This is a genomic window from Williamsia sp. 1135 (assembly GCF_002095395.1).
GTDB lineage: Bacteria > Actinomycetota > Actinomycetes > Mycobacteriales > Mycobacteriaceae > Williamsia.
Map to the genome: position 1 here is coordinate 1 of NZ_MJEI01000082.1, position 55,230 is coordinate 55,230.

65 protein-coding genes and 1 pseudogene (1 of these 66 only partly in view) are annotated in these 55,230 nt (G+C 64.7%); 30 read left to right on the forward strand and 36 right to left on the reverse strand.

Annotated elements, in window-relative coordinates; all coding sequences use genetic code 11:
- Positions 1-102: pseudogene (locus BFL43_RS29885) on the forward strand (anti-anti-sigma factor); the annotation flags it as partial.
- A 42-nt stretch (positions 103-144) separates the two neighbouring features.
- Here BFL43_RS29885 and BFL43_RS09150 read toward each other — a convergent pair.
- Positions 145-489, reverse strand: a complete 345-nt coding sequence (locus BFL43_RS09150; RefSeq protein WP_084890617.1) for a hypothetical protein — start codon at positions 487-489, stop codon at positions 145-147.
- A gap of 426 nt (positions 490-915) precedes the next feature.
- Here BFL43_RS09150 and BFL43_RS09155 point away from each other — a divergent pair, with 426 nt between their 5' ends.
- A complete protein-coding gene (locus BFL43_RS09155; protein ID WP_084890619.1) occupies positions 916-1,209 on the forward strand; it encodes a DUF4193 domain-containing protein in 294 nt (97 codons plus the stop codon).
- An 84-nt stretch (positions 1,210-1,293) separates the two neighbouring features.
- A complete protein-coding gene (locus BFL43_RS09160; protein WP_084890621.1) occupies positions 1,294-1,671 on the forward strand; it encodes an Lsr2 family protein in 378 nt (125 codons plus the stop codon).
- A 172-nt stretch (positions 1,672-1,843) separates the two neighbouring features.
- Here BFL43_RS09160 and BFL43_RS09165 read toward each other — a convergent pair whose 3' ends face one another.
- Complete coding sequence (locus tag BFL43_RS09165) at positions 1,844-3,091, reverse strand: TetR/AcrR family transcriptional regulator (RefSeq protein WP_143695206.1); 1,248 nt, start codon at positions 3,089-3,091, stop codon at positions 1,844-1,846.
- Between the two features lie 579 nt (positions 3,092-3,670).
- On the opposite strand from BFL43_RS09165, the gene BFL43_RS09170 reads away from it, so the two are divergent.
- The 14 genes from BFL43_RS09170 to BFL43_RS09230 all read left to right on the forward strand — a co-directional run bounded on the left by BFL43_RS09170 (position 3,671) and on the right by BFL43_RS09230 (position 13,320).
- On the forward strand, positions 3,671-3,943 hold the full coding sequence (locus BFL43_RS09170) for a LuxR C-terminal-related transcriptional regulator (RefSeq protein WP_240498155.1): 273 nt from the start codon (positions 3,671-3,673) through the stop codon (positions 3,941-3,943).
- A gap of 392 nt (positions 3,944-4,335) precedes the next feature.
- Positions 4,336-4,527 (forward strand): hypothetical protein, encoded by a 192-nt coding sequence (locus BFL43_RS28525; RefSeq protein WP_143695207.1) that lies wholly within the window; start codon positions 4,336-4,338, stop codon positions 4,525-4,527.
- On the forward strand, positions 4,524-6,230 hold the full coding sequence (locus BFL43_RS09175; protein WP_084892246.1) for a class I SAM-dependent methyltransferase: 1,707 nt from the start codon (positions 4,524-4,526) through the stop codon (positions 6,228-6,230). Before BFL43_RS28525 ends, BFL43_RS09175 begins: the two co-directional genes overlap by 4 nt.
- On the forward strand, positions 6,231-7,121 hold the full coding sequence (locus tag BFL43_RS09180; protein ID WP_084892247.1) for a hypothetical protein: 891 nt from the start codon (positions 6,231-6,233) through the stop codon (positions 7,119-7,121).
- A 505-nt stretch (positions 7,122-7,626) separates the two neighbouring features.
- Complete coding sequence (locus tag BFL43_RS09185; protein WP_084892248.1) at positions 7,627-8,295, forward strand: hypothetical protein; 669 nt, start codon at positions 7,627-7,629, stop codon at positions 8,293-8,295.
- A 130-nt stretch (positions 8,296-8,425) separates the two neighbouring features.
- Positions 8,426-8,740 (forward strand): hypothetical protein, encoded by a 315-nt coding sequence (locus BFL43_RS09190; RefSeq protein ID WP_084892249.1) that lies wholly within the window; start codon positions 8,426-8,428, stop codon positions 8,738-8,740.
- A gap of 787 nt (positions 8,741-9,527) precedes the next feature.
- Positions 9,528-9,758 (forward strand): hypothetical protein, encoded by a 231-nt coding sequence (locus tag BFL43_RS29410; protein WP_240498156.1) that lies wholly within the window; start codon positions 9,528-9,530, stop codon positions 9,756-9,758.
- A gap of 422 nt (positions 9,759-10,180) precedes the next feature.
- Positions 10,181-10,765, forward strand: a complete 585-nt coding sequence (locus BFL43_RS29415; RefSeq protein ID WP_084892251.1) for an LPD29 domain-containing protein — start codon at positions 10,181-10,183, stop codon at positions 10,763-10,765.
- Between the two features lie 46 nt (positions 10,766-10,811).
- Entirely contained in the window at positions 10,812-11,318 is a 507-nt protein-coding gene (locus BFL43_RS09205) for a hypothetical protein (RefSeq protein WP_143695209.1), read from the forward strand.
- Positions 11,319-11,696: 378 nt separating this feature from the next.
- Positions 11,697-11,933 carry a glutaredoxin-like protein NrdH gene (gene nrdH, locus BFL43_RS09210; RefSeq protein WP_084892253.1) on the forward strand — a complete coding sequence of 79 codons (237 nt, stop codon included), beginning with the start codon at positions 11,697-11,699 and terminating at the stop codon, positions 11,931-11,933.
- A gap of 14 nt (positions 11,934-11,947) precedes the next feature.
- Positions 11,948-12,220, forward strand: coding sequence for a hypothetical protein (locus BFL43_RS09215; protein ID WP_084892254.1), 273 nt, complete (start codon positions 11,948-11,950; stop codon positions 12,218-12,220).
- Between the two features lie 52 nt (positions 12,221-12,272).
- Positions 12,273-12,884, forward strand: a complete 612-nt coding sequence (locus tag BFL43_RS09220; RefSeq protein WP_240498157.1) for a hypothetical protein — start codon at positions 12,273-12,275, stop codon at positions 12,882-12,884.
- Positions 12,881-13,102: a hypothetical protein gene (locus BFL43_RS09225; RefSeq protein WP_084892256.1), complete on the forward strand. Its 222-nt coding sequence runs from the start codon at positions 12,881-12,883 to the stop codon at positions 13,100-13,102. Before BFL43_RS09220 ends, BFL43_RS09225 begins: the two co-directional genes overlap by 4 nt.
- On the forward strand, positions 13,099-13,320 hold the full coding sequence (locus BFL43_RS09230) for an antitoxin VbhA family protein (protein WP_240498158.1): 222 nt from the start codon (positions 13,099-13,101) through the stop codon (positions 13,318-13,320). The genes BFL43_RS09225 and BFL43_RS09230 overlap by 4 nt, the downstream gene beginning before the upstream one ends.
- A gap of 176 nt (positions 13,321-13,496) precedes the next feature.
- On the opposite strand, the gene BFL43_RS09235 is transcribed toward BFL43_RS09230, so the two are convergent.
- The 8 genes from BFL43_RS09235 to BFL43_RS09270 all read right to left on the reverse strand — a co-directional run bounded on the left by BFL43_RS09235 (position 13,497) and on the right by BFL43_RS09270 (position 18,515).
- On the reverse strand, positions 13,497-13,790 hold the full coding sequence (locus BFL43_RS09235; RefSeq protein ID WP_084892257.1) for a hypothetical protein: 294 nt from the start codon (positions 13,788-13,790) through the stop codon (positions 13,497-13,499).
- 169 nt (positions 13,791-13,959) lie between these two features.
- Positions 13,960-15,141, reverse strand: a complete 1,182-nt coding sequence (locus tag BFL43_RS09240; protein WP_084892258.1) for a hypothetical protein — start codon at positions 15,139-15,141, stop codon at positions 13,960-13,962.
- 93 nt (positions 15,142-15,234) lie between these two features.
- Positions 15,235-16,020 (reverse strand): hypothetical protein, encoded by a 786-nt coding sequence (locus tag BFL43_RS09245; protein ID WP_143695210.1) that lies wholly within the window; start codon positions 16,018-16,020, stop codon positions 15,235-15,237.
- Positions 16,017-16,439 carry a hypothetical protein gene (locus BFL43_RS09250; RefSeq protein WP_084892260.1) on the reverse strand — a complete coding sequence of 141 codons (423 nt, stop codon included), beginning with the start codon at positions 16,437-16,439 and terminating at the stop codon, positions 16,017-16,019. The genes BFL43_RS09245 and BFL43_RS09250 overlap by 4 nt, the downstream gene beginning before the upstream one ends.
- Before the next feature lie 12 nt (positions 16,440-16,451).
- Complete coding sequence (locus BFL43_RS09255; protein ID WP_084892261.1) at positions 16,452-17,120, reverse strand: hypothetical protein; 669 nt, start codon at positions 17,118-17,120, stop codon at positions 16,452-16,454.
- A complete protein-coding gene (locus BFL43_RS09260; RefSeq protein ID WP_084892262.1) occupies positions 17,117-17,632 on the reverse strand; it encodes a hypothetical protein in 516 nt (171 codons plus the stop codon). The genes BFL43_RS09255 and BFL43_RS09260 overlap by 4 nt, the downstream gene beginning before the upstream one ends.
- Before the next feature lie 74 nt (positions 17,633-17,706).
- The gene (locus tag BFL43_RS09265; RefSeq protein ID WP_084892263.1) at positions 17,707-18,099 is read right to left on the reverse strand and encodes a hypothetical protein; all 393 of its coding nucleotides are present in this window, start codon (positions 18,097-18,099) and stop codon (positions 17,707-17,709) included.
- Positions 18,096-18,515 carry a hypothetical protein gene (locus BFL43_RS09270; RefSeq protein WP_084892264.1) on the reverse strand — a complete coding sequence of 140 codons (420 nt, stop codon included), beginning with the start codon at positions 18,513-18,515 and terminating at the stop codon, positions 18,096-18,098. Before BFL43_RS09270 ends, BFL43_RS09265 begins: the two co-directional genes overlap by 4 nt.
- Positions 18,516-18,930: 415 nt before the next feature.
- Here BFL43_RS09270 and BFL43_RS09275 point away from each other — a divergent pair, with 415 nt between their 5' ends.
- The 4 genes from BFL43_RS09275 (at position 18,931) to BFL43_RS09290 (ending at position 22,928) form a co-directional block, all read left to right on the forward strand.
- On the forward strand, positions 18,931-19,359 hold the full coding sequence (locus BFL43_RS09275) for a hypothetical protein (protein WP_143695212.1): 429 nt from the start codon (positions 18,931-18,933) through the stop codon (positions 19,357-19,359).
- Entirely contained in the window at positions 19,356-20,957 is a 1,602-nt protein-coding gene (locus BFL43_RS09280; protein ID WP_084892266.1) for a relaxase/mobilization nuclease domain-containing protein, read from the forward strand. Before BFL43_RS09275 ends, BFL43_RS09280 begins: the two co-directional genes overlap by 4 nt.
- Complete coding sequence (locus BFL43_RS09285) at positions 20,954-22,333, forward strand: hypothetical protein (protein ID WP_084892267.1); 1,380 nt, start codon at positions 20,954-20,956, stop codon at positions 22,331-22,333. Before BFL43_RS09280 ends, BFL43_RS09285 begins: the two co-directional genes overlap by 4 nt.
- Positions 22,334-22,430: 97 nt before the next feature.
- Complete coding sequence (locus BFL43_RS09290; protein ID WP_084892268.1) at positions 22,431-22,928, forward strand: hypothetical protein; 498 nt, start codon at positions 22,431-22,433, stop codon at positions 22,926-22,928.
- A 66-nt stretch (positions 22,929-22,994) separates the two neighbouring features.
- On the opposite strand, the gene BFL43_RS09295 is transcribed toward BFL43_RS09290, so the two are convergent.
- From BFL43_RS09295 to BFL43_RS09385, 19 genes are all read right to left on the reverse strand, one after another.
- Positions 22,995-23,291, reverse strand: coding sequence for a hypothetical protein (locus BFL43_RS09295; protein WP_084892269.1), 297 nt, complete (start codon positions 23,289-23,291; stop codon positions 22,995-22,997).
- 25 nt (positions 23,292-23,316) lie between these two features.
- Entirely contained in the window at positions 23,317-23,700 is a 384-nt protein-coding gene (locus BFL43_RS09300; protein WP_084892270.1) for a lytic transglycosylase domain-containing protein, read from the reverse strand.
- Between the two features lie 336 nt (positions 23,701-24,036).
- Positions 24,037-24,723 carry a hypothetical protein gene (locus BFL43_RS09305; protein WP_143695213.1) on the reverse strand — a complete coding sequence of 229 codons (687 nt, stop codon included), beginning with the start codon at positions 24,721-24,723 and terminating at the stop codon, positions 24,037-24,039.
- A 62-nt stretch (positions 24,724-24,785) separates the two neighbouring features.
- On the reverse strand, positions 24,786-25,040 hold the full coding sequence (locus tag BFL43_RS09310) for a hypothetical protein (protein WP_084892272.1): 255 nt from the start codon (positions 25,038-25,040) through the stop codon (positions 24,786-24,788).
- The gene (locus tag BFL43_RS09315) at positions 25,037-25,624 is read right to left on the reverse strand and encodes a DUF4913 domain-containing protein (protein WP_084892273.1); all 588 of its coding nucleotides are present in this window, start codon (positions 25,622-25,624) and stop codon (positions 25,037-25,039) included. The genes BFL43_RS09310 and BFL43_RS09315 overlap by 4 nt, the downstream gene beginning before the upstream one ends.
- A complete protein-coding gene (locus BFL43_RS09320; RefSeq protein WP_084892274.1) occupies positions 25,621-27,357 on the reverse strand; it encodes a type IV secretory system conjugative DNA transfer family protein in 1,737 nt (578 codons plus the stop codon). The genes BFL43_RS09315 and BFL43_RS09320 overlap by 4 nt, the downstream gene beginning before the upstream one ends.
- Positions 27,354-28,052 (reverse strand): hypothetical protein, encoded by a 699-nt coding sequence (locus tag BFL43_RS09325; RefSeq protein ID WP_143695214.1) that lies wholly within the window; start codon positions 28,050-28,052, stop codon positions 27,354-27,356. Before BFL43_RS09325 ends, BFL43_RS09320 begins: the two co-directional genes overlap by 4 nt.
- A complete protein-coding gene (locus BFL43_RS09330; protein ID WP_084892276.1) occupies positions 28,042-29,715 on the reverse strand; it encodes a hypothetical protein in 1,674 nt (557 codons plus the stop codon). Before BFL43_RS09330 ends, BFL43_RS09325 begins: the two co-directional genes overlap by 11 nt.
- 1 nt (position 29,716) lies before the next feature.
- A complete protein-coding gene (locus BFL43_RS09335) occupies positions 29,717-31,213 on the reverse strand; it encodes an SCO6880 family protein (protein ID WP_084892277.1) in 1,497 nt (498 codons plus the stop codon).
- A 45-nt stretch (positions 31,214-31,258) separates the two neighbouring features.
- Positions 31,259-33,148, reverse strand: coding sequence for a hypothetical protein (locus BFL43_RS28885; protein WP_084892278.1), 1,890 nt, complete (start codon positions 33,146-33,148; stop codon positions 31,259-31,261).
- Positions 33,145-33,849, reverse strand: a complete 705-nt coding sequence (locus BFL43_RS09345; protein ID WP_084892279.1) for a hypothetical protein — start codon at positions 33,847-33,849, stop codon at positions 33,145-33,147. The genes BFL43_RS28885 and BFL43_RS09345 overlap by 4 nt, the downstream gene beginning before the upstream one ends.
- Positions 33,850-33,861: 12 nt before the next feature.
- Entirely contained in the window at positions 33,862-34,590 is a 729-nt protein-coding gene (locus BFL43_RS09350) for a hypothetical protein (protein ID WP_084892280.1), read from the reverse strand.
- Positions 34,591-34,621: 31 nt separating this feature from the next.
- Positions 34,622-34,873 (reverse strand): hypothetical protein, encoded by a 252-nt coding sequence (locus BFL43_RS09355; protein ID WP_084892281.1) that lies wholly within the window; start codon positions 34,871-34,873, stop codon positions 34,622-34,624.
- Positions 34,866-35,117, reverse strand: coding sequence for a hypothetical protein (locus tag BFL43_RS09360; RefSeq protein WP_084892282.1), 252 nt, complete (start codon positions 35,115-35,117; stop codon positions 34,866-34,868). The genes BFL43_RS09355 and BFL43_RS09360 overlap by 8 nt, the downstream gene beginning before the upstream one ends.
- Entirely contained in the window at positions 35,117-35,461 is a 345-nt protein-coding gene (locus tag BFL43_RS09365) for a hypothetical protein (protein WP_084892283.1), read from the reverse strand. Before BFL43_RS09365 ends, BFL43_RS09360 begins: the two co-directional genes overlap by 1 nt.
- Positions 35,462-35,476: 15 nt before the next feature.
- On the reverse strand, positions 35,477-36,004 hold the full coding sequence (locus tag BFL43_RS09370) for a hypothetical protein (RefSeq protein WP_143695215.1): 528 nt from the start codon (positions 36,002-36,004) through the stop codon (positions 35,477-35,479).
- On the reverse strand, positions 36,001-36,645 hold the full coding sequence (locus BFL43_RS09375; protein ID WP_143695216.1) for a hypothetical protein: 645 nt from the start codon (positions 36,643-36,645) through the stop codon (positions 36,001-36,003). Before BFL43_RS09375 ends, BFL43_RS09370 begins: the two co-directional genes overlap by 4 nt.
- A gap of 20 nt (positions 36,646-36,665) precedes the next feature.
- Positions 36,666-37,766 (reverse strand): NlpC/P60 family protein, encoded by a 1,101-nt coding sequence (locus BFL43_RS09380; protein WP_240498159.1) that lies wholly within the window; start codon positions 37,764-37,766, stop codon positions 36,666-36,668.
- A gap of 115 nt (positions 37,767-37,881) precedes the next feature.
- A complete protein-coding gene (locus BFL43_RS09385) occupies positions 37,882-38,841 on the reverse strand; it encodes a cutinase family protein (RefSeq protein WP_240498160.1) in 960 nt (319 codons plus the stop codon).
- A gap of 1,153 nt (positions 38,842-39,994) precedes the next feature.
- On the opposite strand from BFL43_RS09385, the gene BFL43_RS09390 reads away from it, so the two are divergent.
- Together BFL43_RS09390 and BFL43_RS09395 are read left to right on the forward strand one after the other, a co-directional pair.
- Positions 39,995-40,447 carry a helix-turn-helix transcriptional regulator gene (locus BFL43_RS09390; RefSeq protein ID WP_346425957.1) on the forward strand — a complete coding sequence of 151 codons (453 nt, stop codon included), beginning with the start codon at positions 39,995-39,997 and terminating at the stop codon, positions 40,445-40,447.
- A gap of 255 nt (positions 40,448-40,702) precedes the next feature.
- Positions 40,703-41,128, forward strand: a complete 426-nt coding sequence (locus BFL43_RS09395; RefSeq protein ID WP_240498162.1) for a hypothetical protein — start codon at positions 40,703-40,705, stop codon at positions 41,126-41,128.
- A gap of 245 nt (positions 41,129-41,373) precedes the next feature.
- Here the strand turns inward: BFL43_RS09395 and BFL43_RS09400 are convergent, their stop codons facing one another.
- The gene (locus BFL43_RS09400) at positions 41,374-42,483 is read right to left on the reverse strand and encodes a hypothetical protein (RefSeq protein ID WP_084892289.1); all 1,110 of its coding nucleotides are present in this window, start codon (positions 42,481-42,483) and stop codon (positions 41,374-41,376) included.
- Entirely contained in the window at positions 42,480-42,890 is a 411-nt protein-coding gene (locus BFL43_RS09405) for an ImmA/IrrE family metallo-endopeptidase (RefSeq protein ID WP_168176582.1), read from the reverse strand. The genes BFL43_RS09400 and BFL43_RS09405 overlap by 4 nt, the downstream gene beginning before the upstream one ends.
- Positions 42,891-44,156: 1,266 nt before the next feature.
- Between BFL43_RS09405 and BFL43_RS28890 the strand changes: the two genes are divergently transcribed.
- The 6 genes from BFL43_RS28890 to BFL43_RS09445 all read left to right on the forward strand — a co-directional run bounded on the left by BFL43_RS28890 (position 44,157) and on the right by BFL43_RS09445 (position 48,878).
- The gene (locus tag BFL43_RS28890) at positions 44,157-44,312 is read left to right on the forward strand and encodes a hypothetical protein (RefSeq protein ID WP_168176583.1); all 156 of its coding nucleotides are present in this window, start codon (positions 44,157-44,159) and stop codon (positions 44,310-44,312) included.
- 217 nt (positions 44,313-44,529) lie between these two features.
- On the forward strand, positions 44,530-45,717 hold the full coding sequence (locus BFL43_RS28540; protein WP_143695218.1) for a helix-turn-helix domain-containing protein: 1,188 nt from the start codon (positions 44,530-44,532) through the stop codon (positions 45,715-45,717).
- Positions 45,718-46,225: 508 nt separating this feature from the next.
- On the forward strand, positions 46,226-46,816 hold the full coding sequence (locus tag BFL43_RS09425; protein ID WP_240498163.1) for a ParA family protein: 591 nt from the start codon (positions 46,226-46,228) through the stop codon (positions 46,814-46,816).
- The gene (locus BFL43_RS09430; protein ID WP_143695219.1) at positions 46,813-47,046 is read left to right on the forward strand and encodes a plasmid partition protein ParG; all 234 of its coding nucleotides are present in this window, start codon (positions 46,813-46,815) and stop codon (positions 47,044-47,046) included. Before BFL43_RS09425 ends, BFL43_RS09430 begins: the two co-directional genes overlap by 4 nt.
- A 782-nt stretch (positions 47,047-47,828) precedes the next feature.
- Positions 47,829-48,131, forward strand: coding sequence for a hypothetical protein (locus tag BFL43_RS09440; protein ID WP_143695220.1), 303 nt, complete (start codon positions 47,829-47,831; stop codon positions 48,129-48,131).
- Between the two features lie 192 nt (positions 48,132-48,323).
- Positions 48,324-48,878, forward strand: coding sequence for a hypothetical protein (locus BFL43_RS09445; protein ID WP_084892297.1), 555 nt, complete (start codon positions 48,324-48,326; stop codon positions 48,876-48,878).
- A 55-nt stretch (positions 48,879-48,933) separates the two neighbouring features.
- Here BFL43_RS09445 and BFL43_RS09450 read toward each other — a convergent pair whose 3' ends face one another.
- From BFL43_RS09450 to BFL43_RS09465, 4 genes are all read right to left on the reverse strand, one after another.
- Entirely contained in the window at positions 48,934-49,149 is a 216-nt protein-coding gene (locus BFL43_RS09450; RefSeq protein WP_084892298.1) for a hypothetical protein, read from the reverse strand.
- 846 nt (positions 49,150-49,995) lie between these two features.
- Positions 49,996-50,421: a hypothetical protein gene (locus BFL43_RS09455; protein WP_206186645.1), complete on the reverse strand. Its 426-nt coding sequence runs from the start codon at positions 50,419-50,421 to the stop codon at positions 49,996-49,998.
- Complete coding sequence (locus BFL43_RS09460; RefSeq protein WP_084892299.1) at positions 50,402-51,553, reverse strand: nucleotidyltransferase; 1,152 nt, start codon at positions 51,551-51,553, stop codon at positions 50,402-50,404. The genes BFL43_RS09455 and BFL43_RS09460 overlap by 20 nt, the downstream gene beginning before the upstream one ends.
- A 43-nt stretch (positions 51,554-51,596) precedes the next feature.
- Complete coding sequence (locus BFL43_RS09465; protein WP_084892300.1) at positions 51,597-52,826, reverse strand: SAVED domain-containing protein; 1,230 nt, start codon at positions 52,824-52,826, stop codon at positions 51,597-51,599.
- A gap of 209 nt (positions 52,827-53,035) precedes the next feature.
- Here BFL43_RS09465 and BFL43_RS09470 point away from each other — a divergent pair, with 209 nt between their 5' ends.
- Entirely contained in the window at positions 53,036-54,313 is a 1,278-nt protein-coding gene (locus tag BFL43_RS09470; protein ID WP_084892301.1) for an ATP-binding protein, read from the forward strand.
- An 895-nt stretch (positions 54,314-55,208) separates the two neighbouring features.
- Here the strand turns inward: BFL43_RS09470 and BFL43_RS09475 are convergent.
- Positions 55,209-55,230 carry the 3' portion of an ABC transporter substrate-binding protein gene (locus BFL43_RS09475; protein WP_084892302.1) on the reverse strand. Its footprint extends 1,019 nt past the window's final position, so only the last 22 of its 1,041 coding nucleotides appear in the window; its start codon lies beyond the right edge, outside the window; the stop codon is at positions 55,209-55,211.

The window sequence follows — 55,230 nt, forward strand, 5'->3', positions numbered from 1 at the left end:
GCAGACGGTCCCGCCACGTCCCGGCCCCTCACACTCGTCGGCCTGGACCGCGTCTTCCCGATCTACCCCACCCTGGCCGGCGGCCTCTCGGCGTTGACCTGAACGGATCGCTTCCACACCGAACTGGCCGCCGCGCATTAACGATTACCGACCTGACCGGGACAGGACGTCCGCAACGGTGAACTCTGCGGACGCAGCGATCAGCAGGTCGATGGCGCGGCGCTCGTTGGCTCGCTGCTGGCGTAGCGCAGCGTTTTTGGCGGCGCGGTCCGCCTCGGCGGCGGGGTCGCTTAAGGCCACCAGTGTTTCGTGGGTGGTGATCCAGCGTCGCACCGTCGCTTCGGACACTCCCAGCATCGCGCCCACGTAACGGCGGGCACCAACCTGCGAGCCGCCGCGGGCGGCCAGCCGAGCGGTGTACATGCCGATCGCTCGTTCCCGAGTGGACTGGTCCGAGTACCTGCGCATCGCCACATTCTGCTCGATCATTGCTCGCCGGTGCTCGCGTGCGCCGGTACCGATGAAGCCCGGCCGACGATAGGTCGGGTGACAGAAACGCGGCGAACGGCGTCCACCATGTGTCGTCTCGACACTGTTCGTAGAGCCGCGGGTGAGGTCGTGGGCATCGGTCTTTGCCCCCGAGCGCGGCCGGGGAGGCCTTCGGTCGACATCGAATGACGCCGAGGAACGCCGCAGCGGGGCGATCTGGGGGTTCCCCGCCGCACCATGGCCATCTCCTCGAGACCTTCTCAGCGTTACCGAACCTCCGGTGCCGCAGTAGCCTCGCCCGAGAGGCCGACCACCAGAGTCTGCGACACACGGCGGAGGGCAGGTGGGTACTTGAGGTTTATGCGTGTGGGGGTGGCGCTACAGTCGACGAGTTAAAACCCGCAGACCACGAGGTAGAGAGAACGCATGGCCACCGATTACGACGCGCCCCGCTCAGTTCCCGACGCCCCCGAGGCCGACTCGCTCGAGGACCTCACTTCCCGGCGCGCAGAGGCCGCCATCGTTGACGACCAGGGCGAGGAAGACGCTGACTCGTTCGAGCTGCCCGGTGCAGATCTGTCCGGTGAAGAACTCACCGTCCGGGTCATTCCTAAAAGGAACGACGAGTTCACCTGCACTAGTTGCTTTCTCGTACAGCACCGCAGCCAACTCGCCCGCCAGCAGGGCCACGAGCTGCTGTGCCGCGACTGCGCGGACTAACCATCGCCGCGCCTGCAGGAGTAGAAACCTGCTCCCGCAGCAGGTCGAATTCAAACAATCGAGGCCTTGTTACAGTCAGTACTCATGGTGCAACTAATCTCCATGGCGTACACAGACGACCTCGACGGCGCCACTCTAGAACCTGACGACGTCCGTTCGATCGAGTGGTCGTGGCTCGGCGTCACCTACGAATTGGACACCAGCGCAGCCCATCTCGACGCCATCGAGAACGGAGAAGTTTCTGTCGCCCGGCTGCTGCAGGCATCGACCCGCACCGGCGGGCGCCGCAAACGTTTCCCTGCCGCCGAACGCGGTACGGCGCCCGAACCTAAGCCTGCCGCGCCCAGCGGGCAGGAACGGAACCGCGCCATTCGTGAATGGGCCCTGGCCGAGGGGTACGAAGTCAGTCCCCGCGGCCGTATCTCCGCCGACCTCGCTGCCGCCTACGACGACGCACACTGACCGCTGCGGCCCGGCTTCACTGTCTAGGCGATGGCTCACTGCCTCTATGACCGACCGGCGCCCCGTCCTAGGCCGATGTGGGCCCGATCCTGATCCTGCAATTAGTAGAGGACTGGGCCGCGCCGACGACGCGGGGGCGCTGTCGGTCAGCCGGCTTCTGCCGCTGCATTGATCACATAACTGACTGGTGAACAACGATGCCGAGGAGGAAGATTCGGTTCACTGCGGCAGCGACCTGCTCGGCGGTCTCGTCCCGTTTGCTCAGGCACCGGAACATGATGTTGTTGGTGAACATGACCGCCATGTCGATCGGCGGCACATCAGCGGTGAACACCCCCCGGGTCTGTCCATCTTCGATGACGCCGACGATGAGCCCGGGAAAGAACAGTTCATCGCGGATACGGGTGGCGTTGACCTGCGATTGGGCGCCATGCAGGCTCAAGACCAATGCCATCGGCTCGACCAGGCGGCGGTGTTCGATGAGCAACTCGCTGAGCCGTAGACCAAAGCGCTCCACAATGACGGTGGGGGTGCGTCCGATGCGCCGGTCGGCGTCGATGCGTTTGCTCACGGCATCGAGAATGGGTGACAGACCAGCGACGATGACATCGACGTTGGTGGGGAATAATCGGCGCAGCGTGGGCAGGTCGATCCCGGCGCGATGGGCGATGTGTGCCTGCCGGGTCGCGAAATACCCCCGCTGGGCGAACTCGATGGCTGCAGCGTCGATCACAGCCTGCTCAGGATCGTCCGGCCACACATCCACACCCACGTCGTCGCCGTCGTCGTCGTCAGGGGGCGGCTCCATCAGGGACACCACCGCGTCGTCGATGTGGTCATGGCGTTCGTCGAAGTCGACCACTGCCGACAACAACGCCACTGCGCTGTCCCCCAGCAAACTGTCCGGTACCGAGGCCGGGTCATACTGCGCGCGTAGAACCAATCCTTCCGCCAGCGCGGTCAGCGCGACCGCGACCGCCTCCATCGTGAACGGCTGACGCAGGCTCAACCCGCCGAGCCGGGTGAATGCCGCGGACTGCGCGGCAACCACAGCGGCGGTAATCACGTCGTACTGATCGTGCACCGCGCGTGCCGGCGGGCCGTCTGGCGCTGCGAAGGCAGTGATCCGCAATCGCAACGGGGTGCTTGTCTCCCGGCGCAGGTGAGCATCAGCCTGCCCGGCCAAGTCCCGAATCCACTCCCGTGGGTCACCGTCGGCGCTCGCGAAAGTCTGCTCGAACAGGTCGGTGATCGCGCTATCGGGCGGCGGGGACCCGCCTGGAACGATGGAATGAAGCAATTCCTCGACGAATTGAGCTTTTCCGCCCGCTGCCCGGCTCCCCCGGGGATAGGCATTGTGGAAAGTTTGCGTCGATACTCCCGCCGCCGCAGCGACCTGTTCGATCCGTAGACCGCTCATCAACAACTCCGCGTCGCCGCTGGCAATCAACGCACGACCAGCAGCTAGCAAGCGGCTGCGTGAACTGTCAGATCGCTCCGACCCCGATGTCACCTTCGACCCCACCCTCTATGCGCTGTGACTTGATGACAAAGTCAAACACGCCGATAGATCACGTGCACGGTGGGGCAGCCCCACGCGCCCGGCCCTTGCGGGACGATCCTGCTCACCACCTGCAACAACATCGTGTGCGACACAGGCGCCTCACCGGCGCACCACCGCGGGGTCTTTACGTGCAAAGATTCGCCGCCTGCTATTTGCGGTCAGAGTCAAAGCAGGCTGGATACCAACAGTCATCGTTAGTCCGTTAGCTAGAGCAACATTCATTACCTGCGCAACCGGCCGCGTGCTCCACTATTCGCGGCCTCCAGTGTCGAGAGGCGGGGTCGGCACGAGAACGGATCGTTACTTATGACAGCTGTGAATGATCACGCGGTGACCGAGACGGCCGCAGTACATATCCCGCCCGTGCGCCCGGCTACAGGGCACCGCGGCCGCAGAATGGCCACAAGTACTCATTCCGGCGGACCTTTCGCTTCCGTGCCGCAGGCGGAAAGAGTTACCCACCGCGGCACTGCCACCACGACCGCCCCCAAGCTGTCCGACCGCGAAGTGCAGGTGCTGCGGGCCTGGCTGCTATCGGACTCCAAACGTGAAGCGGCAGCTCGACTATTCATTACAGAGGCAACCGTCAGTACGCACCTGACAAGAATCAAAGCCAAATACGCAGCCCTAGGACGACCCGCCAGAACCAAAGTCGCCCTATTCGTGCGGGCTGTACAAGACGGGCACACCACATTCGACGAACACTGACACCACAAGCAGCGGTCCTGCGGACTCCGACAAAGCTCGACGAGAGACGAGGACCAGTCGTTTGGGAAGCTCCCGATCGCGCGCAAATTACATCGGTGCAATGGCCAAGAAGAACCTCACGGGCGTAATTCACCCGATCAGACGACGCGCGCTCCTGAGTGCTGGACAGGGTGGCCCGCGCCTGGTTGAGCGTGCCATCAGGTGGGCACCAATGCTGGCAGGGTTGAGGCCGCTGCCGCATCAGCTATCGACAACCTAGGCGCCCAACGAGACCAGCGCCGATACGTCGGTGATGGCGGCGTGGGCGTAATTCGCGCCGGACCTTGCGCTCTGCCTCGCCGGTCTAGCGCGCCTCGCGGGCGGTGTCGGAGAAAGCTGATACAACTTTTGGCGTGGCATCTTCATCTAGCGGTACCCAGGACAGGCGCCGGCATTGGCGCGGTGAACGCAAGGCCGTGCTGGTACGTGTCCCGGTCGCCCTTGCTGACCAGCTGGCGCACGAGGCAGCGACGCGCGGTACGTCTGTGAGTGATTGTGCCGCAGCAATTCTTTCCAGCGCTCTCGGTGAAGACTCGGCGGCATGACGAGCTCACCGTTCGGCGGCGACCCCGTTGACACACAACTCCTACGCAAAGCCCGCGGCGCGTTCTTCACACCACCGGCGTTGGCCGACTTCGTCTCGCGCTGGGCAATTCAGACACCTACGGACCGGATCCTCGAGCCCTCGTGCGGCGAGGCGGCATTCTTACTGTCAGCGGCCGGTCGCCTCGACCAGCTGCACGCCCCCAAGCAGCACCACCAGCTCGAGGGCATCGAGATCCACGCTCCCAGCGCCCGGTCGGCGACCAAACTAGTCGCAGCGACAGGACGGCCAGCGACCATCGGTGTGTCCGATTTTTTCGAAGTGCCCAGCGAACGTCGCTTTGATGCCGTGATCGGCAACCCGCCCTACATCAGGTACCAGGACCACTCCGGACACGCCCGCGCGAGCAGCAGGCAAGCCGCTCTACGCGGAGGCGTCGGCTTGACCGCGCTGGCCTCGACCTGGGCCGCAGCGACCGTCCATGCCGCTGAGTTCCTGCGCCCCGGTGGCCGGCTCGGGCTAGTGGTCCCCGCCGAACTGCTGACCGTCAACTACGCCGCCGATGTTCGCCGCTACCTGATGGAACGATTCGGTCGCGTCCGCCTCATCATGTTCACCGAGCGAGTGTTTCCCAGCGTCCAAGAAGAAGTGGTGCTGCTTCTCGCCGAGGACGCACTGGCCTCCGGCGGCACCGACCACTGCGAACTGCATCAAGTGCGCTCGGTAGCCGACCTGAGCGACGAGCTCAACGACACAGACACCGACACCCGGCACCGATGGTGGCCCACAGACAGCCGCGCCAAATGGACTCCGGCACTGCTGTCGACCGAGGCTCTTGCCGCCTACACTCCCCTGACCAGCAGTGACGGATTCACCACCCTGCAGCAGTGGGGTGACACCACCTTAGGGGCGGTCACCGGCCGCAATGATTTCTTCGCCCTATCTCCAGTGCAGGTGAAACAGCTACGTCTGCGCGAGTCCGAGGTCGTTCGCCTCTCACCGCCCGGGAGTCGGCACCTGCGTGGTCTGTCGCTAACCACTACCGGCCTCAATGACCTCGGTGCGGCCGGCGCACGCACCCTTCTGTTCCGTCCCGGCCCTGACCGCAAGAGCATGTCGCCGGGGGCTCGGCGGTACATCGCCGAAGGCGAGGACCTCGGCGTCGACCAGGCCTACAAGTGCCGGGTGCGCTCCCCCTGGTGGCACGTGCCCATCAGCCCGCCCGCTGATCTGTTGTTGACGTATATGAACGCCGACACCCCACGCATCACCACCAACGCCGCCGCCGCGGTCCACCTCAACAGCGTCCACGGGATCTACCTACAGAACGATCACCGCACCCTGGGATCGTCGGTGCTACCGATCGCCAGTCTCAACACGGCGACCCTGCTGGGCGCCGAACTAGTGGGGCGTGCCTATGGCGGTGGGATGCTCAAAATTGAACCGCGAGAAGCAGATCAACTCCCCGTCCCTTCCCCCCTGCTCGTCGAGCATCTCAAACCAGAGCTGCAGAAGATCAGGCCGGCGGTACGCGAAGCGTTGCGGCGCGGGGACCTTCTGGGTGCGGTCCGCATCGTCGATCAACTCATCTTGCGTGAGCATCTCGACCTCACCGACGATCAGCACACCGAACTGGTCGCTGCGCACGCGTTGATGTCCGCTCGCCGCCTCGCCCGCAGCGCTAACCCAAGCAAGCCCACATAGATGGCCCGCAGCGACTCGTTCAGCCAATACGACCACCTGCTGCCCGCCGAGGTCGACGACCCCTGGGTCCACAGCAACGGGCAGCCACCGGCCTACCGTCCCGACTACGACCTGCTCGGCCGACTGCTCACCATCCCCGTCGCGGCTGGTGCGGCATCGGAAAGCGGCAAGTTCGCCAACGGAATCGACGCGTGGATCGCGCAAGAATTGCGACGAGCAGGCTTCGGACCCGACGAGGTCTGGCCACGCTCGACCCGGCCCCGCGTCCTGCCCCGCGACATCACCATTCTGTTGGAAAAAGTGCCTACCGCGCTGCGCGACGAACTCGCAGAACGGCTGCTGACCATGGCAGCCGTCGCGCCGGTAGACGCCCGAGTCCTCGGCCAAGCGTATGCAAAACAGGTCGACGTAGTCATCGCCCGGTGGGACCGCGGCCCCGAGCTCCTCATTTCCACCAAAGCGCAACAGTCCAGCTTCGGCAAAAACCTCCCCAACCGATTTGAAGAGTCCTACGGCGACGCCAGCAACCTACGCGGACGCTACCCGCTGGCAGCCGTAGGCTACTTCTTTGTCCAACGCGCCACCATCATTCAGACCGAACCTGACGCGTTTGAACGCAGCATCGACATGATCCGCAAACTTCGCCATCGCGGCGACGCCAACGGATACACCGCTACCGCTCTCCTACTCGTCGACTGGGATGCAGACAGCCACACACCAGTAGTCACCGCAGATCCCGGCCTCGTCCCAGAGGACGTCCAGCCCAGCCAGTTCTTCACCACCATGATCGACCACCTTCTCTCGGTGACACCGATCTCCTACCACGTCAAAGTCCGCGAACTCCGAGAGCGCCGAAACATCCCCGTGGCCGAAAACAACGACACCTTCTAGCGAGTGGGGATTCTGGCCACCATCAGATGAACCACCGAAGTGGAGCTGCCGCGACACCAGGCCCTACCGCGACCTAGCGCAGCTCCCGCACAATCGCCTCCCAGCGTCGACGACCTGGAGCCACACACCACCGAACAAGGCCGGCCACACACCAGGTGGCCGGCCTTCTTCATGTCCGCTGCGCGGTCACCTACATGGAAGCGCCTACGGCGCACAGTATTACCGACCTAGCGGTCTCATTCCCTCATAGGCCGATTCTTTCTACAGCCGGGCCTGCGGACCAAGAGACTCCACCAAATAAGTGGCACGCGCTACCCGTCGCTGGCGCTCCGGTCCGCTTATTTCGCGCCACTTTTTTGTCTCCACTTCTTGGTCCTTCACCCCGTCTGCGAATGCGGCCAGTTATGAGGAAATGAGGTGCTTCTGGTCACCAACGACCAGCGCCTCACCTCACCCAGGCCGCCGGACACCCGGTCCGCGACCAGTGAGACCAGGAGAGCCCGACATGGCCAAAGGCAAAGCACGCGAACTGAACAAAGAAGAACGCCGGATCACCGGCAGCCGCCCCGAACACGCACGTACCCCGCTACCGCTGAGCACCAACGGCGTCATCACCAAAGTCGCCATCACGTGCTGTGGATCTCAAGACCACCGGATCAAAGCAGTCGCACCCGGCACCGGATCTGCCATGCTCCAAGTCGACTTCCACAGCGTGAGCATGCAATTCATCAGCGCCAAACAAGTCCAATTCGTACTCGGTCTGTTTGGCATCGCCCGCCAGGCCCGCATGGGAATGGCCGAAGTTCACCGGATGCCCGGAGTCATGGCAGGAGCCCGGCCCGACGTCCAAACCACGATGACCTGGACCCGCAACCCCATGGGGTCAGCATCACGCGAACAGTTCGCCCACCCCGTCACCGGCAAAGTCTGGCCCTTCGTGACCCTCACCATCCCCCCGCTGTCGTTCTCCCTGCTCGACACGACCGCCATCGACACCATGATCGATGCGATGCACAAGGCCCACAAACTGGCCATCGCTACCTTCGAGGACGGACCACGATTCTCCCGTAACCCCCTGGCCCCCAGCTGGCGACCACCCGCCGAACAGAGCTACCGCATCACCGGCACCGGCTGGATCGCCAACGGACCACTACCCGAAAACGACCGCACCTAGACGGTTATCCCCAGGCCCGACTGTTATCCACAGAACGGGCCTGGGGACCGGGGAATGCCGCGCGGCCCTGGGGGCCGCGCGGCATCCTTGTCGGTAGCGAACCACTCACCAAACCGACAAGGAACACCAAATGATCTGCTGGAGCATCACCGCCCACACCAACACCTTCGCCGACAACGGCATCCTCGACGCTGGCGTTGAAACCACCTACAACGACGCCCACCACGCCGCCGGCGACGCGGCGCTCGCTGCGCTCGACCACATCGCCGGCCAAGAGCCCGACGCCATCGTGTTCCTCTGCATCAGCATTGACGACAACCCCCTGCTCCTCGCCGCAGCTGGCCACGACGAACACGGCACCGTCGACCACGCCTCACTCACTGCCGCCGCCGCGCACGTCCGCGACACTGGTCAGGCATACGCACCCGCACCTACGCCGTGGTGACTGACCCCACCCGTAACCTGTCGATGACCCGGACTCCCTCCACGAGCCCACTGATGAGCGAATGGCACACATGAGCGCGAACGCACGGCCCGCTGACACCCTCTACCACTACACAACCGCAGACGGCCTGCTCGGAATCATCGACAAACCCAAGTTCAACACCACAATCACCGCCAACCCCGCCAAGGTGTTCGCTCGCGCTCTGAGCCTGCGAGCCTCCGATGTGCGATCCTCAACGACAGCGCCGAGCTCCGATACGGCGCCAACGTCATCGCACGACACATCGACGCCGCGATTTCAGGCATTACTAACCCCAGATTCGCAGCCCTGCTGAGGGGCCTCGCCGCCAACCTCCGCACCGCAAACCCGCTCACCAACAATGCTGCACCCGGTATGCGCCTCTACGCTGCCTGCTTCTGCAGCAACGGCGACCTACTGAGCCAATGGCGTGGATACGGACACAACGGCGGCGGATACTCGATCGGCATCCCCCGGGACGTCCTCGAAAGCCACACCTGGTCAGTTCGCGAAGGCAACATGCCGCCACTCAACAGTGACTGGCAGCAAGCCCGCTTGCAGCAAGTCTTCTACGGAGACGACGCCGCCGACCAGATCGCACAAGGCGTCGTCAAAGACCTGGTTCTACGCCACGGGCTCGTCACATCAGGACCCATCGTCGATGACGACAGCGAATGGGCAACCATCATCGTCTCCCAGGCCCTCGCGACGCTCAAAGACGGCGGATTCGGTGAAGAAGACGAAACACGGCTCATCCTCACCGGTGACAGTGACGAACGCCCCCCAATTTCGCAGCGGGGCAACCGGACTCATCCCCTACCGCGACCTCATCGTCAACCTCAGGAACGACGACAACTACACACCCCACACCATCACCAGCCTCATCGTCGGTCCCGGACCCAACCAAGACCTTCGCGTCGAGGCCGCACAACGACTACTCACCGTCAACGGTCACGACCCCACCATCGTCACCCCCTCGAAAACGCCCTACAAAGGCTGAGCTACCGCGACACCACGCCCTACCGCGACCAAAGCAGCTCCCGCACAATCGGCTACCAGCGTCGACCGGCTGGAGCCACACACGACCGAACAGGCCGGCCGCCACACCAGGTGGCCGGCCTTTCGTATGTCCGCTGCGCGGTCACCTACATCGAAGCGCCTGCGGCGCGCAGTAGCTCCTCCCCAAAAAAGGGGAGGTTCTCATTCCCTGATAGGCCGATTCTTTCCACATCCGAACCTGCGGACCAAGAGACTCCACCACCAAAGTCCCACGCGCTGCGCTTATTTCGCGAGACTTTCCTGTCTCCGCTTCTTGGTCGCTCCGGCCCGTCTGCGAATGCGGCCAGTTATCAGGAAATGAGGGGCCTCCGGTCACGGTCGACCGGGCCAGGTCCCCGCCATCGGCAGAGGGAGACACCACAGATGACCAGCTACAGCACCAAAGAAACCGCCTCCGAACTGCGTAAGCACCTGCGCCGAGTGTGGCCCGAGGTGAAGTTTTCGGTGCGCTGCAACCGGGGCACCGCCTCGGCCTGGATCGGTGTCGCCTGGACCGACGGACCGACCTACACCCAGGCCCGCGCCCAGTGGTCACAGTTCCAGGGTGCGCAGTTCAACGGCATGACCGACAGCTACGACCACATCGACCCGAAACTGGTCTGCACCAACCCCGCTGAGCTGCCCGAGACCCGCGACTACCACTGCGACGGCATCAACGGAGCTCGCGGATTCTCCGACGAGGTGGTCCAGGCGACCGCCTCCCAGATGGTCACCGAGAACCCCGAGATGGCCGCAGCGTTCGCCGTCGAAGACATCGATCCGAACACCCTGACCGCCAACACGCTGCACCGATCGGCGGCCATGCTCACCATCACCGGCGACCGGTGGATGACCTACCTCGGCGAACCACTCACCGGCGACATCTACGACCTGGGCACCGCCATCACCGCCGCGCTCAACCTGACCGACTACACCACCACCGGGCAACCGGCCCGCGTCGAGCGCTGAGCCCGGCACCTAACCACTCCAACACGCCACCCGAGAGGAAATGATGATGAGTGCATATCTCGTCGACCCCGAACATATTCACGTCCTGGTGCGCGCCGGCTTGCCCGGCCGCCTGGGAATGATCAGCTGGCCCACCGACGATGACGCCATCCCCACCCCATCCAACGGGCTGATCGACGTCGGCCAGAGCCGGGTGCGCGCTCTACGGCCGGAATCGGCCAGCGCCGTCGGGCAGCTGCTCCTGGACGCCAACGCCGCGAGCGTGATCACCCGCTACCGCGAAGACGAGACCTACATCTACGACTACCAGCGCCCCGGCCGCGTGTTCGAGCCGATCGAGATCCTCAAAGCAATCGACGGCTACGACTACCAGAGCTGCGAGGCCCCCGACTGGGCAACCAGCGAGGCCTTCCACTACTGGTACCACCTGCGCATCACCCAGATCCGGCGCATCGCCGGGTACAGCGACGCCGACACTTGGGAAATCACGCCCACCACAGGGACTCTCGTGGATCAGCGGAGGAAGGAGGCGCGAGCGCGCCGGACGCAGTAGTGGGTGCGGTGTCGGGCCACGTGCGACACCACGCGCAGCCCGGCCCAACCAACCCCCTCGGCTGGGCGCAACTGGTGGCGTTGCCTGAACCGCCGGAGCATCTCGAACAGCCGAACCGCCAGCGTCAAGTGCTTCTGGCACCAAAACCCCACGCGCTGCGCTCATCGTGGGACTTTCCTACCGCCACCACTGGACCCGGCCAACCCGACCACGAGAGCGGCGGATTACCAGGAAATGACACCCCTCTCACTATCACTGAATCGTCCAACAAGTGACCCAATAGTTACCCAAAACCGTTGCAGCACAACAATTAATCGAATACAATGGACCTATTGATACCGACACAACAGTCGCACAAAACCAGCGGAGGCCATCAGCATGACTGACACCACGATCACCGTCTACACCAAGCCCGCGTGCGTGCAGTGCAACGCCACCTACAAGGCACTGGACAAGGCGGGCCTGGACTACCGCGTCGTCGACATCGCTGAAGACTCCGCAGCCCGCGATTACGTGATGAGCCTGGGCTACCTTCAAGCCCCGGTTGTCGTTGCGGGAGAACGTCATTGGAGTGGGTTTCGGCCCGATAACATCAAAAGCCTTCTGGCTGCGTGAAGAGAGGATCAACGATGACTACCAGGACCCCGAGCAGCTATGCCGACCGAGCCGCACACTTTCGCAGTAGTGCCAATCAAGCCCGAGCTGCCGGCGACCTCGAGGTGGCCGCCCGCCTCGACGACTTCGCTCAGCGAGCAGAGCAGGCACACCAGGCGCGGCCCTGGGTCCGGGCTGAGGACGTGCGCTACGACGTCGACGACTGCTGCACCGAATGCTGCGAGCACTTCAGTGACCCACATCAACCGGACTGCCTCTACGCGGACCTGTCCTATGCCACCGCCTGAGCACGATCCCACACCACCCACACCACCCGCACCCGCCGACCAGGAGGAACCGATGACCATCACCGCCAGTGACATGGACACCAACACCCCTGCCGTTGACGACCAGCTGGGTGAAGCGGGTCTCTCGTTCGAGGAGTTCCCGGGCGGACTGGGAGCCGACCTCGACACCGAAAGCACCGTCACCACTGGCGTCGAAGCCGCTTTTCTCACCGCACTGATGTGGGCGCCGGCACCCATGGCCCGCGAAGTCCGCCAGATCATGGCCACCGGCGATCGGTGGGATCCGTTCTGGAGCGGCATGCACCGTGAGATCTTCCTGGCGATCTGCGCAGTCCTCGACGGTGGAGCACCCCCGAACCCGACACTGGTACAGGCCCACCTGTTCGAGACCGGACGGCTGCAGAAAGTTGAAGGTCACTTGCTGGCGATCATCTCCCCGTCCCGGGGCCCGATGGTCGGGGGCGCGGACCTGCCGCATCTGGCCGCCAAAGTCGTCGACCAGTGGTACCGCCGCGGCTACGCCGGCCTGCTGGCCCGGATGTCGCAGATCCGCGAGAGTGTCAGCGTCGAAGAACTCGCCGGGCACTGGGAAAACCTCACCGGACACCAGCAACGCGCCGAAGAACTCTGGCTCACCAAACGCGACCAGCTGGCCAAGCTATGACCGCCTTGCGGCGCTCGTCGACGTCGACCGGTGGCCCCGTCCTTCGGGCCGAAGACTTGCACCGTATGGCCTGGCATATGCACCACGACGAACACATGAGTTGGGAACAGATCGCTACAGAGCTCGAAGAACCGTTAGCTGCGGTGGAGCGGATGGCGGCCGCCTACGAGCAGGTCACCGACGTCGCGGCCGCCCACGCCCAACACACCTTGTTTTGACCGTAGAGCTTATCCAGATAACCCGAGGAGTGATCACGATGGCCGCGGCGACGACCCGTACCGAAGAGCAGCTTCTTGCCGCGGTCGCCGCTGGGCACGAGATGGCCGGCATGCCGCTGACCGAGGCTGACGAAGCCGCTGTGCGGCGCGTGGTCCGGGGCGAGACGACCGGCGACGATGAGGTTGCCCGTCTGCTGGCGGCGATTCGTTCCCGCTAGATGCCACCGAGCAGCGGTGAGGCGTTCCGGGCACAAGCGGCTGCCGGGCCCTTATCGAACGGCAGCGACCAACCGCCCGCGGGACGTGGGCATACGCGGGCACCATTTCGATCGTTGCGGCCGGGGTCGGTGAGCTCGCAACGTGATCGGCGCGCGACCGGGACGCCAAGAGCTGATTACCAGCGGCGGGTCGGGCGCGGGCCTGCGGTGCTTTTGGCCGTGCCGGCGAACCCGAACAGCAGCACGACCGGAATGAAGCACAGCCCCAACGCTGTTGCCAGGAGGGCTCTGGTGATGATCGGGGCGGCGGAGACCGGTGGCATCCAGATCATTGGCCGGCGCGGATCAGCGGGCCGAATCCATTGACCTTTGCGGGGCGGGTTTTTCACCCACCCGACCGCGAGGACGAGCAGTCCGGTTACAGCGCCGATCGCGAACCAGCCGATGATCAAAATCCATGCGGGATCCATGACACCTACCCCCTTTCCGTCACCTCGTGTGTGAGGTGTTTGTTACCACAGAGCTGTGACACGTGTTGCTGTGGTTGCGCGGACACGTCTGTTCCCCCGGCCCTGGTGTGGGCCGGGGGAGCAGGCGAATTCGAGCAACCATCGTGTCGATGTGCGAGTCGCTTTTCGGTTAGGCCGCTGGCGCTGGTTGGGTCTGTGGATAGGTGATGTGCAGGCCGTCGACCGCGGCAGTGAGTCCGTCGCTGGCCTGTTTGGTTACCGACGCCGCGGCGTCTTTCGCGGGCTGCGCCCATTGGTCCAGGACCTCGTACGGTGCTGCGGCCTGCTCGGCGGTCCAGCCACCCGAGATCGGCGGGATGCCGGCGATGTTCGTCGAGAAGTTCACATCGCCATCGGTGTTGACGGTGTAGTCGACCGCTGGGAGTCCGGCATCGGATGCTGTGGGTGCGTCGAGGACCAGTTCGTACTGGTTGGCTTCCGGATTTGGAAGCGGAGCGGGGGCCGGGGCGGGCGCAGGTGGCTTTTCCCATGGCGCGCCGGGGTTGGCGTTGGGGTCGCCGGCTCCCAGGGCATAGCCCAGGGCTGCGCCGATGATTGCGCCGGTTGTCCCGCCGGCGACGGCGGCGATAGCGCCGGCTCCGCCGGCGACGGCGGCTCCTGCGCCGAGGCCGATCAGTGCGCCGGTGCCGATGTTGAACGGCTGCGGCGGGACGAACGAACCGACCGTGGCTCCGATCGCGGCACCGGCGGGCAGGGTGAACAGCCCGACAGCGATGGTGACCGGTACCCCGGCCGCGGTTGCGCCAGCAACACCGCCGATTACTCCACCGAGCACGGCGGCGGCCGCCCTGCGGTCGGCTTCCTCATCGGAGAACCCGACCGATCGGAATCCTTGGGCGATCTTCGCTTCGGCGTAGGCCGAGTACTCGTTGATCGAGATGGCGTAGTCGCGGGGAATCTCGCCGGGCCGGTCGGTGACGAAGTTGCCGACCCGGATCTTCGCCGCCGGATCCTCGACGATCTTCGGTGCGACCGGGGCGGTCGGGACCGGCGCGTGGATTGGGCCCGAGGGTGCCGGGTCATAGGTTCCGGCCGGCGGGCCGGACGGCTCCTCCCAGATCACCGGAGCCACTTCCTGCGGCGGCGAGGGCAGCACACCTTGGGGATAGTCCGGGACTGGTTCAGGTTCGGGCGCGGGAGCCGGGGGTTCGGGCACGTTGGTCACGCCGCCCTGTCCGGGGTCGGGGGTGGGTTCTTCGGTGGTGACTCCCCCTTGTTCAGGTTCGTCGGCGAAAGCTGGGCCGGCGAATGCTGGGCTCATCGCCATGACAGCGATGATGCTGGCGGCCATGACTTTTCCGCGTGCATGTCGGTCAGATGCGCGGCGGTTCGGTGGGGTGTGCAGTGACATTGTGTGCTTCCTTTTTCGGTGGGTGTCGGCGGTTTAGGAGGTGGTGTCGGGGTCTTTGACGATGGAATTGATGAAGGTGCGACCGTTTGCGTCGATGGTCTGGATGAGTTGGTGGTAGGTGATGGGCTCACCTCCTCGTGGGAGTAGCTCGGTGAGTTCGACTGCCCAGAGGCCGTTGCCACGGTCAGTGATCTTCACGCAGTGAAGGGTGTCGGGGTCGAGTCGGTCGATGAAGGCCTGCATCTGGTCGGCCCGGTTGGGTTTGCCGAGCGGGGCCACGAGTTCTCTTGCTGCGGTTCCGGATCGCGTCACGTAGTAGGCGTATTCGAAGGCCTTGATGACCTCGGCACCGCCGACGTTCCCACCCGGATCGCGGCCGGTGGTGACCGGCCCGTCGGTGGTGTCGGGGCAGTCGGCGTTCGATGGCGCTGTGGCGGTCGGGGGCAGCGCGGCCGCCGGTGTTTGTCCCGTTGAGGATGTGCTGTCGCTGGCGCCGTTGAGCAGCACTGCGCCGATCGCCCCGATGACCAGGACCACGAGGACCAGGGCGCTGGCGATGATGTAGCCCCGCATGTTCCTTCGGTGGCCGGGCCGGGCCGGGGGCGGTGGTGTCGAGAGGGGGAACTCAGTGTGCGGGTGCGGCTGGTCTGCTGACGGCGGTCCTGAGGGTTCACCCGCGGGGTCGTACCCGTCAGTGGGGATGGCGTTGATGACGGTGGTGTCGTCGTCGTAGGGGCTGAGTGCGGGCGCTGGTGGGGCGTCGGGCTGAACGTTCCAGGGTTCGGCTGAGGCAGCCGGGATGGGTTTGTTTCGCCTCATCGTGGAGTCCTTTGCGTCGTGGGATCGCGGTCAGGGGTGGCGGCGGCTTTGGTGGACATCGCGGTCGATATCCAGTCCGAGAGGTGGGTGGCGCTGTCGCGTTCGGTCCACCAGGCGTTGCGGGTGTCAGCCCAGATGTGCGGTTGGCAGGTGAATGCCCGGCGGGTGCGCGACGGTGCATCGGTGGGGGCACTCTCGCGGCGGCCCGGAGGGATGCGGGCGGGGGCGGTCGCTAGTTCGCCGTATTGCTGTCGTGTCGTGGCGATGGCTTCGGCGAGGGCAGCTTCGAGCCATTCGGTCCAGGCTGGGTAGGTGTTGAGGTCGCTCATCCAGGCCTTTTTGGCGGCGTCCCAGGTTTCCTGTGTGCACGAAAAGCTGTGCCGTTCTCGGGTCCAGGGCGTGTTCTGATCGTCGGTCATGGGGTGCTCTCCTCAGTACGGGCGCGGTGCGCGGGTAGCTGTGAGTCTTCCGGTTGTGGCGATCAGAGCGACTGCTACCCAGCCCAGGACGAGACGGATGATCAGTGGGCCCAGCGTTGATTGCCACGGGCGGGCGGCGCTGAGGACGTCGAGCAGCCCCGACGCCACAAGCACGGCCACGACGGCCAGTGCGCCGAGGGTGAGAAAGAAAATGTGCGGAGCTGGCGTGGTTTTGATGAGCACGACCAGCAGCACCGCTGCGGCAAGAACAGCGGCAACACTGCCTGCGACGGTGGCCGCGGTCTGGGTCGTCGGTACCGGCGCGATCGAGTTCTGGGCCCAATAGGTCGGCGAGATGTTGTTGTAGATGCTGGCCAGTGCCACCGCGCACAGCAGGTACGCCAGCAGACCGATGACGACCGCGCTCGCGACTACTCCCCCGGCGAACATCGACAGATGCACACCGAGATCCACTGGGCGCCGCCGCGTGTCTTTCGGGTCGTCTGCGTCGATGAAGGAGCGCTCCGGCTCGGGCGGTTGCGGCGCGACCTCATAGGCCCGGGTGGTGTTGTCGGGGGTGCCGCGCTGGTATCCGGTGTACGGGTCGAGATGCGGAGTGCGGGTGTAGGGGTCCTGGTTGTAGCCGTAGAACCGGTCGTCGCGCTCGTGAGGGCTGCTCATTGGAGGTGCCTGTGGGTGTTGCTGCGGTTTTGTGCGACGCGGTCTTGGCGCGCCAGATGGGCCGGCCGTTGCGCTGAGACGGCTGTCTGGGTGGGGCTGCTTGCCTGATCTTCCTTCGGGCCGGGCGACAAGGGACCGGCCGCGCGATTCGCGGGATCTAGTCCCTTGAGTTGGCGGTTCTCTTGTCGTGCGGCAGCGACATTCGCGGAGACTGTGGACTCGACGTGTCCGTTGAACTCGTGCTGAAAGCGATGGAAGTGTTCGATGGTGGACTGGTGCGCTGAGGAGCCTTGGTGTGGATGGAACGGTTCTTCGCCCATCGGATACGGCGGCATCGAGTTGCGGTCGGCGAACCATTGGGTCACTTCGGGTGAGCCCGGTCCGTGTTTGCTGAGCAGTTTCCAGCCGTCTGTCAGTTCGCTCAGCCCGAACTGTTCGTCGTGCTGTCCGTAGGTGGCTATCTCCGTGATGGCGGTCTTGAACCACTGGTACACGTTGTCTTGAGGTTCCACGTGGGACAGCTCAAACTCTGCCTGTCGCAGCTTGTTCGATGTTGCTGATTGCTCTTGCTGGGGACTGCTCATGTCTATATCTGCCTCGCTTTCGTGTTCTCGCTCGTCTGGTTTGTGCGTCTGATGTGACCCGGCTGGGCTGGGGTTGCGGCGGAGGACGGGGCCGCGGCACGCGGCTGTCCGGTGCCGGCATCGAGCGGCCCTGCCGCCCGAGTCGCAGGACTCTGGTCGCGTCCCGGGGCTTGCATAGCGCGGGCGTCGGCGTGGTAGTACCCGGCGTATTCGCGGTGTCGGTCGGTCGCGGCCGGGTCGAGAAGCACGGTGTTGGCCAGGCTTTCGGCGTGGTGGGCGGCTGAGCGTTCACGTTCGGAACCGGGTTCGGCGGCGACGGCCTCATGGATGGACTGTCGGGCCTCTTCGAGGATCGCGCCGACGCCGTCAGAGGGTGCGCGGTCTGCGCTGCTCATGCGCTGACCGCGTCAGGTGCTGGTGGCTGCGATGACTGTGTCCCGAGGTCGTCGCTGGGGCCGGCGGTGGTGGGCACGTCAGCCTTCGGGGTAGTTTCGGCATCGGAGATTTGTTTGCGCCGGCCGCGTGCGGCGACGAGAGCTCCTTCGGGTTTAAGGCCGATCTCGGAGAGGATAGATGCCTTGGCCCCGTGCGTCTTTGCCAGTTCGTAGGCATCGAAGACCGCGTCCTCGTCCTCGGTCTGCCGCCTCGCGAGGGCCCGTTCCTGCGCGGTGCGATCGGCCTTATTGCTTTCGTAGGTGGCGACGGCGGCGGCCAGGTCTGCGATCTTTTGTTCGGTGTCGGACGGAATGATTTGCTGGCGATAGGCGTCGAGCACGCTGCTCGATGTCGCCTTGCTCTTGCTGGTGGCCACTGCTGCCCCTTCCGGTTTTTTGGTGAAAAGTTGCCGAACCTCCCGGCGATGTATCTAATGTATCTAATGTTTCTAATTCCGCAAGGGAGGCCGACATGGGCGTGGTGACCGAAGGCATGACCCTGGTCCTGAGCTTCTCTAGAGCGGGACACTGTCGTTGGGAGGACGACTGCGAAAATGGCAGTGCGCGTGGATGTTTTTGGTCTGAGTCACTGAGAGTGGCAGCGGGACAGAAAAAGTGCCAAATGCGGGAGCAAGATATTCCAAAACCCAATGGTTTTGGCTTGCGCCTGCGGCGAGCGCCCGCCAGGGTGGGCGGTGTGAGGTCGGCCGGCGGCGGTGGGCCGGTCGAGCAGTTGGCGGTCGCGGGCGGAGACGCGACCGACGGAAATGACGGGGGCAGCAGGTGCGGGCAGTGAGCAGGGGCGGGTACCGCGCCCACACCTCGGGGCAGCCGCGCAGGCCGCGTCAGGTGTGGTTGTCGGAGGAGGAGCGGGCCGTGATCGAGCGGGCCGCGGCGCAGATGGAGTTGACGCCGATGGCGTTCGTCGCTGCCGCCGGCGTGCGGGCAGCGAAGGCCGCCACCGGCAGCGAGACGGCCGTGACCGAGAAGGGTTCGGCGGCGGTGCCGCTCGATGTGGCCCAGGCCCGGGAGTTGCTCGATGAGGTCCGGCGGTTGCGCCGATTGATGGGCAATGTGGCCGGCAACCTCAACGATGTGGCCCGGCACGCGAACTCCACCGGGCAGCTCGCGCCCGAAACCGCGGCGGTCCTGGACTTCGTGCGCCGCACCAATGAGCGCACCGATGCCGAACTCATGGGGTTGTTGCGGAGGCTGCGGTGATCGACAAGATCGGGCGCGGCTGGGACGCACCCGGTCTCATCTCGTACCTGATGGGGCCGGGCCGGAGCAATGAGCACACCCGCCCTACGGTGATCGCGTCGTGGCAGTCCGACCCGGGCGCGCTGCAACCGGCACAGATCGGCCCCGACGACTTTGACTTCGACCCGGCGGGCATGGCCGCGTTGCGGGCGCATGTGCAGGCCCCGGCCGACGCGGCGGGTCTGCCCCGTCGCCAGCCCGCCGAGGGCGAGCCGGGGTTCACCAAACACGGCTATGTGTGGCACTGCTCGATCGCTCTGCCCGCTGGCGATGGAGCGCTCAGCCATGAGCAGTGGGGCCAGATTGCCGCCGACGTGATGGACCGCACCGGCATAGCCCCGGCCACTGATCCCGGGGGGTGCCGGTGGGTCGCCGTGCATCACGGCAGCAGCGCGCAGGGCAACGACCACATTCACATCGCGGCCACCCTGGTTCGTCAGGACACCGGCACACGGTTCTACCCCAAGAACGACTTTCACGTGGTCCGATCAGTGGCGCGGGACTGGGAGCAGCGGCTGGGTCTGACTGAAACCGAACAAGACGATCGCAGCGCCGACCGGGCGGCCACGCGCGGCGAGCAGGAGAAGACCACCCGCCAGCGCGCCGCGGGCCGGTTGCGTGATCGCCCGCGCACCGACACGGCCGAGACGATCCGCGGGCAGCTGCGACAAACGGTCGCCGAAACGGCCGCCACCGCAGGATCACCCGATGAGTTCCTGGCCGGTCTGCGCGCTCACGGGATGCTGGTCCATCTGCGCCGCGACGGCGCCGGAGCGGTCAGCGGGTACGCGGTAGCCGATCCCGAGTTCACGACCAAGGCAGGCAAGCCGGTGTTCTACGGCGGCGGCAAACTCGCGTCGGATCTGTCGTGGCCGAAGATCACCGCAGGCCTTGCCCGCCACGGCGGCCCGCTGCCCGAGCGGCCGGCAGAAAAGATCACCTGGGATCTGACCTCGCAGAAACTCCGCGAGGCCGCCGGTGCCGTCGTCCTCGCCCGAAGCGAGCTGCGCTCCACAGGAGATGATCGAGTCCGCGGCGACATCGCCGTGGCCGGACAACGGCTGCTGGTCGCCTACTCACGGGTCACCGACGGCACGCACCCCGAACCGGGACGGCCCCGCACCGCAGCGGTGTGGCACGGGCACCGCTCCGCCCGCGCCGCCCGCGCCGCCCAGCCGCGCAGCCCGCAGACCGGACCGGCGGCAGCAGCCGCTGATGCCCTCAACGACGCCGCCCGTCACCTACTGGCGTTGCGGATGGTCGCCGAACGCGGCCCGTCCCGGAGCGCCAGTATCGAACTCGCCGTCGCCCTGGCCGGGCTCATGCTCGAAATCGCTGCGTGGCACGAACACCGCCACCAACCACACGCCGCCAGCGCCGCCCGCTCTAGCGCGAACCACGTCCGCGCCGGCGCACCGCAAGCACTCACTCCCACCGCGCCGGCCACTGCCCCGCGCACCGATACTGCTCCGCGCGCACCGGCACTTGCCCCGCGCCCAGGCCTGCCCCAGCACCGGGGCCGATCCCCGCAGCCCCCACCGAAAGGACCGACACGATGACCGCACCCGAGAGCGACGTCCCTACCCTGTCGCTGCCCCGTAGCGAACTGCTGGCCTACGCGATGGCCGCCCGCATGGTCTCCGGCGCTCTGCGCGCCCGCCGCGAAGCCAACGGCCGCGCCGCGTGGGCCGACGACGAGCACGGGGCGCGAATGGAGCTGGCCGCCGATGCCGCTGCGATCGACCTACTCACCCCGGCGCAAGCCGAGCAGTGGAACCGAATCGTCGCGGACGGAGACGCGGTGTCAGTCCGCCACGACCCCGCAGGGATGGTCGTCTCCCACGCCGACCTCCCCGACGGATCACAGGTCGTTCAAGGCGTCCTTGGTGACCGCGTGGTCACCGTCGCCGCCGGCAGCCAGCAGACCGGGCAGCAGGTGCAGGACTGGCTCGCAGACTCCCCCACCCACGACCGGCTCACCGATCTACGGTCGGTGGCCACAGACATCGCGGACGACCGGGCGGCCACCCTGACCCCGGACGCCGAGTCCAAGGTGCGAGTCGATGACGATCTGCTCACCGGGGCAGTGCCGGAGGTCGACCCGGAGCCAGAGCAGTTGCAGACGTTGGCTGAGCGGCTCGACGGGCGCATACCGGCGCGGGTGTTCGACGACCCGCGGTGGGGTCTGGCGGAGAAACGATTCGCCGAATACACCACAGCCGGTGCCGATCCCGATGTGCTCGCTGACGCGGTGGCCGGGCTGAGCTTCGACGCGAAAGTCCGCACCCCGGCCGGACTGGCCGCGTGGCAACTGCACCGGACGATGAAAGGGATGACAGAGCCCGCGACCGAAGACCAGGCCCGCCGCGAAGCCGCCGTCGAATGGCTGGCCACCGAAGCCGGCACCGGCCCGGACGACCGTGCGCGGGCTGCCCGACTCATCGGACAGTTCGATGACGCTTTCGACGCGCAGCTGGCCGACAAATACCCCGGGCTGCTCAACGCCGCCGACGCCCAGTTCCACGATCACAACGGGCGCAGCGCCTCCGAACACGACCTCGCCGCCGAGCACGAGCAGACAGCAGAACGCGCCGACGACGAGCACCTGGCCGTCATCTCCGCCCCCGCCGACACCAGCGACGAGCACCTCACCGCCTCCCCCGAGGAACCGGAGCTCGCAGACGACCGCGACAGTGACTACGGCATGGCCGTCGACCACGAGCACACCGCGGCCGACGAACAGCAGCACGCCCAGCACGCCGAATCCGATCGCAGCGAACTCGCCGCAGGGCCTGTGCAAGCTGCCGCCGCTCCCCTGGCGACGACCGGCCCCGCCGCAACGCAGGGCCAGTCACGCGGAAAGCGGGTAGCTGCCGCTCGCCCGGCACGCACCCAACAGAAGACCCAGACCCGCGTACGCCCCCGCACAGGATGACGTCGACGACACGCTGTCCCCGCGTCATGCATCACCGCGTGGTTCCCCGAAAGCACACCCCTCTGACACACCGACCCCAAGACAGGAGACACCGAACATGAACGCCATCAACATCAACCACGACGCCGGACCGGACTGGCGGTACATCCCGTCACCGCTGCCGTGGCAAGGTGCGATCGGGGTTGCCGCGTCGGGGATCGTGGCCGCTGCGCTGGCTCACTACACCGCCCACGCCGCCCGCAGCGGCGACGGCGCGTTCGCTGCCATGATGGGCAGGCTCCATGACGTGATCACCGGCTTCTGGGCGTTCGTCACCGGCCCAGCGGTACTGACCCTGCTGGCGCTGGCCGGTGCGGCCGGAGTCGTGGCCGTCCACCTTGTCTGCGCCCGCCGCTATGGCCTCGCGCCCGCGTCACCTAAGCAGTATCGAGAAGCGATCAGCGCCGCCGCGCTGTCAGCGGCCGGCGTCTTCGCGGCTGGGTATCACTACACCGCAATCGAATCCAAACTGACAGCACCGTCCAGCTTCGCTGAGATGGGGGCGGTGGTGTGCCTGGCCATTACAGGGGGCGCGGTCATCGCGCTCCGGCGGTAAAAATAGCCCACACTGGCCACCACGTCTTCACGACGCGGCGACGGGCGGGCCTCCCGTGAACCGAATCTAGTCTGACGCCCGTTGTGTGCGGGCAGCGTCGACGAGCCCGAAGCTCTGGGGATCAGAGATGAGACGGTTCACGGTGTATCCAAGGGTGGCCGGCCCGGAATCACCTCTGGCCGTCAGGACGATGGCCGCACGGTTCCCTGCGGGTTCGATCACGACTTCGAGATCTACCCCGTCGTCGAGTTGAGCTGTCAGATGTGAGGTCCACTGTGGCGCGGTCCGCGTGTCTCCGGGGAGCTCGACGTAGACCGCGGCAATCACCGGCTCATCGGAGTTCGGGTGGCTCGTGGTCGGCATGGCTACTGCTACGCGTGGCATCGGTTTAGCGCGCGGGAGCGGTGGTGAACATCGAGCGCACGTCCTTGCGAACGGTAGGGTCATCGACTCGCGCCAGTCCGCCTCGGTATGCCGCCGCGATCGATACCGGATCGGTCCGGTGGCCGGCGGACCGCAGGTTGGTGACCGTCATGCAGTCCAGTCGTACGAGGGCACCGATGGCGTCTGCGATGTCGAAGGGTGAGGCGATGCCGTTGCCGTCGTCGTCGGCGCCGTAGACAGCGAACATCGAGGGGAGCAGTTGGGCGGGGCCTTCGGCACCGCTCGGGGAGATCGCATCGGTGCGCCATCGGGATTCAGCCCACACCTGCGTCGCGATGAACTCGGGGGTGACTTCGGTGTGCGCGCATTGCAACGGGCCAGTGGCCACGGCGTGCTGGTACGCGGAAGGAACATCTACCGGGGTGCTGTGGGCTGGACCTGAGCCGCTGACCACGAGGGCGGCAGCTAGTGCGCATGTTGTAAGTGTGCTCGTGACTGAGACTTTCATGTGGTGCCCATCTCCTCGGTTCGAGTTTCGGTTCTGTGGGTGTGGGTGTGGCCGGAGTGCGCGCCGCTGGGGAGGGACGCGTTTCCGGCCACACCCGCGCCGCCGGTCAGCGAAGAGTCTGGGAGTGTGCTGACCAACGACGAGTTTGGTGATGCCTGCCGCTGCGAGTGCTGCTTCGCTGGGTCAGGCCGAGCGCCCGGTGGCCGTTGCTGTCGGTCAGCACACCGTCCACCAGGTGTCGCCGCACGGGTTGGACCGGACCTGTCCGGTCCAACCCGTGCGATGAAGTATGTGTGTGCACTGCGCGGCTATGTCGTCGGGTACTGACACCCCGTCCTGGTCGGAGTGCACTGAGAGGACGGTGGGTTCGACTTCGATGCGGCCGTCGCCGCGGCACCACAATTCGATGCTCAACGTCGCCCACGGGGCGCTGGAGTGCAGCACCTCGAAGGCTCTGACGAACGCTTCGAGCGAGACGGTGGTGTCGGCGGCGACCAGAAGGTCGGGGCGGGCGGCGACCAACGCTGCCCAGTCGATCACGGCCCACGTGCAGCCGTAGCCCCGCTGGAGCTGATGGACTTGTCCGTTGCACTGCTCGAAGAGCAGATCCCAGGCAGGGGCGTGCAGGTCTTGATATGCCCGAAAGTGGGCAATGTCGGCGGCGCACGCGGTGCACTGGGGGCTGGTGTGCCGGATCTCGAGCAACTGCGTGGACTTGTGGGGCAGGTACACCACCTCGTAGCCGAGGCTGGCGTAGTCGTCGTCGAGCACCGACACCGAGTAGCTGTCGTCGTAGAGCGAGCGCACGGCGTCACCGGCACTGAAATGCCCTGGCAGGTGCCAGGGCCCGTCCGGATGAAAGGCCCTGCTGCGGTAGTCCGGCGCGGTATCGGAAGAGTTCATCGCCCGTCTCTCCTTCTGTGTCAGCTGGTTTCAGTGCTGTGGTTGTGGCGGTCGGCCCATAGTCAGGACCACCGCGCGAGCGCGAGGAGGTTGCCGCCGAGCGCCACTATCCACACGCCGGTCATTAGTACGTATGCAGCCGTGATCAGCATCTGTGTGCCGCGTGGGCGGGTCTGGGGGTGACAGTCACGTCGGCCGAACCCGACACGTGCGATCCACCACATGGTGCTGATCACCGCAATGAGACTGGCGCACAGAACTACCCAGTCCCAGATTCCGCCGTCCGCCGCCGCACTGGCCGCCACCTGTGTTGTCATGTCTGGTCCCTTTCGGTGGCGTGGCGATCTGTGGGGCCGGGCCTCTGGTCATCGGTAGGGGCCGCGGTGTCGAGGTAGCGGCGTTGGGGTTCGTGGAGGTCGGTGGTACAGCGGTTGAACGGCCCTGTCGGGGCGATGAGAACTCCCAGATGGTGATCGAAGTGATCACGCAGGTACGCCGAGACTGCTTCTGGCCCTTCAATGGCGGCAGCGATCTGCACGGACCGCAGCACCCAGAACCGGGTGATCGCTTCGGGGTGTTCGTACCAGCGGGTGCACCACCGCACATCGCCTTGTCCGGAGCTGCTGAGTTTGCGTTCACACCACCCTGAGACGTTGGCCTCTACCCAGGGGATGAGCACAGCAAGGTCCGGTGGGCCGGCCTCGGCGGCTCCAGCCGGCGGCGTCTCGGTCGCGGGCTCTGTCTCGTCGCCGCTGTTGTCGATGGCGGGTGGGGTGTCGGCGAGACGTTCGAGCGAGTCAAGCGCTTGAGCGTGCAGCGTCGTGCTGTCGCTGACCCGCGCGAGCTGGTCCTGCATCGCTGCCAGGGTTGCTCGCAGTTCGGCAATCTCGTTGGTAGTCATGCACTCTGGGCTTTGGTGGTGTTCTCGGTCCCGGCGATCTGGTGCAGGTGGCGGCCCAGGGAGTTCGTAGTTCCTAGGGCGGTCATGGCGCTGTCGCGGATCTCGCTGGTTGCTCGGCGGGCGATGTCTTTGATTTCGCGCGAGTCGTCTTCGGTGTACCAGGGCAGCAAGTCCATCAGGACCGGGCGCGAACCTTGGCGGATGAGCAGTGCGTGCGCCCGTGACATCGCGGCGACCTCCTCGGGCCGCATGATCGGTTCATCGACGAGGGAACGTGATTTTCCTTGCGGTCCATTGGAGTTGGTTTGCCAGATCTTGTGCGTGCCCACGAGGTCGGAGATCATTCGGGCGTCCTCGATGTTTTGCAGCCCGGCCCCGATGATGCGGCAGGTCGATGCGCCCCACAGTGCGCCCATCTGTTCGCGGCCCCACACACCCATGCCCTGTTGGTAGGACTGCAAGATGACGTCGACGAGAATTCCTTTGCTACCCAGGTGGGACGCCTTGTCGGGGAGTTCCTTGATTCGGCAGATATTGGCTGCCTCATCGAGCACCATCGTGACGGGCGGATCGACGCGGCCACCTTGCGCGGAGGCGGCGAGGTCGCCAAGTTTGAAGATGTGATCAACCATCGCGGCCACGACCGGGCCGGAGCTTTCCGCTCCTTCTTGGGTCATCAGATACAGGGTGGGCGCGTCGTCGGTGGTGGCGGTGAACAATGTCCACAGGTCCAGTTCGGGAACCTCGTGGTCGGGTTGGTCGATCCAGGTATCGGGTGGGGTGATCCACGTCAGCGCCGACTCGTCCTGGATGCAGGCCAGGGCGGCCGCCGCACCGCCCTGGATCCCGCCCAGGGTTTCGTGCGGGAGGTCGAGTTGGCCTTCGAGGGCGTCGGCGGCCCGGCGTTGTCCGTGCTCGCGTAGCAGCTCTACCGGCTTGCGGGAGTAGGTGTCGATCCACGTCACGACATCGCGCATGGTGTGCCCAGATAGTGCGGCGGCGAGCAGGTTTCGGGCCAGCATGAACTTGGCTCCGGAATCGAAGAAGCCGGAGTTGCCGCTCTCGGAGTTGTTCGATCCGACTCCGGCCATGAAGTGGGTGGCGATCCGCTTGGCGGAGTTGAACGACGTGATGTCGCGCAGGATGTTCCACCACCACATCTGTGTGGCGAACGCGATCTGGCCGGGATCGTAGGCGTAGATAGGTCCGTGCACTTTGCGCATCGCGGCCGTCAAGATCCACAGATCAGGTTTGTTCGAGGTGGCCACGACCGCGCCGGGCGCGGCGAGAATCCGCGGCACCGCTTGCGAGGAGGTCTTGTTCGACCGAGGACCCATGATGACGAGGCAGAAGTCCTCCAGCGTTTTGTACAACAGCTTCTTACGGCCGGCGACCTTACCGATCACGACGGCCAGCTGCGCCATGTCCTGGCCATCGTGGTCGTCGAGACCGCGCAGCTCGGCCCCCTTCTTCGCTGCCCCTGCGCCCATGACGTCCCCGAGGTCCTTGGTGTCGCGGAGCTTGCGCTGGGCGGGGGTCAAACCCCACAGCGGGTAGGTCACCGTGGCCACGGCCGCGATCGCTGCGCCGATCACCAGGCCGGCTCCGACCACGATCCATTGTGGCCAGCCGGTGACCATCTGCACGCCGGTCAGCGCGCCCAGATACACCACGGCCGCGATGACGCTGCCGGCGATGATCTGCCCGGCGTTGTCGCCGCCCGGGGTGCTCATGCTGCCGTCTCCTGGCGCAGTCCGGCCGTGCGCGCCAGGTAGCGGCACCGGTCGGCCACCACAGCTCCCAGCGTGGAGCTGGCGTCGATGCACACCGCATCGGTGCCGGTGGGGCAGCGCAGTTCGTAGAACGGTCCCGGACCCCGGCCGGCGCTGCCCGGGCCGCTGATGATGCCCTGCTCGGTCACCAGAGGGAGCACTGCCTTCGCGGCGGCGGCGGTGACCGCATCGCGGCCAGGGGTCAGGTCTGCGGCCACGGCCGCCAGATCGAGGGCGAGATCCTCGGACCCGCTGCCGGCGAGCAGCTCGGCGAACGTGGCGGTCGATCGCGAGTCGAGCAGGTGGGCGATGGTGATCGGCGGCCAGTCCACCATGGACGCTGCGTGTAGTGCGGCAGCGACCACCACCGACGCTTCGGGCACCACCAGGCGCATCGCGTCGGGTAGCGCGCTGGTGAGCTGGTCCGCGATCGCACCAGCGACGCGCACGTCAGTGCTCAGCGAGATCGCCGGCCACCATCCGCGGCGCTGCCCCCCGGCGGTGGATGCTGCACTGACCACAGCGGTCTGCGGGCAGTGGCGCCACGGGGCGGCGAGCAGGGCGGCCGGAGTGTGGGTGATCATCAGCTGCGTGTGCGGCGCAGTCCACAGCTCTATGCCGGGCTCGTGCTGCACGGGTGTGTGGTTATGCGACATGACCTTTGATCCCTTCCCAGGCGGTGTCGGTGTTGTAGATGTCGAGTTCTTTGGGGGTGAGTTCGAGCATCACGGGCAGGCCCATGCGGGCACCGGATTTGACGAGGTACTTGCCGCGGCCAGGGTGGCGCTGGCCGGGAACCCAGGTCGGTGGGGCGGACCACTTGGTCACCATCTGCCGTTCCCGGCTGGTGAACGGGGTGATTTCGTGCAGGCGGCCCATTTCGGCGTTGTCGAGGCCGCCGAGGATCTTCACGCCGTTGCGTGCGGCCATGCCTTTGGCTTTGGCACGGTCCTGCTCGGTGGGCAGAGCGTCGAGGTCGGTGGTCGAGTGTGTCGATTGGGCCGAGACGATGCCGCGGTGCCGGTTGAGGCGGGTGACGCGATCGGACTTTTCCACCAGTCCGGGTGCGGCCCGCAGCGCCCGCCACAGCTCGTCTTGGGGTTGGAAGATGTTGCGGCGCACGCCACTGGCCTGCTGTGCCTCGACTACCGAGGTAGCCCAGGTCCAGGCGCACATCATGGCCGCCGAGACCACTGCATCGCTGTCGTCTTCGATCGCTGAGAGCGATAGGGACACTGCGGGTACGTCTTTGGGCACCTTGAAGGTAGAGGGGCGGTCGAACATGCCGTTGATCGGACCGTCCGGACTGCACAGCAGGTCCATGGTGTTGCGGAAGTCGCGGATCTCGCGGGCGTAGGAGAGGTCTTCGGCGCCGGCGCTCGCGCGGGGGGCTACGGCCATGATCTTGCGCAGCGGATCGCTGCCGTCGTCGATGGCGCGCAGCACATCAGGAATGGTGGGATCGGTGCCCGGGCCAGCGGCGTCGGCGGCGATGGCCGTCGCTGTTCCCAGCAGCAGACGTTCGGTGGGGCCTAGTTCGTGGCCCCCGGCGATGGTGAACAGCGATTCGAGCAACGCCAGACGACGGCCGTTGGCCATGGCCAGCAGTTGTTCGCGCTCAGCGCCGGTGGCGGCGTTGATGACCGCGCGCAGCGGCCCCAGGTCGAGGGGGTTGAGGGAATCCATCCCCACTCCTCGCCCGACACGGAACACCGCACCGCCCATGGCGTGCACCAGGGGCGTGTATTCGTCTTTGAGGTCGCCGGGAATCACGCCGGTGAACCCGAAGCCCACCAGCCCCATCAGCAGACGTTTGATGGCGGTCGACTTGCCCACGCCGGGCTGGCCCTGCACCCAGATTCCGGTGTTGGTGACCAGCCCGTCGATCAGCCATTGCGCGGGGTCGAGGCCGATCGGTTCGGCGGTGTGCAGGTTCCGGCCGAACGGCACCCCGCGCACTTGCGCACCGGCGGGGGCAGGGAACGGGTAGAAGCCGGGCATCTGCGCGGTCGTGGACTGCCAGAGTTGCCCGGCCTCGACATTGGCGGCCCATCCCCCGAACTCGCGCCGATCGCCCTTGGGGCTGGGCATCGGTCCGAGCGCAGCGTTCAGGACCTCGAACGGCATGTGCGGGTCGAGATGGTCGTAGGAGAAGTCCTCGGCGTCGGGGTCCTCGGCGGCGACCGAGCGTTTGCCCAGCCCCAGCGCCGACAGGATGCGTTCGCCCATGCTCACCCGCACCCCTTCGGCGGCGACGCTGTCCTCGGCCGGGGCGTCAGGGCGGGCGGTGATGTCGGTCAGTGCGGTGTGATGTCCCATGTCAGCTTCCCCATCGTTCGGTCGAGATCTTCGACAATCCGGCGCTCGGCTCAATGCCGATACCGAGCGAGGCGGCGAAGGTCGCTGCCATGGCCTTGCGTGCGCGGCGGAAGTGAATCTTGGCCTGTCCCATGCGTTCTTCGACATCTGAGCACGCCGCGGCGAGGGTTTGTTCGTTGCGGACCGTGGTGGTCACGTACATGGTGAACCGGCCCAGACCGGCACCGAGGGATTCTTCCTGCGCTGCCCGGCGGGCCTTGACCCGGTCGTCGTGGTCACGTTGTGTCTCATCCTTTTTCGTCTTGTTCGCCCAGATGCGACGGAAGGTGCCGGCGTTCACCTCGTCCTCTACCTTTTTGGAGGCTTCGGCGGCGCTGTAGGGGCGATAGACCAGCGATACCCGGCGGTGATACTTCCCTGGTGAGACCAGTGGAATGAGCTGGCGGTAGCGCGTCACTCCTCGAGGTGGGGCCTTCATCAGCCACGACACCGAGTAGCCCGAGTCGTGGGCGTAGATGTCGGCTGATTCCTCGGTGCGCAAGGGTCCGGCGTCGGCCCACTCCCACAGTTCGTCGTCCTGGGAGAGGTCGGCCGTGCGTACCGCCGGGTCGAATGCGGCGCGCAGATAGCGGATCGTTTGTCCGGTGCTGGCGCGGTGGGTCACCGTCATTCCTGATGCGGCCAGCGAACTTTCGAACCGCGGCAGCATGTTGACCACTTCTGCGGCACCTTCGGCGAGGGTTTTGGGTTCGGGGACGGCGTTTTTCAAATCGAAATTGATGGTCACCAGGCAGGTGACCTCTGCGGTCGTTGCCCGGCTCTGGGAGACCAGCTCGGTCAAGATGTCCCGGCATACCTGCGGAGAGTCTTTGACCAGGCGGCCGTCTTCCCAGCCGCCGGCCGCGGTGCCCACGGTGTAGGCCCGCTGGTTCACTCCCCCGCTGGGCGCAGATTCGGCGGTGAACGCGATCGCCGCGACCAGCGGCATGTGCCCCAGATCGGCCAGCAGGCCACCGAAGTTCGTCACCCACTGCAAGGCGTCCTCATCATCAGCGAGGGTCAATCCGACCGGTGAGACGTGCAGGCGGGCCGAGAGGATCCCGGTGCGGCGGTTCCAGATCAGGCACTGGTAGCCGCCGCGCCCGTCTTCGACCTTGATCGGGCACAGCGGAGCTAGGACGCCGGGCAGGTTCTCCCCTCGCGGCACCTCTTCGAACACGTCATCGGCCCATGCGGTCGCGTTGCCGGCGCTGGCCCACCGTCCGTGATGAGCGATATGTCCCATCGCCGTGCGCTCCCCGAACGGGATGACCGTCAAAAACAGGGCGGGCACCGCGACCGCGACGAGTACGAGGGTGAACGACAGGCTCCCGAGCATGGGGGACATGCAGATCGCGAAGATGCTCGCGAACACCGCGATCGTGCCTTTGGTGCCGAGTTTGCCCACTCCCCAGCCGCGGGATTTGCGGAAGCCGGTGTAGGCCGGGCTGCTACTCATAGGTGTGTCCTTGTCTGCTCTGGTGGATGCGTCGATGGTGGTGGGTCATGGCATGTCCGGCCCGAACTCGTTCTCGCCGCTGCTACCGCCGAGTGATTCGGTGGCCAGCGAGTCGGCTCCGCTCTGTACCTCTCCTGCGGCTTCTTTGGCGGCCATCGCCCCGGCGACGTATGGGTTGGCTGCCGCTGCCCCGCCGGCGGCCTCGGCACCTGCCGCGCCGCCCTCGGCCGATCCGGCCACCGGCACGCCGCCGTCTGCGCCGGAGTCGGTGCCGATACCGCCGCCGGCGTCGGGGCTTTCCTCGGCCGGGCTCGGTCCCATATCTGCGCCGGACCCGTCGTCTGCTTCGCCTCCGGCTCCGTCCTCGCTGCCGCCGGTGCCGTTGCCCTCGCCCTTGGCGCCCGAGCCCGGGCCGCCGGGGCTGTTGCCCGGGCTGGGATCTGCTTCGGGGCCTTGCGGGGCGCTGCCTGGGCCGGTGGAGTCCATGTAGTTCGACTGCGAGTCTCCGCCGCTGCCCAAGGAATTGGACATTTGGCTGATCATGCCCGCGCCGCCCGCCCCTGCGGCCAGGGCGGTTCCGGCTGAGCCGCCTCCGGCGATACCTGGGGTGAGGAAACTGAAGAACGCGAGCATGGTCGGCAGTGACAAGATCGCCAGCGCCAGGACCATCAGCCCGACCATCACGGCCGAGAGTGACTTTTCGGTGCCCATGAGCTTCCAGGCCAGCGAATACAGCATGGCTGCGGCCGGTTTGTAGAGCACCAGGGCGGTGAGCATCCCGACGATCTTGGGGAACCACGCGCGCCCCCACGGCGCGAGCTGGCCGGCGGCAGCGAAGATCAACAGCGCGAACAGCACGACGATGCCCGCCTGGCGGGCGAAGCCGAGTACCCATTGAATGAAACTCAGCACTACCGCGACAATGCCTAGCAGCAGCACGCCGCCGGGGTTGGAGATGGTCTGGATACCGAGCATTTCCCGCATTCTCGGGCCGAACTCTTCGGCGCCTTTGGCGGTGATCTGCTGGGCGAAGTCGTCTCCGGCGTGCAGCGCGCCGGACAGGACGATCATCGACAGCGACGAGATCATGATGAATTTCAGTGCCCCGAGGGCGAACTCGGCGGCCGGGCCGCTGCGGCGCAGCATCATCATGCCGATCGCTGAGCCGATGATCCCGGCCGCGATGATCATCATGGCGACGGTCTGGATGGGCTTTTCACCGTTGAGCGCGCCCGCGTAGGAGATGTCGATGGAGTCGGTTTTGAGCCACCACGACATCGACAGGACCAGCAGGTCGCCGGAGAATTTGCCAACCGATTCGCAGGCTTGGGCAAACCAGTTGTCCAGCATCTCTTTTCCAGCGTTGAGCGGGTTGAGTTTGCCCAGGTCCACTTTCTCTTCGACATCGCCCGCGCCGGGGGTGACGGTGCCACCTTCGGTGAGCTTGATGAACTTGCCGCCCTCGTCGTATTGGGCGGGCGCAGGATCGCCGGTGGGGTCCGAGCAGATCGGGATCTTGCCCCGCGCTTTCTCGCAGTCCAAGACGCCGCTGCCGTCGAGCAGCTCGATGTGCTCGGGAGCGAGTTGCTGGGGCAGGCCGGTCCCGGCTCCGGTGGTGCCGACGTAGTTACCTTCGGTGTCGAAGATGTAGGCGTACATGTCTTTGGACTGCTCACGCAGCCCGTGCTCTTCGCACTCGCCGAAATCGCGGTGATCGCTGCACTTGATGATCTGATACTTGTCTTCGTGCTCGTCCATCGGTGTGAGCCACGACTTCTGCTCGGCGGTCAGCGTCGGCTTAGGGGGCATCCAGCCCGGCGCGGTAGCCGGGTCCGCGGCCGCTAGACCCGCCCCGACGGTCAGTACCGCCAGCAGTGCCACCAGCGCGGTCACCACGGGGCCGGTCAGGCGGCGCAGCTCGGCCGACGGGTTCACTGGAGGGCTCCTTCGAACAGGTGCCATCCGCCCTCGGCGGAGATCTCCGCCCGCGGCACGTCATCGGCGGGGGCGTCGCCGTAAAGGCCGGGCTGGAGCTTCCAGTCCCCGCCGATCCACACGACCGAAAACCGGATCACGGTGACCGCATCGTCAGAATCGGTCGGGACAGCGAAATCAGTGCTGGCCGCGTAGTCGCTGTACGGGCGGGCCGGGCGCCACGCCACCACCCGGGGCAGGCGCTGATCGGGCTCCATCGATGCTTGCAGGTCGGCCACCGACACCCGGAACGCGTCGACCGCTTCTCGATCCCCGACCACCTGGCGCTCGTAGATGTCGTCGGTCCCGGACAGGACCGACAGCCGAAGCGCGATCTGCCAGGCCGCGAGGACCGCGCCGATCTCGGTGTGCGCGAACCCGTAGGCGCTGACTCCATCGAGCTCGCGTGGCCCGGCGGCTTCGGAGAACGGAAGCTCGGCCCGGCCGACGACCTGCCAGGTGATTGCGGTCGACGGGGCTTGCGTCACCGTCGCAGTGCTGGTGCCGCTGCCGTCATCATCGTTAGTGTCGCGCTGGGAAATGACCACGATGGTCGCGACGATGAGCGCGAGCAGGACCGCGAGCACCGCGACGAGGACAAGTGCGGTGCGCGATGGGCCGCCGGCGGGTGGTCGGCGGAACTCGGGGGTGGTGAACGACATGGCGCTGCGCTCCTAGATGCGGGTGAAACCGTCGAGTGACGGCGAATCGGGAAGGTCGGTGGCCATCGGTGAGAACTGGTCGCTGTATTTCCAGTCGCCGTCGACCCACGCCAGGGCGGCGCGGGCGAACCGGAACTGTCCGCCCTGACCCGGGAAGGCCAGCCACAAGCTCACGGCGGTGTCGGTGTAGTCCGCGATCTTGAACGCCGCAGGCGCAGAGGCGTACTGGCCGATGAGTGCGGCGTCGAGCGGATTGGCCGAGCGGGCATCGATCAGCTGTTGACGGGTCTGCTGATCAACCGCGGTCTGGGCGTTGACCACGTCGGTGAAGTCCGGCGACCACGCGAGGCGGAACGAGATCTGCGCGGCCGCCATCACCGCGCCCTGCGGGGTGTGGCTGTAGCCGCTGGCGACCGCGCCGCGGATCTGCGCGGGACCGTCGGAGGAGGAGAACGGCAACGGGACTCCGTCGACGCGCTGCCACGAAATGTCGTGCGGTGCGCCGGTGAGCCACAGCGGATCGGCTGGCGTGCGGATCAGGGCTGGTTGCTGAGGCAGTACCGATCCCTTCCCGGCCGCCTGCGTCGCACCGGGCACGGCTACCTGCTGTGGTTGATCGTCGGTGTCGCTGCCGCGACTGACGATCCACACAGCCGCCACCAGAACCCCCACAGCGATCCCGGCGGCCAGCCATCGCCAGTCCAGTGTGCGGCCGGCGAACTCCTTTGTCGTCAACGCCATTGCAAGGCAACCTTTCCTAGAGAGAGTTCTTTTAGTTGGCGAACACGAGGATGCCGCCGATGGAGCTGAACGATCCGCCGATGAGCAGTCCCACCCACAACCAGATGCTGCTTTCTAGAGCGGCTTTGGCGACGGTCGATCGTCCGCGAGCGCCGACGATCATCAACATGCACACCGTCATTCCACTCATCACGGCCACGATGCCGAACCCGGTCAGCAGCGTCCCGATCACGAAATCGGAGAACTCGTCCAGGTTTTTCGGGGCGTCATCGGCGTCACCCACCGAACTGCTCCCAGTTCAGCTGGCCCTCTTTCGGAGTGCCGTACTTGATCTCATCGCCGCCGGACTCGGCCGAGTCAGCCCCCGCCTCAGGGGCCGCCGACTCGCTCGCGGCCGGCGCACTGGGCGACGGAGAGGGCGTGTCCGACGGCGTAGCCGTCGCCGGGCCACCGCCCACTATCAGCACTACCAGCGCCGCCAGCACGCACAGCGCCCACGCGGCGGCGCGGTACAGGCGGGCAGCCATTACGAGACCATGTCGAAGATGCCGACCAGGGACGCCGCGCAGATCAAGCCGCCGAAGATCCAGGGGAAGTGCATGACCGCGTCTTTGGCGTAGTTGGATCGACCGCGAGCACCCAGCACCATCCCGACAGTGACGAACAGGCCGGCGGCCATCGCGCAGACATACAGGAGCGTTTTGCCCATACCGAGGAAGGTGTTGACGCCGTTTTGTGCCTTCTCCGGCAGCGGCACCGGTTCGGGGTCGGGGAAGTTGCCGTCGGCCAAGACCGCTGCGGCGTGATGCGGGTGGGGCAGGGCGTCGATGATCGCGGGCCCCTGGGACCACAACTCGAGTAGTGCAGACATGGGCGGTGTTTCCTTTCAGGAAATCCGGCGGAGACGTTCTCCGGCGGATGCTTCGGTGGTCGATGCACTCTCACGTGGCGCGGGCTCATCGACGGGCTGGTCGGTGGTGACCAGAGGCAGCACCGCAGTAACCAGTGCTTCGCGGCAGCTGCGGGCGCGCATGACCCATGCCGGCGGAACTTCGGCTACCACGTCGTGGCGTATCGCCTCGATAGGTGTGGCCAGAGCGCGTAGCTCCTTGACCCACGGGAACCAGAGCACGGCAGGAACATTGGGCTCCATCATCCGTGCGCGGTCGCGGACCTGGGCGGGTGGTTTGTCGCCACAATCGGCGTTGATCACGACCACCGGGTGCGGCATGAACACCGCCGCAAGCCGGGTAGCGGCAGCGAGGTCCGAGCTGACCGATCGGCAGACCAGCACGTCGACCGGATCGCTCTGATCGTCGACGACCCCCGCGTCGCGGGCCCCGATCAACGCTGCGATCAGTGAGGTCCCCACTCCCCCGCCCACTCCGCCTACGACAGGCTGGCGGGCGCTCATCGGGTCACCACCCCGCACCGGCCCTCGGCGTCGGAGGTCACCGACCACCGTCCGTCGCTGCGGGTTTTGATCAACGCGATCTGGGCGATGACCCGGCGCGGTGCTACCGGCGCGGTTGCGTCCCATCGTTGGGTCACCGCGACCAGCCGCACCGCGCGCGACTCGCTGTCGGAGGGCTGATCTTCCGCCCCGAGCTGCGCATCGACGCGGGCCTGGGCGCGCTGGGTGGCCAGGTCCGTCCAGTCTTGCCCGGGCGAGCCCGTCGGCGGTGAGCTGGCCAGACGCTTGGCGCACGCGTCGGTCAGCAGAGGCGCTGCGCGCAGCGCCGCTTGGTACGGGCTGGTGTCGGTGGTGGTGTCCCACCCAAACCAGACCCGTGCCGCGGCCAGCGCCACCGAGGTCGGGTCGAGGCGATCGACGACCACTCCCGGCGGCAGCGCCGACGGAAGAGCCGCCGAGGTGCTCGGCTGCTGCGGAGCAAGGCCCCACGAGGTGGTGGCCGGCGGGGTGAACGCCGGCAGCGATTGAGTCGCCATCGTCGTTGAGACCGCGCCGCGGTCGTCGGAGGCTCCGCCCATCCCGCACGCCGTGGCAGCCACCACCACGAGCGCCAGCGGCGCACCGTATCGAATTCGTCTCATAATCACTCCCTTTCAGTGCGTCACCAGAATCGGCGGACGTACTGTTCCTCTCCGTCGAAGCCGCTCAGAGGGCTGATCTTGACGACATCGCCCGACTGCGGGGCGTGCAAGATCATGTCCTGACCGTTCTGTTTGCCGTAGTAGATGGCCACGTGGTGGGTGTTGCCGCCCGGGCCGAAGTAGATGAAGTCGCCCGGTAGCTTGTCTGCCGATGAGATCTGCTTGCCCCGTGCATCATTGAGTTGCCCGGGGTTGGAGTTGTCACCGGTGTAGTGCGGCAACACGATCTGCTTGCTGGTGGCTTGGGCCAGTCCGTACAACGTCAGGCCCGAGCAGTCGAAACCGATCTTTTCGGTGTCACCGTTGGCGTCGGCGGCACCACCACCGTCAGAAATGCCCTTCGTGGGACCGTCGGCGTTTCCGCCGCCCCACGCGTACGGGGTGCCCAGCCAGCGGGCAGCGGCCTGGATGATTTTCTTGGCGACCGGGCCGGAGAGCTTTCCTCCGCGGCCGCCGCTACCGCCCTGTTCGAGGGAGGAGTACTTCGGGATCAGGCTCTTGATCTTCGGGGCGTACGACTCGGTTTCGCCGTTGTTGATCTTCGGGCCGCCGTTGGCGAGTACGCATCCGTAGCCGCAGTTGTAGGCCGACAGCACGATATCGAGATCGTCGCCCTGGATACGGCCTGACGCCTTGTCTTTCTGGGCTTGTTCGAGTGTTTTGCAGTCGAATTCGGCCTGAGCCATGATCGCATCGGGCGGATCGAACGCTGAGGCGGTGCCGTTACCGTTGGCGTCGACCGCATACGAGGGCCAGGTGTAGGGCATGAACTGCGACAAACCCTGCGCCCCGGCCGGGGACACCGCATTCGGATTCCATCCCGACTCGACCTCGATCTGCGCCGCAATGACTGGCGCAGAGATTCCTTTGCAGCGCTTGCCGGCTTTGATGACCCACGGTTCGAACTCGGGGGGCACGACACCGGTCTTGAGTCCAGCCTGGCTGCTATAGCCGCCGGTGTCGTCGTCGGGCTGCTGATAGGACGCAGCCGCGAAGAACATCACGAACAGGACCGGCACCAGGAGCAAAACTCCTAGCAGCAAACCCAGTGATTTCTTCACGGCGGGTACACCTTCCCCAGCTCAAACATGTTGCTCGATAACGGTTTGTCGTACGTATCTCTCTGGTTGGGGTGCACTCCCATACGCCCCAACCAGAGGCATGACGTGCCCGGGGTTAGTAGCCCTGGGCCTCGATGCGGCCCAGCAGCCACTTGGCCAGCCACAACGTCGCGGACTCGCCGCGCTGATCGACCGGCGTTTTGTTGTAGGCCGTGTGCGCGCCGAGCAGCGCATACGAGGCCACTTCGATGGCCTGAGTGGCCAACTCGTCGGGCTTGGTCAAACTCAGGAACGCGTCATACTCGGGCATCCGGACCACTTGGCCGATGTCGTCGAGCATCGACGACGAGAACACCACACGGGCCAGCTCCAGCGGCAGCGATGCCGGATTGACCGACGCCGCCAACGAGACACGCCCCACCTCGGTACTCACCGAACGGACAGCCTTGATGATGTCGGCCGGATCAGCAGTGGCCACGTTCGTCAGCAGCGTCACCGCACGTTGAGTGGCGTACGGCCCAATGTCTTCCTTCTTGAGGTTGAGCAGCGGGACCACCGCGGCGATGGCCTTCGACTTGCTCGACAGCGCACAGATACCGTCGCCGGTCCCGCAAAAACTCGTGACCCGATCACTGAGGACACCGAAGCCGTCTGGGCGAGCTCCCACGACACCCTGGCCACCGGGGTTCGGACCGACAAAGGATTCGGCGCCGGGCAACTGGATCGCCGGACTAGAGGTGCCGGTCTCGGCATCGGGGTCGGCGGTGGTCGGGGTACGGGCCGGATCACTCAACAGGCCTGCGGCCAGGATGTCCTTCGCGGGGAATGCGCCCTTGTTGTTGCCGATCTCCGAGAGCACGTCGCCGGCGATCAGTGAGCCTTGCGAGTAGCCAAGGATGGCGACTTTCGATGACGGGCAGTCGCTATCGATCTGTTCAAGACGCTTCTTCACTGCGGCGGTGCCCTGCGCCCGCGATTCACCCAACGTCAGCGGATCGCCATGAGCGACTTGCCCTATCGGTCCTCCAACCTGAGCGACATACGGGATCTGCTCAAAGCCCACCGAGAGCCCCACTTCCCCGGAGCCGGTCGTCGGTGCAGCCGGGACAGTGGATGTCGCAGACGGTGCCGAGCTGGAGGTCGACGGTGAGTCCTCACCGTCCGAGGGGCTTGTGTCGGGCCATAGGTCCGTTGCCTCCGAATCAATCGTCGGCGCGGATCCACTTGTCGTAGTGGGAGCCGCCGTTGACCACAAGGGCGCGTCTGGGTCTGCGCCGGCGTCCTGGCCATACGTCGCCGTGGCGGCGGGAGACTCGATTCCGGCTGGAACAGACGAGGGCCCTGGGATGGGAACCCCGCGCTCAACAGCAGCTTTCAGCGGATTGACGACATTGCCAAGCATCCCCGGAACGATCTTAGGGTCCGACTTGTTGGTCGTTTCCCACGTTCCAGGCACAGCTAGAACGAACACGTCCTTGCAATCCGTCGCTGCAACGGCAGGTCCTGCCGCGTTGGTAATGATCAGTGCACTTGCGGCCGTGATCCCGACGGATAGAGCGGTGGCGAGGAGTTGCTTGCCAGGCCGGGTCTCGAAATGCGGGCGCTTTATAGGTACGGCAGAAGCTGACATATCGACCTTTGAGGAGTTGCGAGTGGGCCGGACCGCCCAAAAAACAGACATAGCGATGCCTTCCAGTGCCAGGGCTGGTCAGAGAGAAAGAAGTCAGGACGCCGCGGGGCGTACACCAAAGGCAAGAGAACGAACCCGGACGATGGGGTGTCCCAGTGGACACGTCGGACCAGACACCATCCGATACCGGTACGGCTCGCACGCGAACCCCACCGGCTGCGCGGGACACCCCACACGCGGCGACAACGCGCCACGGCCGCTCGCAATAACACCTAAACTGGAAGAGTTCGGTGCTGTACCTACGGGTTCAGAGGCTGGACATTCGGTGCTCGGTGAGCGGCTAGACCGCAAATCTTGATCGCTCACTCGGTGCTTTTCGCCCTGGGAGAGGCCAGACGCCAAATCACGTCCTCTCCCAGGGTCCCCCGGTCTGTCAGGCGGTCGCGCCCGAATCGTCACGTGTTCCTCCACGAGAACCTCCTTATTCTACTATCTCATAATAAAACACACTTCTTAAGACCATGCAATAGAATCTGATGATGTGACCTCAGGCGAAGAGTCCTCCAAAGTTGGTAATCGTGAGACGAAGAGACTTCGCGTGAGCCGTCGCGTATTGCGTGGGTTTGCTCCAGAGCACTTCAAGTCCCTTCGGATCGATGCGGGCCTTTCGCGTGGAGAACTCGGGCGGATAGCTGATGTGAGTGAAGGGGCTATCCGAGCTTGGGAAGTGGGTGAGGCTGTGCCACAGGTGGACACCCTCGATCGGGTGATGACCGCTCTTGGCCGTCCGATTAGCGAAGTAGTTCAGGTGCGGGCCGATGATCGGTATCTGGCGGACCTTCGCGTTCTGGCCGGATTGACTCAGCCGCAGTTGGCCCAACGGGCGGGCTGCTCCACTGCGCAGCTTGCGGCCGTCGAGCGCGCTCACCGGCCGCTCAAAGAGCCGTTGCTGACGAACATCGCAGCCGCACTGGGCACTGACAAGTCGGTCGTGGACGCGGCCTACACGCGAACGCGACGACGGCCACCGACTCCAAGGCCTATGCCGTGATGTCACAGGTTGCTACTCCTCCCCGGCGCACTCCCTATACTGGCGCTAATATAGCGCACATATGTAAGCGGCGCGAGGGTGCCGGCCGGGAGCTACGCGAGGATGGTTGACATGCAACGCTTCGCCGATGTGATTAATCGGCGGAGACGTGAGCTGGGGCTAAGTCTTGCGTCTGTAGCTGCTGCGAATGGGCCTTCAGAACCCACGATGGTTCGCATTGAGAGCGGACAGAGTCCCCCTCTTCGTAACCCGACGTTGGCAAAGCTCGATGTTGCCCTCAAGTGGCCGGCCGGCAGCGCTCGCAACGTTTACCAGGGCGGCGATCCACTGGTCAGCGAGCAGGCGGGTACGACGGCGACGCACGGCGAGATTGCGGTTGCTGTCGGAACCATCACAGATCTCGTCGAAACTGTTACTGAGCTGAGCAACTACACCGCAGCGCACCCAGATCCCGAACTTGGCGAAGTTCTAGCCCGACTCCGGTACATCGTTTCTCCACTGGTCGGACGGGTGGTCGCAGATATGCTCCGTGACGAAAACCGACATGGAGTTGCGCCCAACCGGATTGCAGAGGCAATCCAGGTGTTTTTAGACACTCCCCCAGCAGACGTCACTCCATCGAGAACTGCGGCGAACACAGAGCTACGTAGACTAGCCGCGCGGACCCAGCAGAACGAGTAACACACTGAGAGGCGAGTCGGTGAATCAAACAGAAGAGCGCATCAAGCTCGTGGTTCAAACACTCCTGAACGAGGACGGTTTATCTGAGATCAGTGGCACTGTGGGGTGTTCGATCCAGCAGCTACAGAGCGGTGAGCTAACACCCTCTCAGATCGCCGTACTCGAGCGCACGTTGAGACTCCAAGAGTCATTTTTCAATCTTGGTGACTCCAACACTGAAGCGGAGCTCCGCCTAGTCAGAGCCCTCAAATTTGCAGGCCCGGAGAGGATACGCCTGCGCGGAGCCCCACCTGTCGCTTTTCTTGCTCAGGCGTTAGAAGAAGTAGATCGCGCTGATTCCATCGACGCGCAAGAGCAATAACATCTTCGGCGGTATTCGTTGGAACCGTCTCTCTGTTCTTTGCATGCAGTAGTTCCGCGTCGAAGTTGTCAGCACACAAAGTGGCCGCATCTAGCTTCAAAAAGTGCAGTGCTTCGATAGTTTCAGTAATTTGTCGAACAAGCCGGGTGTCGGGAGGCATAGCCGCAATCTCTGGGAGCCGGACATGAGGAGCGCGGTCGGTCACCACCCTCCAAACGGTCGGCAGGACAACAATCCACTCCCCCGTGAGGGTCGGTCCGTGCTGTCGCCCACGCAAGATCCATGCAGCCAGGCCGAGCAACCCAATTACGCACATACCCAGCGTGAAGTAGGCAAACAGATTTCCGTTGCTATCGCGTTGGAGCCGCTCAGCGGCCGAGAGCTTGCCCTGCCAGCTGGAGATCGAATACCAAAGCAGCATGACCGCGTTCACGCCCGTCGTGAAAAATAAGAGCACTGCAGCAGCGATGATCGCGGTCGAAGGCCGACGTTCATGGTCCCCATGGCGGAGGGATACAAGCACTACGATCAGCGCGTATAGGTCCCACAGCACGATTGCGCCGGCGTAAACCACGAAATAGCCGACGGACGTAACGGCGGAGGCTTCTTCGATGGAGGTGGTCCGGTCGCCCCCGGCGACTCGATCAAGCAATATCAAGATGATGCTCACTGTCACCAGGAGCACGAGGTTCGCTGACCACCAACCGGAGTGTTTTCGGTGCTTGTCCCTTGAGATGTGGGCCGCCGAAGCTGCCACCAAAGCCGCAGCAACGCAGAGGATATGGGCAGCAACACGCACACTGCGCTCGTCGGCTAGTTCGACTGCCCAGTCGTTCAGGGGACCAAATTTTATGGTGTCCACCAGTGCAAAGCACGCGATAAGGAGCGTGAATAGATGTGCTACCGAACGCATGACCGCAAAACGAGCTAACACTGTCACCCACGCGATGACGACTATTGAAGCATCAATCCACAACGGCAGATCGTTCCTCATCGTGGTCCAAGGAACGTGTCTAGAACTGACGATGCACTTAACATCCGCTGACCCCTCTGTATCAAATCGAAATCTTCGTCTCGTGCCAGCGTCAGCATGAGTAACTGACTTGCCAACAGCTCTGCGGACGCCTCGTCGGCGTTATCGAATGTCTCGCGGCGAAGTGCGTTGATGACGAGGTCTCTTGGGAGGGATGGAAACCACGCGGCCAGCAGGTCTTCGGTGATGCCCTCGCCCTGTTTGCCGCATGTATGTCCTAGCAGAATGTGGGCCAACTCGTGGGCGACGATCAAACGGGAGGGCCACTCACCCGACGCCGTGTCGTAGACGATGATGTGCGCGCTTTCAGTGGTTAGCACCATGCCGGAGATACCGTCAGAACCGCCGCCGACGGGAAATCCTGACAACGTGATTGCTCGCCCACACCGGTCCTGCGTGAAGGCGACAAGATCGTCGACACTAGAACACCTGCTTGACGCTGCACTACGAACAACTTTCTTAATGCGATGCGACGTAGTCTTTTTCATATCAGGTTGCGCCGGATTGTTGCTCTGATCGCGTTCCTGTCGACGTGCGCGACACCGCGATGTCGGGAGGCTGCCCCGGTCTTCGCTGGATGAAGACGGACCACCCCTGCATCCACGTCGACGAGGGCTGGGCGAGAACTCATGTTGGTGTGTCGTAGTGCTACACATGCCGCGACGCTGTCGTGGGCAGGCACGCCCCACTGGGGCCCGTACCCGTAGCTAGCTGCCCTGGATCGCCCATAGCTCTCATGTACGGCACGAAGTGCTTGGCTCGCCTCGCCAGTTCCGAAGTCGGTATCGTCGAGCACTACGGTTCGAGTGACGTCAAGGCCCACCCACGTGGTACGAAGGTCGCTGTGAGCCACGGCCGTTGATGCACGAGGGTTATGCCGCGTGTTGGTGTCCCCAGCAGCGGATAACCAGTCGCTGGGCTCCCCGAACCCATGGCCACCCATGACGATTACATCGCCGATCCATTCGGTAATCCGTGGTTCCATCTCAAGGGCCAGAGCCAGGTTCGTGAGAGGCGCGATTGCCAATAGCGCCCCCCGGCCGGCGGTGCGCTTAGCGAAGTCAATGATTGCTTCGGCGGCAGGTTGCGCCGAGCTCGCGGACGGGGGCTGCCGGGCGTCCGTCAAGGTATCTCCCAGGCCGTCTGAGCCGTGAGCGTCACCCCGAACCCAGCTGGCGGTCGGAGGGCCCCCTGTAACCACAGCGGACGACGATCCCCACAGATCCAGTACCCACTGGGCGTTCCGAGCCGCCTCCCCCGCGGTGCAATTCCCCCAGGTCGTCGATATTCCATGGAGCTTGCCTGCGGCCAGCACAAGACTGATGGCGAGTGAGTCATCCACCCCGCAATCAGTGTCTACCCACACGAGCTGCTCGTCAGTGAGCTGCCTCATTAGTCCCCCATGTATTAGTGGCTATGTAAGCGGTAGGGTCAATTATGTGTGCACCAACCGCGTGTCGCTACCCCAAAAGCGCCTTTTGTGTAGCCAAAATAGGGCCATGGCAGACCTCCCCGCAATTGCAGAGCCCACGGGCTCGGTTGACATGGCATCGCCAAGTTGCGTGAGGCGAGCTAAAGCTGGTCGGCCGCGAAAGGATCCTACGGGCGATGAACTGGACCGATTGAACGTCCGGATGCCCAGACGGCTCAAGGCTGCGGCGATCGCCAAAGCCGGCGAACACGGGATGACCCTGACGGACTACCTGGCAGGGCTTATCGCCGCGGACATGCCTGACGAGACCACCCATGACATTCCAGGAATACAGGAGGTGTTGCCGCAGTCTGCGTAGATCTAGCGCCATCGACAGCTAAATAACGCTGCGCGGAAGCCACACCTAACAAGAAGAAACCCCCCGGCGGACACCGGAGGGTCTTCGTTTGAAGTTAGGGGACCGAGTTACCAGCTCGGTCCGTTGAGGCTTCCGCCTCATCCCCGAAGGGACTGTCTTGACCGGACAGCCTCAGGGTACCGCGCACCCTTTTGCGCGTCCACACCCTGCACATCACGTGTCGGAAACAACATCCGACCCCAGGCCCATCGCTCGTCGTTACTGCGGGTCCACTCCCCTGCGCCGGCGGCGCGGGCGCGCCACCACCGTTCGCGGCAGGCTGTTCGCGATCATCGCCCAAGCCGCGCCCCGTGCGGACGCGGTGAAGATCGTCGAGAAGATGGGCGTGCGCGACAGCATCGCCCTGGACCTGGGCAAAGACGCCTACGCCGGGGTCCCCTGCTGGAACAAAGACGAACACTGGATCACCTGGGCGGTCCCTATCGCTTACGCCCAGCACTACAACCAGATCCGGCACCTCATTGGTGCCCACAGCACCAAACACCGCAAAGACGACATCTCCCTCACAACCCTGATCAAAATCGCGGCCGCCCACGCAATCCACGCAGACTTCCGCACCGGCCGTAACTGCCGACCCACCCTCGACAGACTCATCGAAATCACTGGTTACGGCGAACGCACCATCCAACGAGCACGCCACGTCCTTCGACTCATCGGCGTGGCCACTGAGATCGTTCGTGGCCGCCAACGCACCCTGCCTGAGCGCCTCGCCTCCCACCGCGTCGGCAGCCGCGCTCGAGGATGGGCCTCGGTCTACGCCCTGCACAGCCCCCAGCTTGTGGATAAAACCGCACGTCATAACCTCGCGGCACCCCACCCCGAAGGGCACCCTTTAGGGTGCCTATCCCCCCTTGGTAACTACTCACTAACCCCCACCGCCTGCGGCGGAGAGCTCAAAGGCCACGCTGCGCGTGACCGAGCTACCGACAAGAGGAGGTGGACCGGGCCACCACCGGATCAGAAAGGGCTCCTGCTGGCCTCCAGATGGCGACAAGACCCACACACACCGACCTGGGGCCGCCGATACACCCCCGCCGCCTGGTCCCACGTCCTAGCCCAACCAGCCGCCCACGACTGGACCAGCCGCGACCTCAACCAACTCCTGCGCGACTACACCCTGCCCGGCAACGGCAACTGGATCGCCCACAACCCCCACAAACCCATCGCCCTGCTCGCCGGCATCCTCAACCACCACGGCGACCTCCAGAATCGTCCGGCTGCCATCGACGACGCGCGTGAAGCCGAAGTTACCCACCAACGCCAAACCCAACTGGCGTGTGAACGCTGCGATGACCAAGGCTGGCTGCTCCCCTACACCGACGTAGGCACCCGCTGTGGGCATTAGGAACGAGGTGTTAATTGCGGGGAAGGTGCCCTCGATACCGCTATACCGCTATACATCTGTCCCCCATGCCCGCGTTCCCTCCCGCCATCATGCGGTCAAGCGGTACAGCGGTAAAGAGGTAAAGAGGTAAAGCTAACGACACACGCGCCAGCCTGCAGGCGGTGCGAGGACTATGGCTGGCTGCTCCCCCACTACAACAACCCGACGTAGGCCACACCACTGGTGGTCGTTTGGAACGAAGTAGCGCGTGCGTGGACCCTGGGGAAGGTTGCCCGCTATACCGCTATACCGCTATACATCTGTTCCCCATGCCCGCGTTCCCTCCCGCCATCATGCGGTCAAGCGGTAGAGCGGCAAAGCCCACCTGGGGTAAAGCGGTGCAAATGTACAGCGGGCTTGAGGTATTGCGGTATAGACCGCACTCTGCAATGATGTCTGTACCGCTTGATGTCTATACCGCTTAGGACCAGGCCCGAGAGCTGAATCTTCATAAGTAAGGAAAGAAACGTTGCCAATCATTTCAGCAGCCAACACAAAAGGTGGCGTCGGAAAGACCACCACAGCGATGTACCTCGCGAACGAGTACGCACGGGCCGGAAGGGAAGTGACCGTCGTCGACCTAGACAAGCAGGGCTCGGCGTCGGTGTGGGCAGACAAAGCCTCCGACCGCGGTACCCCGCTACCTTTTGCTGTGGAGGTCTCCAACACCAAGCGCATTAGCCGACTCGCAGACAGCAAGGGGAGCGACCACCTCATCGTCATTGACACCCCGCCGGGAGATAGCTCCGTGATCGAAGGGGCGATCGACGTGTCGGACTTCGTCATTATTCCCACCACACCGTCCGAGCTCGACACCGACCGAGTCTGGGAGACCATTCCAACAGTCCGGGACGGACAGCTATACGGAGTGCTCGTAGCGTCCGCGGTCCTCCATACCCGGCTCCTCAATGACGTAATCACGGCTCTGGATGAGAACGAAGTAAGCCGCTTCAAAACGGTCGTGAGCTTCGCTCAGCGCTACAGGCAGGCCGTGGGCTATCGTCCTCGCCGCGACGCGACCTACGCCGACGTTGCCGAAGAGATCGGAGCAGCGCTGTGAGCGGCGGGATTCAACGCAAACCAAGCGACATGGGGCCACGCATCAAACCAGCGGCAGCCAAAGTGGCCGACACCTTCATCAAATCCTCCGGCACCCAGTCCCAACTCACCGTGCGCATCGATACCAATGTCCACCGCAGGTTCAAAATCGCGACGACCACAGCCGACGTTTCAATGGCCGAGATTGTGGAAGACGCGATCCGCGCCTGGCTCCGTGACCACGACGTATAGCCAGTAACCGTACCCCTGTACCTCGATACCGCACGCGGTATCGAGGTACGGGGGTACGGGGCCGGGATGCATGCCTGGCCTTGCTAGCCAACTATAACCACCAGGCCGGGGCCGAAATAACGTTGCGCTGCAACAATTGCCGAATATGCATTCGGATAGTTAACGCCGGAGCGCGCGTATGTGTTGCTGTTGGGGAGTGCTTCTGGGTCCAGCTCCACCGCATCGTGGCCGGGTCGAACGTCACGACCACCGTCTGGCTCATGTGGCGGTTGCTCGGTGGGCGTGGGGGAGTGCGATAGCAGATGCCAGGCACCCACAAGCAGGGCCGCACCCGCACGTGGCCGTTGGAGCTCGCGACCGACACCTCGACCACGGCCATCCACACGTTATGCGAAGACTTCATCCATGCCCATTGGACTCCCTGGTGCCATGGCTCGACCCGTAGCCCGTACGCCCGATCAGCCAGCGTCACCGCCCGCCGGCCTAACGCGGGGAAAGCAAACGACCACACATCGGCCATGTGAACCAGGACAGGACGCGGGGGATCGAAGACCCGCACAGCCGGACCCCCGCCTAGTTCCTCGAACACATTTGCGAATACTGTGCGACATGGTGCGGGTCGCGGCGGGAAGGGTCTCGACCCGCACCACATCGGCCACCCACCACAGGAATCACGAAGAGCGCGCTCACCGATCGGCCATGTGTCGGTCAGGCTGGCAATACTGGTGGGGCAGGCACACTGGAGATCGCACCGGTTGCAGGCAGTAGGGGAGGCGAGGGTCATGAAGGCGCAGCGTTTTGAGGCTGGCCCGGTCGCGCTGATGGCAGCGATTCTGGAAGGGTCAGAGAACCTGGCTGGCGCATTGTGCGTTGCCGATCCCGCTGCCCACGACAAGGAACGCTGGGCTAACGAGCAGCGCTCAGAGGTTCGTCGTCTCGCTGATGCCGCCGCCCACTGCCGCCAGTGCCCGGCACGTGAGCGCTGCCGCACCTGGGCCGGCAATCAGCCCCGCGGTCGCATTACCGGCATCACACCGGCCCACCCTGCACCGCAGTACCTCGGCAAGTACCGCCGAACGCACTAGCAGGGGACTGAGACTCGACCGCGACGTCCGCTCGCTGACCGGCCAGCGCGCCGCAGCGATTTTCCTTGGCAGGGGAGTGCTGGCTATTTATCCTCGAAACATCGGGAATGCCACAGGCGCAACGATTCACCACGACACGAGAGGTGCGGAGTAGAGGTCATGGTCGTCCGTGGGTTGTGTTCGGAGTGTTGGGTGGATTACGCGCATGCCGAATACACGCTCTCGGACGCAGAGGGAGAGTGGAGGGCCTGGGCGAACGGGGCTGTGGCGCAGTTCCAGGCGATAACCGGCCGCCCTGAGCCTCCGTGGCCTCCTCGCCACCCTTCCCTGACACCGGCCAGTCCTCAGTGGGACGACGCCGCCTACTCGCTGACCGCATTCGTGGCCGAGAACTACCCGTACCGAGACTCCTACCCCGACGCTGGGTGGGCGCGGTACTCATTGATGATCGAATCGCCCGGCCCGCGGGCAATTGACCGCTTGCTCACCGCGGCCTTTCAGGAAGGCGCGCTCACCCAGTACCGCCCCGGCCGGCGGCCATTTGCCACGCTGACCGTTCACGATCAGCGTTCGCTCGAGTTCACGCTCCAGAAATATCACCTGCCCACCCCAGCAGCGTGGCAGTGGTGGACCACCGTCACCACCCCACACAAACTCGCGGACGACGACATACCGTCGCCAGACCCCGACTGCCTCATCTGCCGCAGCAAACACACTCCACCGCAACCCAACCAATCGCACCACTGACCGCCCATTTTCGCCCCCTACTTCTCGAAGCCAGGGAGGGAAGTGGGCTTCCGCGTCATGAGGCCAGTGCGATGACGATGCAGACGCTGCACAAGATGACCGACACCAGCAGGAGCAAGACCAGATCCTGGCCGGCGATCGAGATCGTGTTCTTCGTCGGCGCAGGGCCGTCGACGTGATGGGTCCATAGATGGCGCGTCGGCGCCGAACCATCCACGCTCACAGAGTCGTTGCCGGTCCACTCCGGCGGGATGTTGTTGTCCTCGGTCATTCCGAATGCTCCACTGATGCAGGCTGATAGGACGATAGTGCGTGTTTGGTGCACCAGGCCAACGCGACCTCACCACAGGCCGCCACCATCAGCAGAGCCCACCCCACCAAGGAATCCCACAGGCAGCGAACCCGGCCATGATCGCCAGATACGGTGCAGCTTCGACCGACCACCGATCCTTCATGAACCACCCCTTATGTAGATCCATCAAGAACGATTAACTATCGCACAACAGCCAGCTAGAGCGCACGACCCCAGTTCTAGGGCCACCAGTTCATACCGGTCTCTAGATCCTCGCGGTGTGCTCGCGGGAGGTTTCAGAGTTCTGACCGACAGGTCCGGCGGTGCTGCTGTCCAGGTGTGAGGTGTTTACGATGGGGGCGCGTGTCGAAGGCGGGCGACGTATCAGCCTGTAGGGGAGGGGAAAGCGCGGTGCTCGGAAGGTTCTTTGGTCGCCGATCAACTGATCCAGAACTGTCACCGATGTCGTGGGACTTCACATGGTGACCCCAATGCTGGGGTAACCGAAAGAACTTGTGATTGCACGGTGTTGGTCGCTCGCTCGTTCGGCAGGGTTGAGCTGAGACTCGGTGCATTTCGTCACTGGTGACGAAATTCATTGCAGCACAACTTGTTACGCCGATAATGTATCTTATGTAAGGTAGAAGCTAGAAACTGCTGCTAGGCAGGGCAATCCATTCGCCGACTATATCGTGCCGCGACTACAGTGGCCCGTTCCGCGTTGGTCTTCGGCGACCTCGGGGCGAGGCTCAATTTGAACTCCGACGTCGTGGATGTGATCGTCGTGGTTAGCGAGATCGGCTTGATGCTGGGACTGCCAGCGTCTCACCCTTTCGCGAGGCCCAGTGGGTGTGGCGCTTCGCTCCCGAGCCATTTTCCGGTGAACAACCATTGTTCGTAGAAGTAGAGCCATTCGCTGGCCCAGGGGACGATGGTGGTCGCAATCAGGTCCTTGGATCCGTCAAACTCGTTGCCGTAGTAAAGGCAGAGCTCGTTGCCTGGGTAGATGTGGGGTAGCGGCTCAAGGGGGCGTGTCTCGAGCTCCGGGGTCAAGACGGTTACCCGTGGACGCCGTCGGTGCGTGTAACGAATGCCCACGGTGTAGGCGATGCTCATCGGTGTCGGTTGCAGGGTGACAGACCACACCAGCGTGCCCGCCTTGATCAATGGCCTTCGCACACTGGGGAACTGCCGCTGAAGGTCAATCGCCTGCTGAATGACGGTCAGCTGCTTACCGTGCGGCCTGGCCACCGTAGAACCTGTGGGCAGGAATCGTCGTGGTTGTCGCGGCGGTCGTGAGGCGTCCGCCGGCCGAGAGGTTCACATTTCCGCCCTCCCTGGCGCGGTTGGTGGCCGCGCCGATGTGTTGGAGAGCCTGTTCGACAGGATCAGTGCCGAAGGCCTTCGCGAATCGTTGATGCAGTGCGGTGGTGCCGGAGGTTTCCAGGACGAAGCCGGTGAGGTCGCGCTCGACCGCTGTGCGCCACTGCTCGAACTTCAGTCGGCGAATCTCGTAATCGTTCCACTTGTCAGCGAAGTTCTCGCCCGCGCACGCGGGGTTCTCCACCCAGTATTTTCCGGCGCGGTTCTCGATGTGATCGTGCATGCGCTGCACCGCGCTGATGGTCGCATCAACGAGATCGGTCTTGCCCTGGTACGTTAGGCCTGCGAGAGTCGTGATAAGGCTGGACGGCGGTCGGTCGTCGAGGTCCTCGGCGAAGAAAATGTCGCGGTGCCGTTTGAGGATCTGGACCACCCGATGGAGCGGTGTGCGGACGCGGTGCTTAGGCACGTCGTCGACCGAACCGTAGGACTTGGCGAGCGCAACTCGTTCAGCATCGAACTGTCGGGCGCATTGGCGGCGGAACCACTCGACGTAGGCCAATGGGTCGGACTTCTGCCAGTTTCGCAGGTTGAGATCGGTGAGTTCGATCGCGGTCGCCGATGGAGACTCGACGTCGAGGATGGCGGGCAGCACGTCCATGTGGAAGTGCTCGTAGTGGAGGCACCATGAGCGCCGACCTTCGGACACCTGGTTGGGGCTCTCGCAGGCGGCGCCGTCGTGATCGCGGTGGTATTCCGCGAGCAGTCGTCCGACCCGCTTCTTGAGCTCTTCCTGGCTGATGGACGTCTTTGCGATGTCGAGCAGGGACACCAGGTCGAGGTCATACTCACCGGCTCGGTGAAGAGGGCGGACGACTGTGCCGAGCATGAAGCTGCCCTGGACATAGACCTGCGCGCCGGCCTGCGAAAGGTGGTCACCCAGATCTTGGTAGCAGGATTCAGCGGCCCGGAACGCCGCCTCGTTGATGTCGAGCTCAGCGATGGTGGCCCCGAGGAGCTGGGAGATCTGCTGTTCTTTGCTGTCGGCGAGGATGGTCATGGCATGAGTGCTTCCGGGTGGGAGGTGATGTGGACGGGTGGGGTCATGAGTCTGTTTCCAACGCCAGGACGTAGGTGCCGTCGATGCGGTCGAACACGCGGAGCTGAGCGTGAGCCGCGGCCATATGGGCGCGGCCAATTTCTACCGCTGCGGCGGCAGGTACCGCGAGGACGAGACTGATCGGCTGATTGCGATGGTCCGCCTCGATGGCCGCGAGGACTTCGCGCCACGTATCGATGAGCGCCTGAAGATCCTCAGAGCTGCGCAGGATCGTGGGACTCAACGAAACACCCTCTGCGCGGATGTCATAGCGCGGTGCGTTGCGCAACGTGCCGGGAAGCGAGTCAAGGTCGACCGGCCCGCTGATGCTCACCGTGACGAGCGGAGCACCAGAACCTGGAACTGCCGTGACACGAAACTGCAGGTTGTTGCTGCGGCCGTGGGAGTACCACCCCCAGCCGTCGCCGGTTCCGCGCCGACGGTTGTGGACGGTTACGTTTGTGACGTCGTCGAGCAACACGCCGAGCTGCACGAGAATCGGAATTCGTGCGAGCGCGAACACCGAGATGTGATCGACCTGCTTGGTCTTGAGATGGTTGCTCAGAGGCCGCAGACGCTTCCCCAGAGTGAGGGCAGCGGCCTTCCAGTACGTGGGGTCGCTGTCGTCTTCGCCATCAAGGGAGCGGAGGTCGACCTCACAGTTGCGGCTGTCGTCATGCAGGCTGAAGTCGGGGAACCGCTGGTCCTCCAACAGGGCACGGATCACGGCCTGTTTGCTGAAGTCGACTGCCTGTCCGCGCACGTCGCCGGACACACGAATGACGGTGCTCTTGGGTTTGCGTAGCAGTCCCGTCAGCTCGTGGATGTCGCGCTCGTGCTGCTCTTTGAGCGCGCGCAGCTCATCCTCGTTGTAGGTCGACCAGTGCTCGAAGGTGTCGATTACCTTGTGCTCACCCGGGCAGAGCAACATCAGGTTGTGCGGCAGTGCGCGTTGCGTCAGCGGCATCGAACTTGCGCCCCGCGGCGACCCTTTCTCGGTCGTGGCACCGATGATGTGGGCGAGCTGTCCTGTGAACACAGACTGACCGGTCGTCTCGTCGTCGGCCAGAAACTCCTTGCAAAACGTGCACCGCCCACCAGCAGCAACCCACACGCGTCTGGCGTCGAGGTCGCCGACGGTCACACGCTTCCCCCGACGGTCGAAAGCGCCAAACATCTCGACCCGATCCGTGGGGTCGGTCGTGTCTGACTCGTGCGTCGCAGTCGTGGGCATGGGGCGGGTCCTACGAGACATGTGCGCGTACCGGGCCGGTATTTGCGCCGCGCGGGGTGGGCCGGACCCAGGGCCCGACAGCCATGATGCTTACACGGCTGTCATTATCATACTTGCGACCACCGACAAACTTGGGGCGCAATCGGAGATCAGTCTAGATTTACCTAGAAAGACGTTCTTGTCTAGCTCATTCTAGGTATGCTCTCGGTATGGACTCGTCGGTATACACCCCAGGAGCTGGTCACCTGCCACCCGTGCTGGCCGGCCGCGACGACCTGCTACACGCAATGACTGTGCGGCTGAACGACGTCGCCAACGTCGGACGGACTCGGTCAGAAGACGTGGTGTTCACCGGCGTGCGCGGGGTGGGCAAGACCGCCATGCTCACTGCCTACAGCGCTGCTGCTGCCGAACGGGGCTTCGAGGTAATCAGCTATCAAGCCGTGACCGGTCAGGCGGGGCTAGTGGAGTCGGTGCTGGCGCGCGCCGCACTGCGCATCGACCAAGAGGTAAAGGCCTGGGCACGAGCCCGCCGAGCCCTCGACAGGATCTCGGGTGTCTCGCTTGGCGTGGCCGGTATCAGCGCCGGGGTCAACGTCCACGAGCAAACCGCCACCGCCCGCCGAGTCCACCCCGAAGCCCTCGCGGAGGCACTCGCCACCCTCGCCGCAGAGATCCGACGCGATGCACCCACCGGCGGGGTTCTGATTACAGTCGACGAAATGCAGGTCGCGGCGAAAAGCGACCTACCGCTTCTCGCCGCAACCCTGCACCGGCTCAATGTCGAGCACCCACAGGCTGCGGTCGCGTTCGCTGGCACCGGGCTACCCCACGTCCCGACGGTGCTTCGTGAGGCCGGCGTCACCCACCCTGATCGCCTGTTCCTCATCGAAGAACTCGCGCCAGTGCTTCCTCCCACCGAAGCGCGCTACGCCGTCATCGAGCCCGCCCGCCGCGCGGGGGTGTCCTGGTCAACTGAGGCCGCAGACCGAATCGTCGTATTAACCAACGGATACCCCGCACATCTGCAGCTATTCGCCGATGAGGCCTGGCGCGCCGCCCCGGGCCCCGGTTCCATCAGTGTCGATGACGTCGACGCCGGGGCCCGCCGTGCCGGCGACCGACTCGTCCGCCAATCTCTAGGACCACGCCTTAACGAACTACCGCCCCGCCAACTGGAGTACCTGACCGCGATCGCCCTGCACGGCGGAAGCGTCACCACTCGCGTTGTCGCCGAAACTCTAGGGCGCCAGCAACGAGAACTGTCCTGGATCCGCGACGAGCTCCTGCGAGCCGGGGACGTCTACGCACCCAGTCGGGGCCGGGTGGTCATGTCCGTCCCAGCCTTCGCACCGTTCCTGCTCTCCCACTACAACGACGCACGAGACGCCAGCGACACCCCACTACTCCCCCTTGCAGCCATGCGGTCCAACGCCGCACCCGAAGCGCCGGAGCCCCTCCCCGCGCCCAACACCGACGGCGCCTGACCGGGGCACCGGACATCTCGTGGGAGCTGAGTCGCCTCGTGTAGTTCGAACAGACGGCTGACCCATCAGCACCGGCTCAGATTACGGAAATAGCAGAAGCATCGAGTCTCGTTCTCTCCTAGCGCAACTGGTACCGAGACGTGTTGAAGTGAGACGAGTGGGGTGTGGATGTGCTCGCCCGACCCAGGACCCGGCGCTCATCAGGTCGCACGGCATGTGCGTGTACGCGGATAACGGACGGACGGTAGGTCAGTCTGACGGGCGGCAACTTAGGATCTTCGAGCATGCCGGCTGCTGGCAGGCATACGAGCCGGACACGGATCGCTGAATCGTCGATCCGGTATGCACGCTCAACATCGCGTATGCACCTAAAGATGCAGTTAGACAAGTACTTTCATCTGTTTGCACTCGCCCTACTTAACTGGTACTGAGACGTGTTGGTCGAAGACGAGTCGGTTGCCCCTAGCGAATCGACAACTGGGAGCTGAACCGACCACAGGGAGCTTGGGGTGAGTACAGTTCGTTCGTGGGAGAGTCTCCCGCGTGAGAGGACCGGATGGTGCCGAGAATGCGTCTCAGTGGACAACTGGTGTGTAAGAGTCTCTGAAGAGCTAGTGCGGTGAATGGTCCATGCTCAGTGAGAAGTCCGCCAACTTCAGCGTCATGTCGGGGTGCTCGCTCAGAGTGGTCGCGTGGAACGCCCGACGACCTTCTAGGGGAGTCGGGGGTTCGACGCTCCGCGCGAGCCGGTCGTCATCACGTCAACGACCGTCGCCACGTCCTTCCGGGAGATGAGTGCTGGCGCTCCTTCCCCGAACTTCCGCATGGCATACACCTAGTGGTTCACCACTGTTCTAGCTGTAGTGCACTCATAATTCCTGTGCCTTCACTCGGGTCAGAGCAGGATCCTTCGTAGG

What these genes read in the sequence shown, in the direction of transcription:
- BFL43_RS09245 (WP_143695210.1), bottom strand. Translation starts at nt 16,020, where the DNA reads ATGAGGCGAAACAAACCCATCCCGGCTGCCTCAGCCGAACCCTGGAAC.
- BFL43_RS09295 (WP_084892269.1), bottom strand. Translation starts at nt 23,291, where the DNA reads ATGCCGACCACGAGCCACCCGAACTCCGATGAGCCGGTGATTGCCGCG.
- BFL43_RS09285 (WP_084892267.1), top strand. Translation starts at nt 20,954, where the DNA reads ATGACCGCACCCGAGAGCGACGTCCCTACCCTGTCGCTGCCCCGTAGC.
- BFL43_RS09345 (WP_084892279.1), bottom strand. Translation starts at nt 33,849, where the DNA reads ATGTCGTTCACCACCCCCGAGTTCCGCCGACCACCCGCCGGCGGCCCA.
- BFL43_RS09365 (WP_084892283.1), bottom strand. Translation starts at nt 35,461, where the DNA reads ATGTCTGCACTACTCGAGTTGTGGTCCCAGGGGCCCGCGATCATCGAC.
- BFL43_RS09225 (WP_084892256.1), top strand. Translation starts at nt 12,881, where the DNA reads ATGACCGCCTTGCGGCGCTCGTCGACGTCGACCGGTGGCCCCGTCCTT.
- BFL43_RS09165 (WP_143695206.1), bottom strand. Translation starts at nt 3,091, where the DNA reads ATGAGCGGTCTACGGATCGAACAGGTCGCTGCGGCGGCGGGAGTATCG.
- BFL43_RS09335 (WP_084892277.1), bottom strand. Translation starts at nt 31,213, where the DNA reads ATGAGTAGCAGCCCGGCCTACACCGGCTTCCGCAAATCCCGCGGCTGG.
- BFL43_RS09235 (WP_084892257.1), bottom strand. Translation starts at nt 13,790, where the DNA reads ATGGATCCCGCATGGATTTTGATCATCGGCTGGTTCGCGATCGGCGCT.
- BFL43_RS09185 (WP_084892248.1), top strand. Translation starts at nt 7,627, where the DNA reads ATGGCCAAAGGCAAAGCACGCGAACTGAACAAAGAAGAACGCCGGATC.
- BFL43_RS09360 (WP_084892282.1), bottom strand. Translation starts at nt 35,117, where the DNA reads ATGGCTGCCCGCCTGTACCGCGCCGCCGCGTGGGCGCTGTGCGTGCTG.
- BFL43_RS09440 (WP_143695220.1), top strand. Translation starts at nt 47,829, where the DNA reads ATGAAGGCGCAGCGTTTTGAGGCTGGCCCGGTCGCGCTGATGGCAGCG.
- BFL43_RS09350 (WP_084892280.1), bottom strand. Translation starts at nt 34,590, where the DNA reads ATGGCGTTGACGACAAAGGAGTTCGCCGGCCGCACACTGGACTGGCGA.
- BFL43_RS09305 (WP_143695213.1), bottom strand. Translation starts at nt 24,723, where the DNA reads ATGAACTCTTCCGATACCGCGCCGGACTACCGCAGCAGGGCCTTTCAT.
- BFL43_RS09180 (WP_084892247.1), top strand. Translation starts at nt 6,231, where the DNA reads ATGGCCCGCAGCGACTCGTTCAGCCAATACGACCACCTGCTGCCCGCC.
- BFL43_RS29415 (WP_084892251.1), top strand. Translation starts at nt 10,181, where the DNA reads ATGACCAGCTACAGCACCAAAGAAACCGCCTCCGAACTGCGTAAGCAC.
- BFL43_RS09255 (WP_084892261.1), bottom strand. Translation starts at nt 17,120, where the DNA reads ATGAGCAGCCCTCACGAGCGCGACGACCGGTTCTACGGCTACAACCAG.
- BFL43_RS09400 (WP_084892289.1), bottom strand. Translation starts at nt 42,483, where the DNA reads ATGAGGAACGATCTGCCGTTGTGGATTGATGCTTCAATAGTCGTCATC.
- BFL43_RS09190 (WP_084892249.1), top strand. Translation starts at nt 8,426, where the DNA reads ATGATCTGCTGGAGCATCACCGCCCACACCAACACCTTCGCCGACAAC.
- BFL43_RS09240 (WP_084892258.1), bottom strand. Translation starts at nt 15,141, where the DNA reads ATGGCCGCCAGCATCATCGCTGTCATGGCGATGAGCCCAGCATTCGCC.
- BFL43_RS09325 (WP_143695214.1), bottom strand. Translation starts at nt 28,052, where the DNA reads ATGTCGCATAACCACACACCCGTGCAGCACGAGCCCGGCATAGAGCTG.
- nrdH (WP_084892253.1), top strand. Translation starts at nt 11,697, where the DNA reads ATGACTGACACCACGATCACCGTCTACACCAAGCCCGCGTGCGTGCAG.
- BFL43_RS09290 (WP_084892268.1), top strand. Translation starts at nt 22,431, where the DNA reads ATGAACGCCATCAACATCAACCACGACGCCGGACCGGACTGGCGGTAC.
- BFL43_RS09220 (WP_240498157.1), top strand. Translation starts at nt 12,273, where the DNA reads ATGACCATCACCGCCAGTGACATGGACACCAACACCCCTGCCGTTGAC.
- BFL43_RS09465 (WP_084892300.1), bottom strand. Translation starts at nt 52,826, where the DNA reads ATGCCCACGACTGCGACGCACGAGTCAGACACGACCGACCCCACGGAT.
- BFL43_RS28890 (WP_168176583.1), top strand. Translation starts at nt 44,157, where the DNA reads ATGCCCAGACGGCTCAAGGCTGCGGCGATCGCCAAAGCCGGCGAACAC.
- BFL43_RS09330 (WP_084892276.1), bottom strand. Translation starts at nt 29,715, where the DNA reads ATGGGACATCACACCGCACTGACCGACATCACCGCCCGCCCTGACGCC.
- BFL43_RS09450 (WP_084892298.1), bottom strand. Translation starts at nt 49,149, where the DNA reads ATGACCGAGGACAACAACATCCCGCCGGAGTGGACCGGCAACGACTCT.
- BFL43_RS09155 (WP_084890619.1), top strand. Translation starts at nt 916, where the DNA reads ATGGCCACCGATTACGACGCGCCCCGCTCAGTTCCCGACGCCCCCGAG.
- BFL43_RS09250 (WP_084892260.1), bottom strand. Translation starts at nt 16,439, where the DNA reads ATGACCGACGATCAGAACACGCCCTGGACCCGAGAACGGCACAGCTTT.
- BFL43_RS09470 (WP_084892301.1), top strand. Translation starts at nt 53,036, where the DNA reads ATGGACTCGTCGGTATACACCCCAGGAGCTGGTCACCTGCCACCCGTG.
- BFL43_RS09265 (WP_084892263.1), bottom strand. Translation starts at nt 18,099, where the DNA reads ATGAGCAGCGCAGACCGCGCACCCTCTGACGGCGTCGGCGCGATCCTC.
- BFL43_RS09150 (WP_084890617.1), bottom strand. Translation starts at nt 489, where the DNA reads ATGATCGAGCAGAATGTGGCGATGCGCAGGTACTCGGACCAGTCCACT.
- BFL43_RS09460 (WP_084892299.1), bottom strand. Translation starts at nt 51,553, where the DNA reads ATGACCATCCTCGCCGACAGCAAAGAACAGCAGATCTCCCAGCTCCTC.
- BFL43_RS09160 (WP_084890621.1), top strand. Translation starts at nt 1,294, where the DNA reads ATGGTGCAACTAATCTCCATGGCGTACACAGACGACCTCGACGGCGCC.
- BFL43_RS09215 (WP_084892254.1), top strand. Translation starts at nt 11,948, where the DNA reads ATGACTACCAGGACCCCGAGCAGCTATGCCGACCGAGCCGCACACTTT.
- BFL43_RS09205 (WP_143695209.1), top strand. Translation starts at nt 10,812, where the DNA reads ATGAGTGCATATCTCGTCGACCCCGAACATATTCACGTCCTGGTGCGC.
- BFL43_RS09320 (WP_084892274.1), bottom strand. Translation starts at nt 27,357, where the DNA reads ATGAGCACCCCGGGCGGCGACAACGCCGGGCAGATCATCGCCGGCAGC.
- BFL43_RS09370 (WP_143695215.1), bottom strand. Translation starts at nt 36,004, where the DNA reads ATGAGCGCCCGCCAGCCTGTCGTAGGCGGAGTGGGCGGGGGAGTGGGG.
- BFL43_RS09315 (WP_084892273.1), bottom strand. Translation starts at nt 25,624, where the DNA reads ATGACTACCAACGAGATTGCCGAACTGCGAGCAACCCTGGCAGCGATG.
- BFL43_RS09375 (WP_143695216.1), bottom strand. Translation starts at nt 36,645, where the DNA reads ATGAGACGAATTCGATACGGTGCGCCGCTGGCGCTCGTGGTGGTGGCT.
- BFL43_RS09175 (WP_084892246.1), top strand. Translation starts at nt 4,524, where the DNA reads ATGACGAGCTCACCGTTCGGCGGCGACCCCGTTGACACACAACTCCTA.
- BFL43_RS09310 (WP_084892272.1), bottom strand. Translation starts at nt 25,040, where the DNA reads ATGACAACACAGGTGGCGGCCAGTGCGGCGGCGGACGGCGGAATCTGG.